Raw genomic sequence first — 57671 nt, 5'->3', positions numbered from 1 at the left:
AGTCAAGGCGTGTCCGGCAGGGCGCGCTATGACTTGTTCGAACCTGGCCGGTATGCACTACAGATTTGGCCGGGTTTGCCTTGGTGCAAGGAAATTTGACCCTCTAACTTCTCTCTGACGCGTAAAGCAATAAATCTGTCACAGAAACGGGACTTACGGGAGGACCAAAGGCGTGCCGCCGCGGTGCGCCGAACTGGTCCGCACGATCTCAGGCTTACTGGAACGAAGGAGGAGACGATATGGGGCTGCAGATGGAGAAACACTTGAAGTATTACGCAGTGGTCGGTGCGGCGGGATTGGCGTGTTGTTGTTCTGGAGAGGCGATTGCACAAAGCAATTTGACGCTTTACGGCGTCATCGATACTGCAATACGTTACGAGACCAACGGGGTGTCTTATGGTCCGGATGGCTCGGTGGCATCGAGCGGGAGTCGGATATCGATGGCGAATGGTGGGGGGCTTGCAGAGAGCTACTGGGGTCTCAAAGGACAGGAAGATCTCGGCTCAGGAAATCAGGCTCTGTTCGATCTCGAGAGTCACTTTGATCCAGGTAGTGGGAGCGTTAATCCGCAGGATTCGCCAAATTTCTTTGAGATTTCCTACGTGGGTCTTCTCTCCCCAAAGCTCGGTCAGCTCACGTTCGGAAGGCAATACAACGTAGCGTTCGAAGGGGTGACGCTCGCTTTTGGTTCGAACATGTGGACAGGCGACCAGGATCCATACGTCAACAGCTTCAAACCGGAGCAGATTCTGTTAGGCGGAGCCCGGACCAGCGACATGATTCAGTACGCGGCGCAGGTCGGCAGTCTCGTTATTCTGGCGCAGTATGCGCCCGGAGGGCAGGCCGGTGGGGGCTGGGCGGGAAGCCAGACAGGTGCATCGCTTTCATGGGTTCCAACCCAGGGATGGCTGAGGCTGAGCGGGTCGTTTCTTCGTTCGAGAGACGATGTCAGCGATGCAAAGTTCGATATTTACACGGCGGGAGGTTCGTTCGACATTGGCAAGTTGACCTTTAACGGGGGCTACATCGAAAACGCGCGGGACAATAACTTCACATCCTTTTCCAACGGTCCGTTCTCGCCAGCAGATCTGGCAGGTCTCGGCATCATCTCTCCGGATCAGGTCGCCGCCCCTTCAGCGCCTGGCGGCTTCGATAAAAGGAGAATGGTTCTGGCAGGCGTCACTTACCGTGCCACGTCAATATTTACGATGGCTTTCAATACGTGGTGGACATGGCAGAGCGGCTACACGGCCAATTTTGGTGGGCGCGCGCGTCAATTTCAGATCGTCGCCGGCTACAGCCTTTCCAAGCGAGACATGCTGTATGCCGAAGCGGACAGATCGATCTATCGTGGTGGTCTTGTCGGCGCACAACTGGTCGGCCTCGATGGACAGGCTCCGACCGACAATACGACGCAGACGGGCATCATGGTGGGCTTGAGGCACTATTTCTGACACCATACCCTGTCGTTTCCCCGGAGCGACCGGTGCCGCCCGGTCGCCTACACTCACGGGAAAACGGAGACGCATGACATGCATAGCACCGAACGGTATACGACGGCCAACCTGCAGGTTTACCTGTTGCGATGTCTGGCCGCGATGAGCCCGGGTTTTGGTATCAATCCCGAGCGTTTGTGCCTAGGTCTCGGGTTTGAGATTGCGGATCTTTCTGACCCCGAGTGCCGGCTTTCGTTTCGTCAGGCGAGCGAGATGATTCGCCGCACAATCGAACTGGCGCCGGGACGGGGTATTGGGCTGGAAATAGCGAGTAACGAGACGATCGGTTCAATTGGCCTCGTCGGCTACGCCTTGCTTACCAGTCCCACCTTCGGCGATGCCGTCGCACTGGGTGTTGAGATGCAGGAGTACGCTGGGTCGATGCTTCGTCTCGATTACACGCATGACGAGTCGAGAATGTCGATCAATGCAACATGCCACTTTCATGAACCTGATATAGAGATGTTCCTCGTGGAGGAGGCATTCGGTAGCTTCATGAGGATCGGGCATGCCCTCATTGGTGATGATTTCCACCCCTCTTCGGTGGAGTTTAGCTACGACCGCCCATCTTATGCTGATCAGTACGAGCGCACGTTTGGATGTCCGGTGCGGTTTGGTCGGAAGGATAATGTGTTCTCGTGCGACTCCTCGTGGAGCAGCAAGAGAATCGCCACCTACGATCCGTTGAGCCATAGGCAGGCGCTGCGTTTTCTTGAGTTGGCGAGGAAGCAGGATAGCGACGATTCGGACCTCATCGAGTCTGTCGAGAGGATCGTGCGGCGCGACTTGCAGCAGACCCCGACGCTAGCCGCGATTGCGGCTCAGCTTTGCATGAGCGAGCGGACCTTACGGCGAAAAATGGCCTGTTGTGGCGTGTCGTATCAGTCTCTGTTAGACGGCATACGTCAGCGGCGCGCGTCCGCGCTCTTGCAGAATTCGAGGCTTTCGATCGAGGAGATTGCGTACGAGGTGGGTTTCAGCGATTCCCACAATTTTCGGCGCGCTTTCAAGCGTTGGACAGGGCAAACGCCCCGTTCGGCGGCCTAGTGCCCGTGTCGATGTGCCGACACTAGAGTGAGAGTGACGCAGGTCGGTCGAGGGGAAGCAGGATGCGCACAGCGAGGCCGCCACCTTCGCGATTGACGGCGTGCACTGTCCCATGGTGAGCATCGCAGATAGCAGAGGCAATTGATAACCCCAGACCATTGCCACCCCATGGTCGCGCGCGCGAGTGCTCGGCCCGCCAGAAGCGATCGAACATGCGGAGTAGCTCTTCCTGCCCGACCCCTGGTCCACGATCGGAGATTTCCAGAAGTAGGCGTTTTTCAGCCACAGTGGCCGTGATTTCCAACGAACGACCTGTTGCAGCGTAGCGCAGCAGATTTTCAATCAGGATCGACAATACCTGGCCAATGCGGTCCCGATCAGCCGTTAACGTCAGGTCATGCGGGATTCGCACCTGCGGGGAGATCCCGGCCGCGTTGAGTTGCGGCCCCGACCAGGCTAGCCGCTCGCTGACCAGATCGTTCAGGTTGAAGCAGCTCTCCTCCATGGCCAGTTGGCCGGCCCGCGCTAACGACAGTAGATGCAGGTCGCCGACCAGGCGGTTGAGCTGATCGAGTTGGCGTTTGACCATGAGAAGCTGGTCAGGGTCGCTCGGGAACACCTCATCGAGCATTCCCTGTACGCGCCCCATCGCGGCGTTGAGCGGGGTCCTTAGTTCATGCGCAAGCACTGCGCTCGAGTCGCGAACTTCACGTTCGTACTGCTCCAGCTTGGCTGTCATCCCATTGAAGTCATCCGCAAGACTTTTTAGGTCTTCGGGGGCGCCAGGAACTACCGGCGCACGGGCAGAAAAATCACCCTGTGTCACTTTGTGGGCAGCCTGTGCGACGTTTGAGAGCTGTTGCGACAAAGGTCGGGAAGCGAGCAGCCCTCCCAGAACCACGAGCGGAACCGAGCCGATTACCAGTGCGGCGAGCAGAAGCCAGTCGCGGCTCGCCACGCCGGGAAGGAAATCCCTGACGTTGTAATACCGCTGGAAAAGCTCCCACAGCCTTGCCTGGTTGAGTTCCGGGGCGGCACGCAGCGCTTCGAGCTCAGGGCGAGCCGAAGCGGGAATCTGATGCATGGTGTAGAAATCCCAGATTGCGAAGCGCAGCCACATGCACATAGCGATACTGACCACGGCACCGACGGCGAGGGCGCTCATGCGCAGGCCGACCCAATACCGCAGCGAGATGGGCGACCTGTGCAGGAGATGAGGGCGTTTCATTGCGTACTCCGGAAGCGATAGCCGACCGCGCGTACCGTGACCAGCACGTCGACCATACCGTGTGCTTCCAGCTTGCGGCGCAAATTGTGAATGTGGGCATCGACAACTCGCTCCAGCGCGCCACTTTCGGGTAAGCAGGCTTCCAGCAGTTCGCTTCGGGTGAAAGCCTTAAATGGAGTCCTTAGCAATGTCGCAAGAAGGTTGAACTCGGTCGGTGTGAGATCCAGCTTTGCGCGGCCGTGTTCCGAATCGTCCACATGCGCCGTATAGGCCTGAAGATCGACCGTTAGCGCACCATCGCGCAGTTGGTTGCTGGGCTGCGCACGGCTGGAGCCGAGTCGACGCAATACAGCCACCACTCTTGCGACCACTTCCTTGGGGTTGTACGGCTTGACGATGTAATCATCTGCGCCATAACGAAGTGCCCCGATCTTGTCCGGTTCATCGCCGATGGCGGTCACCATGATCACCGGGGTGTCGCCGACGCGGCGAATGGCGGAGAGGACCTCGGTGCCGCTGAGTTTCGGCAGCATCACGTCGAGCAGCACCAGATCGGGTTTCCATCGGGCGTGCATTTCGATGCCGCGTTGCCCGTCTTCGGCAATGGCGACCTCGAAGCCATCCCGGCGCAAATACGCATCCAGCGTGCTGGCGCTCACCCCATCATCCTCGATCACGAGCACACGCTTGCCTGTCATAAGGGCCTCTTAATGAAATCTTGAAAGTGTCCGGAGGGGAAATTGAAAATGAATTGACATCATCGCTCACCAATTTGACATCGAGCGTCGGTCTGATGGCTATCTTATCTTCAACGGAGTATCGGTGCGGGGCCTTTCTTCGAACGCGGGTGGTCGCGCTCGCGGTGACGCGACTCATGGCGATCAGCCTTTCGGCTTGTTCGTTGGCGCCGCCTTACCAACGGCCTGCGGCGCCCATACCGGCGCGGCTGGATGGAGCCCTTGAATACGTCGGCGACGCTGCCGACGCAGGTGCTGCACCGGTCGTGCTCTCCGAGTCAGAACGGCGTTTCCTCGTTTCATTCTCTCCGAACCACGATCTGGTTCCGCTGGTCGAGCAGGCCTTGGCGCACAACCGCGATTTCCGGATTGCGGCGCTACAAGTGGAGCAGGCTCGTGCATTGAACCGGATCGACAGCGCGCAGCAGCTACCAGAGCTGGACGCATCCGCTCAACTTGACCGGCAGCGCTTCAGCAATTCAGACCTTGATACACGCTATGGCCAGGACGTGAGTACCGCCACCGTCGGCATATCGGATTTCGAACTGGACTTCTTCGGCCGCGTGCGCAGCCTCTCTGAAGCGTCCAGGCATCGGTACCTGGCAAGCGTCGAGGGGCAACGGGCCTTTCGCGGTGCGCTTATTACAGAAGTCTTGCGGGCGTATGTGATAGAGCGAGCGGCTACTTCGTCCGCGCAAGAGCTTCATGCGTTAGATGCCGATACACAAACCATGCTGTCATTGACCGAGCGTCAGGAGCAGGTGGGATCGCTCGCTCTGGACGAACTCAATCTACAACGCAGTGATGCCGAGCACGTCCGCATGCGGTGGCTTCAGGCACAGGCAGACGAGGCCACCGCCCGCAACGCACTGCAGCTAATCACTGGCGACGAAACGCCGGCATTGACCGGAACGCTCGATGAACTCGCCGACACCGGCGAGCCGCTTGACTGGCTAAAGGCCGTCCCGTCAGAGGTCCTGCTGCAGCGACCCGACATCATCCAGGCTGAGGAACGGTTGCGGGCGGCCAACGCCGACATCGGCGCGGCGCGCGCGGCCTTTTTTCCGTCGATCCGGTTGAGCACGTCGGTGGGCACTGCCAGTGCTGGCTTGGCCGGACTGTTCGAACGGAGCACCGGAGTCTGGACTTTCGTTCCGCAAGTGACGCTGCCGATTTTCGACAACGGACGCAACCAGGCCAATCTCGATCTCGCCCATCTACGCAAGGACGTAGCGGTAGCGGAATATGAAAGGGTCGTGCAGTCGGCGTTCCGGGACGTCGCAGATGCATTGGCCGCACGCGGCCCGCTGATCGAGCAGTTGCGCTGGGAGCGGGCATTGACGGCAACCGAGCGCGAGCGCGTAAGCCGTGCTACCGCACGTTTCGCAGCAGGATGGGCGGACCGACCGACGCTACTTGCCGCCCGCGTGCGCCTTGCCCAAACGAACGTGGCGCGCATCGAGGCGCATCAGGCGCTCGAGCTCAACCAGCTGACCCTGTATCGCGCCTTATATGGCGTGCAAGTGAGCGTGCTACCCAATACGGCCCAAGAATCTTGAGAACCCTCGCTCTGATCACCGCGCCCCTGAGGTGTGGCTCAACCGTGCAAAAAACTGGAATACATGTCGTGAAATACGTTTCTCTCCAACTCGCCGCGAGCTTGTTATTGGCCCTGACGCTAACGACGGGGTGTAGCCGTGCCACTCCGGCGCCCGAGACTCCGCTACGGGCAGTCAAGGTTGAAACTGTACGTAGCGTGTCGGATAGCGAGTTGCCAGTTATCGGTCTCGTTCGCGAAGAGCAGCGTGCCGATCTTGGCTTCGAGACTTCAGGGCGTGTAGCCGCTGTTGTCGTTGACATCGGAGATGCAGTTCGGCGCGGACAAACGCTGGCCCGGCTGGACAGCGAGCCTATGCAGTTGAAATTGCAACAGGCGCGCGCGGACGTCGGTGCTGCGAAGGCGCAACTCACCGAGCGTGAAACGACCTATCGTCAGCAGCAGGTTCTCTTCGATGACCGGGTGATTTCACCGGCGGCTCTAGCGGCTGCACGCGCCGGTTATCTAAGCTCCGAGGAGCAACTGGCCGGTGCACGCGCAGCCGAGGCACTGGCTGCGCGTGCATTTCGCAATAGCGCGATCGTTGCGCCTTTTGACGGGCGGATAGTGGGGCGGAATGCACAGCCCTTCGCCGACGTCGCGGCAGGCCAGAGCGTGCTGCGAATCGAAAGCGAGGGTCGCGTTGAGGTGGTGGGCACGTTACCGGCTGTGTTGGCAGAGGATCTCAAGCCCGGAACTATCGCAGTAGCCCACCCGAGCGACGAATCTTCGCAAGCTATTTCGGTTCGGCTGGAGAAGATTTCAAGCAGGACCGAGAACGGCGCGTTGGTGGAAGCGATTTTCCGTGCGACCGAAGCAGGTACGGTGCTGCGCAGTGGCGAGACTGTGTTGCTGACACTGCCGATGACGCGGCCGGAACTGCCTTCGGTCCCTGTGACTGCACTCCTGCCGGCAGCGCCGGGACAACCGGCCCGCGTATTTGTCTACGACACCCACACGGGAAAGGTGGTGAGCCGCAGGGTCGTCCCGGAGACGGTCAGCGACGGGCACGTGCTTTTGCGTGAAGGCGTTTCGCCGGGCGAGGCCGTGGTCGCCACGGGTGCGCAGTTCCTGATTGACGGTCAGGCCGTGCGCCTGTTCCAGCCCGAAACTCAATTCGGCCGGGAATCGACGTTATGAACCTTACCCGACGTGCACTCGGCGCCGGTCGCCTGACCCTGTTTGTCGCGCTTTTGATTCTGGTCGGCGGCGTATTCACTTTCCTGCGATTTCCGTCTCAGGAAGAGCCAACGGTGACCGTACGGGATGCACTGGTGACCGTTTACTATCCCGGCATGACAGCGGAACGCGTTGAGAACCTGCTGGCGAAGCCGACCGAGGAGCGGCTACGCGAACTGCCTGGGATCAAGAGCATCCTGACGACGATTCACCCAGGTAGTGTCGTGATTCAGATCACCGCCTATGACCAGGTCGAGGATCTCGACGCCTTGTGGCAGCGGGTAAGGGCCAAGGTTACCGAGGCAAGCTCCGGTTATCCCGAGGGCAGCATCGGGCCGTTCGTCGATGACGACTTCGGTCGGGTGGCCGTAGCATCGGTCGCGGTCACCGCGCCGGGCTTCACTATGAGTGAAGTGCGTGAGCAGTTGAAAAGCATGCGGGAGCAACTTTACGCCTTGCCCGGCGTGGAACGCATCTCCCTGTTTGGCCTTCAGGAAGACCGCGTATACGTAGAATTCAACCGTCAACGGCTGGCCGGCCTCGGGATTGGTCCAGCTGCAGTGATGCAGCAGTTGCGCGCACAGAGTATCGTCATGCCTGGCGGCCTTCCATCTGTCTCTGGTCTGGCATTTACGGTCGCGACCACGGGAGAGGTGCGTACGCTGGACGATCTGCGGCGTTTCCTGATTGCGGTGCCGAAGGATGGACAGAGCGTGGAGGTGGCGTTAGGCGAGGTAGCGCAAATCCGCGCCATGCCGGCCGATCCTCCGGAAACGGCTGCGATGTATCAGGGTAAGCCCGCTGCCGTGCTTGCCGTCTCGATGGCGCTAGGCCAAAACGTTGAAGCCTTCGGCGCGGCTCTGCGTCAGCGTCTGGATGAAATAGCGAAGGCGCTTCCGGTTGGATTTTCCCAGCATATAGTGACGTTCCAGGCGGATGTGGTCGAGCGGGAAATGGGTAAGATGCATCACGTCATGGCTGAAACTGTAGTGATCGTCATGGCCGTTGTGATGCTATTCCTGGGCTGGCGTACAGGACTGGTGGTTGGCGCAATCGTCCCGCTGACCATCCTGGGCTCGCTGATCGCAATGCGGGTGTTGAACGTGGAGCTGCAGACGGTATCGATTGCCGCCATCATTATTGCGTTGGGTCTGCTGGTGGATAACGGCATCGTGATTGCCGAAGACATCGAGCGGCGCCTTCATGCCGGCGAAGCACGGCGTTCGGCATGCATCGAGGCGGGGCGTACCCTCGCGGTACCGCTACTCACATCCTCGCTGGTCATCGTGCTGGCGTTCTCCCCGTTCTTTCTCGGGCATACCAGCACCAACGAGTACTTGCGTTCACTGCCCATTGTTCTGGCCGTGACGCTGCTCGGCTCCTGGGCTTTGAGCCTGACTGTCACACCGCTGTTGTGCCTCTATTTCTCGACGGTACCTGCCCACTCCGACGAGGAGCCCGCCTACGATTCGAAACTGTATCGAGGCTATCGTTATGTGATTCAGGTATTGCTGCGCAACAAGCTTGCCTTTATTGCGATCATGCTGCTGCTACTGACGGGCGCGGTCGGCGTGTTGGCATCTCTGCCATACAGTTTCCTGCCGCCATCGGACCGGCTGCAGTTTCAAATTCCGTTGACGCTGCAACCTGGTGTAGATTCCCGAGAGACCTTAAAGGTGGTGCAAGCTATCAGCCAGTGGCTCGCGGACAGCAGGCAGAACCCGGATGTGGCCGACAGCATCGGTTATGTCGCTGACGGCGGACCGCGTATCGTGCTAGGTCTGAATCCTCCGCTTCCCGCCTCCAATGTCGGTTACTTCACCGTAAGTGTTCACGCGGGCACGGACATCGACGCGGCGATCTCGCGTATCCGAAATCATCTGCTTCAATATTTCCCGGAGGTTCGCGCGGAACCTAAACGCTTTTCGCTTGGAGCCACCGAATCAGGGAAGGCGGTCTACCGTGTGATCGGTCCCGACGAGACTGTGTTGCGTGCAGCCGCTGCTCATATCGAGCAGGCACTGCGTAACCTTCCGGGCACGGTGGACGTACAGGATGACTGGGGTGCGCGGATTCCACGTTACCAGGTTGTCGTCGACCAGGTGCGAGCCCGCCAGGCCGGCGTAAGCAGCGCCGATATCGCGCAGGCTTTACAGATTCGCTACAGCGGCGTGCAGGAGGTCGAGATTCACGATGGCGACACTGCGGTGCCGGTGATCGTGCGCGGTTCAGAGAGCGAGCGCCGCGCGACCGAGAACTTAGGCGGCACCCTTATCTACCCTCGATCGGGTGGTGTACCGGTCACGCTTGCCGCGGTCGCTTGTGTGACACTGGGTTCAGAGCCGTCAACGATTCAGCGAAGGAACCTTGTCCGGACGATTACGGTGTCTGGGCGCAATCCCTCGATGACTGCAACGACTATCGTGGACAGCCTCGAATCGGCCGTCGCGGCGTTCAAGCTTCCACCAGGTTACCGCATCGAGATCGGAGGAGAGATAGAGGAGTCGGCTGAGACCAATGATGCGCTAGCGCAATACATGCCGCATGCCGTACTGGCGATGCTGCTGATCTTCGTGTGGCAGTTCAAGTCGTTTCGCAAGCTGTTTATCGTTGTTGTGAGCATTCCGTTCGCGTTGATCGGCGCTGCGCTCGCATTGTTGGCAACCGGTTATCCGTTCGGTTTTATGGCCACATTCGGTCTGCTTTCGCTGGGAGGGATCATCGTCAATAATGCCGTCCTGTTGCTCGAGCGCATTGAGGAGGAGGTAGCCGCCGGTCAGTCTCGCCACGAAGCGGTGCTGTCGGGCGCGGTCAAACGGCTGCGGCCTATCCTGATGACCAAACTGACCTGCATTGTCGGGCTGATCCCGTTGATGATGTTCGCGGGGCCGCTGTGGACGGGCATGGCTATCACACTCATCGGCGGTCTCGCGCTAGGCACCCTGGTTACATTGGGTCTGATTCCGGTGCTTTACGACCTGCTCTTTGCAGGGACCGTCGGGCTGCGCGTCGCTGCGATACGAGAGGCGACCCGCCGCTAAGCAAGCTCGACTAGCGTACTGGCCGAATCGACTCTTAACGAAATCTTGATGAGGCACAGACAGATTCTTGATATGCCGCCGGCATAGTATTGTTCACACCCGCAACGATCGGAAGGTTTAATGTATCGGTCTTTCAAACCAGTCGGCGTCGCAATGCCGATAGTGCTGGCGGCAATGAGCACGCTTGCCCTGTTTTCGACGACGGCGCAGGCTCAAACACCCGCAGACAACGCTGCACAGACGTCGACGATTAGCGAACTCTTTGGCACGCAAACTGACGTCAGCATCGGAGTGGGTGCAGGAGTTGACCAGCGCTACATGGGCGCTAAAGATTTCCGCTTTGATGCGTTGCCAACATTCAATATCAGTCGCGGCATCTTCTTCGCTGACTTCATTCGGGGCGCTGGTGTCCAGTATCAGACAGCATCCGGGTTTTACATATCACAGACATTTAATTACGACTACGGCCGCGCAGACGAGAACGACTTCTTCCGCCCGGGTTCTGACTATCTGAAGGGGATGGGAGACGTAAAAGGAACGGTTACGAGTACCGTCACACTTTCACAGCGAATCACCCCATGGCTTTCAGTGAATGCACAAGCCGAATTCGGTCTCGATGGCCACGTGCGTGGCAACCAGTACCAATTTGGGTTGGAGAGCACGGCATTACAGACTGCCGCAGATACGATCGTCTTTGACCTGGACGCGAAACTGGGCGATGGTCAATACAATCAGACCTATTTTGGCGTGACGCCGTCGCAGAGTATTAACTCGGGTCTCAGGCCTTATTCGCCGGGGGCGGGGCTTTACGCTATTTCCCTCGCGGCCACTTGGACTCACAAGTTTGACAAGCGTTGGTCCGCTGATCTGATGCTGGACGCCACACGCTATACAAACACAGTCGCTGATAGTCCCGTCGTGCAGCGTCGAACAGGGCTCACAGTTTTTACGTCGGTCGGCTATACGTTTTGACGAAATGGCTCCAAGCGATCGTTACCATTCCGTTGTTCGAAACGGAAGGCTTGCGTCCATCCAATCTCCAGACTCGGTGCCTTCCCTATGTTGCCCGGCCCGAGGAGTATTCGCCGGTTTGACGGGTGACCGCAAGGTCGAAGTCGGATCGACTGAATCGCCGTCGGATGCTATTGTCGAAGTTGAGATGATGTCGTTCATCTTTTCGCTAGCCCTCGAACGGACCTGAGATCAATTGCCCCATTTCGAGCACATCAACCCCTTGCAATGGGATTTTCATCCAAGTGTCTCCAGTAAGCGATCTCATGGCATCAATAGTGATACAGTTTTTGGAGCCTGGTAATCGATGGTTTCTCAAGCATGCTTTCCTGCCAGGAAAGGCATGTGCGAAGGACCGAGAGATAGCTCCATTGACGTAACCGGGCCGGCGCGTTCTACAACAATGCGCAGAAACACCGGATTGCTTCGCATGCCCTGCGCAGGGATTCGTGGTTCAAGGCGTAGGCGATCCGGATATACGGCGCCAGGCCAAATGCGCTGCCCTGAACAACGGCGACATTGGCCTCATCCAGTAGCGCACGGACAACATCCTCGTCTGTGCGCAACAGGGTTCCTGCCGGCGTTGTGCGCCCGATCAAGCCTTCGCAAGACTCGAATGCATAAAATGCTCCACCGGGTGTCGAGAATGTTCGCCCGTGCGTTTCGTTGAGCATTTGAACCATCATATTGCGGCGCCGCTCGAAAACGGCCCGCGTTTCGCCGATGAAGTGCCGAGGGCCGTTTAGCGCGGCCAAAGCCGCGTGCTGCGAGATCGAACAGGCCCCCGAGGTCTGTGTTGACCTTGAAGTTTTTCGCCAGTCCGTCATGGCTTAAGCTTTCGACACGCCGTTCATCGTCAGCGTGTGTGACGACAGCCGCGGCTCCACCTGAGCGATTGTGTAGAAGGGAGCACCATCGAAGATGAGGTGCTCATAGATATGATCTGATAACACAGAGAATCTGTGTGGGTGGGCGAGTAGTACGTCCGCAAGCGCTGCGAGTTCTTCCCGGGTGTAGATAGCACCTGTCGGGTTGGGCGGTGAGTTCAGGATCACCCAGCGTGTGCGCGGCCCGATCGCATCGGCTGGCACTTGCGGTGTCAGCTTAAAATCGTTTTCGCTGCCGCAGGCCATATGATCGGGGTCGCTCAGCACAACTGAACCATCTCCGGGTAACTTACCGAGCACGGTGCCGGGACGATGACCTCATAGCCTTTGTTTAGCGTCGCAGCCAGTGTGTTGTACATGACCTGCTTACCACCGCTGCAGATGATCGTATCCTGCCAACTGACATCAAGGCTGTTCTCGCGTCGGAATTTGCTGGCTACAGCGTCGTGAAGCCCGTGCATGCCGAATACCGTGTGTCCGGTCCGAATCGCTTCGACTGCAGCGTCGCAGATGTGCTGGGGCGTGTCGAAGTCGGGCTCGCCGGCGGTAAGCATAGTGATTCTGGCACCCGATGCACGGCGTGCCGCAACATGGTCCATCATGCGGCAGGTCGCGGAAGACCTTGCCTTTGCGAGAAATGTGTTCAGGCGATGCCCATCGACACTCATGGGCTTTTTCCCCAATATGTTAGGCCCATCAGTTCCAGTGTGCTTGCGCGGTCAACTAACTTTTGAATCATCGCGGCTTCTTTGGCGGCTCGAGCCTCGCTGGCGAGGAGGGTGCGTTCTGCATGGACGGACGGGACGATGATGACGCCGTTGTCGTCGGCGATCACCAGATCACCCTGAGCGACCGGCACGCCGGTAAGCGAAGTAGGCTGGCCAACCGAGGGTGCGCTGGCCCTCACGGTGCCGCGTACAGAAATTCCGCAGGCGAATACAGGGAAACTCCGCGCCGTCATGGCCGCGACATCTCTCACTCCGCCGTCGATGACGAGTCCGACCACGCCAGCGGCTTCGGCGGCAACGATGAGCACTGTGCCCCAGTAGCCGGCCACAAAATTGCTGGTACTGACCACGAGCACGCTACCGCGCTGCACACGTTCCATGGCAATGGGAATCGCGAGGTTGTCACCGGGCGAACATACCAGTGGATACACAGGGGCAGCAATGAAGGCGCCGTTCCAGATCGTGCGCACCAGCGGGTCGACCGCGCACGGGAGACCCGCTGCCTAGTAGAGCGTGGCACTACCCAGTGCGCGTGCCCGCGCGGCACAGCCTGCCGGGAGAGTCATTGACGAAAAAACGTTATTCACGAAGCCTTTCGTTGCAAAACCTATCAAACCGCTGCGCAATTGCCCCAGCGACGCTTGACGATTTGCCGCCGTTAATTGATTGATTGATTGATCAATAGGTTAGTCGAAATTCGTGGAATTTCCTAAATATGACCGGGGCCAGCGCCAGCCTTTACTATGTCCGGAATACCTTGAGGAGTGCGGGGGTTGATGATGGTAGCTTTCGATACAGACTCAAACGCATCCAGAACCACGCTGTTGGTGTCAAATCCATTGATAGCTGGCATTGGTGTTGCGATATTGCTTATACAATCTCGACCCAACGCGGTTCGGCATCGATTTTGTGTGGCCAAATCAACTGCATCAGGTGAGCCGAAGATGTACCCTGGTTTGAAGGTGACCGTGATTGGAACCTTGACGTTCTCAAAATAATTCCCTTCGACAAGTACTTTGACTGGTTTAACCGCATCCAGCGCATGCCATGAGCCGTTTTGGAAGTAGTTGTTTGCCAGATGAACGACCACGGAGTCACCGCCGATCTTCGGGGCACGCCCAGAGAAGTCATGGAACCAGTTATTGTTTAACGTAATACTTTGCGTCTTCCCGGCCAACAGCAAATTCCAGTAGTGCGTACCGTTGCAGGTATGCGAATAGACATTTTTTCCATTGAAATCGTTCCAGGAGATGGTAACGTTTACGGCTGGTCCGAAGCCACTTACGATCATTTGCCGGCCGATGTTTTGAAACCGATTGTGGTCGATCCAGACTTGCTCCGCATCGTCCAACGATAGTGCGTCGCCTGCAAAGATCGTTCCTTGGTTGATGTCAGTGATGGTCAGGTTTCGAACAACAACATTTTTTACCCTGCTAAGCCGCAAACCCTTTCCCTTAATTCCGCTCATAGGACCAATGCCAATCACGGTCTTATTCGAACCAACTAGTAGTGGCCTATCTCCTGCCACATCAAAGGTTATTTGTTTGATATCCTTACCATCGCAATGGTGATCATTTTCATTCAAAAGAACGAGGGATTCGGTCTTATAAGGCGCCGTACAAACAAGTCCGTAGTCGCATCCCGGCTTGGCGGTTGCTCCCTCACTACCGGTGTAATCGATCAACCCCGACACCTCGATGATTCGCGGCGAAGAGTCGGCACATGAGCCATGCTGGTCAATTTTTCGACAAAGTTCGAATTTCAATTGGGCCGTTGTCGAAACGCGCACCACCTCGCCTCCCGCGCCACCCGTGGTGCTGCTACCAAACCCCTCCGGTACACTTTGTGCCACTGTGTAAGATGCCTGAGCGCCTTGCTCCACGCCAAGTAGCACAAACGCGGAGAGCCATACGATGGTTTTCAACATCACGGTCATCCTTTAATTCTTGATTCCGAGAAGGGTGAAGGTGCGGGGGGCGTTCACTGTTGTCAAAATAGAGCCGGACGACACTGTGGCACGGCTACCTCTGGAGTTCATTCGCTTGCTGTCAACAGCCGATATCTGTCTTACCGACACAGTCGTCGATTGGCGAGGCGGCTGAATTTGGTCGTGAGTTGATCATCGTGTAGATAGGGCTATATCAAAAATACGGCCGGGCGCAGCGCCAAGCGCCCCGGCCAGCCTCCTTCGCTGCGTAGAGCGCCACGTCCGCGGCCTTGTACAGTGCGATGGCATCCTGTGCGTCCTGCGGGCACCGCGCTACGCCCACGCTCGCCCCAACCTCCAACGACAGGTCGCGGTACGGAATCGGCTGGGCGAATGTGGCCATCATGCGCTCGCATACCGCGGCGACGGTCTCGGCGTCGCCCGGTTGTGTGAGCAGCACAGCGAATTCGTCGCCACCAAGGCGTGCGACGAGATCGACCTTGCGCGTAGCCTGGTACAAGCGCGAGCCCACGGCCTTCAGTACCACGTCGCCTGCGTCATGGCCATAGGCGTCGTTGATCGGCTTGAACCGGTCAAGGTCGACCAGTACAAGCGCGAAGTCTGTGCCTCGACGCGCCTGCTCAACCAGACGCTGCAGATCATCATTGAAATGCCGTCGGTTCGCAAGCCCCGTCAGCCCATCGAAGTAAGCCAACTGCTCGAGCCGCTGTTCGCTGGCTTGCAATTCCGCGGTGCGACGCACGAGTTCATCGGAGCGTTGCTGGAGCTCTTGTGTCCGCTGCGTTATCAGCGTCTCCAGCGCCGCGGCACGACGACGGAGTAGCCGTGTGCGCACTTGCATCAGCATGCCGAAGAGTGCCAACAGCAACGCTACTACGATCACGCGGAAGGCAATGGTCTCGTACCACGCCGGCACGACGCGGATCGGCAGGTTCACCGACGTCGTCCACTGACCTGGACGATTCGACGCCCGTACCTGCAACATGTAGTTGCCGGGTGGCACGTTCGTGTAGTGCGCCATGCGCACGTCGGCGGGGGAGTCGGTCCACGATTCCTCCAGTCCAGCCAGTCGGTAGGCGTAGCGCGTACGTTCGGGGGCAGAGTAGTCAAGCAGAGCGAAGGTGACCTGTATAGCGCGTTGCGAAGGGCCGAGCGTGATGCCGGCCAGCGATATCGGTCGACCGTCGGCATCCATGAGCTTGATGGGGGCCTTGAAGTGTGATGGTTGGAATTTGCGGGGATGCACGATCGTCAAGCCATTGCCGCCAAACAGCAGATCACCTTCTGGCGTGACACCGGCTGCCGAAGTCCAGTACGACAGCAGTCCCGCCCCGTCGGCCTGTTGCAGCAGCGTTGTTGCCAAGGTGTCGCGGTCGATGCGCACGATGCCACTGTCGGTGCTTACCCACGCGTTGCCTTGCGCGTCGAGCAGCAGAGCGTTCGCGGCGTTGTTCTGCAGGCCCTGCTCGCGACCGATGCGGTGCACCTGAGCAGCCGCTCCCCTCGCGCCGGGCTCGACCACGCGCACGCCGCCGCCATAGAACGCGACCCACAGCCGGCCTCGTCTGTCCTGCACCACCGAGGTCACGATGCTGCTCGGCAAACCGACGCGCCCCGGCCCCTCCGGCCAGGGCCGTTCAATGCGGCCGGTTGCCGGCCAGTACCGCACCAGCCCCGTCATCGTACCCACCCACAGCGAGCCGTCCTTGAGGCAGTTGAGGTTCGTGATATCGGCGCCATGCAGGCTAGGGATGCTGTGTGCTGCTGTGCCTTGCGCGGACCTGTCGACGTAGCTCAGGCCGTTGCCTCCCCCGATCCAGAGCGTGTCGCCGACCATGCACAGCGTTCGTGCCAACGCAGTGGGCGCGAGGCCGGGGAACTCCATCCGCTCGACGCTACGGCCGCCGTCGCGCGTCCGGTACAGACCCTTGGAGGTACCGATGTAGACTCCACCATCCGGCGCACCTATGATCGACAACACGCCACTCATAGGGAGCGCCGTGCTCGACAGGCCATCCTGGGCCACCAGTCGTCGGCCGCGCCCACGGTCTGGTGGCACGATGTCGACACCGCCGTTGTAACTACCGAGCCAGACACTGCCGTCGGGTTGCACGAGCACTGCGCTCACTGCTGCATTCGTGCCGCCTTGCAGGCGGCCACCGGTGCCGTACCAGGTGGATATTGCACGCTGTGTGGGATCGATCGAATCGAACAGATTCGGTCCGCCAGCCCAGACGAGGCCACTGCTGTCGCGCAGCAGCGCTGCCACATCGTCCGAACCCAGGCTGCTGGGCAGACCAGTGTCGTGGCGCAGGCGTCGCGTCGCCCAGGTCCGCGTGTTCACCTGCACAATACCCCGAGTCCAGGTGCCGAGCCACACCTGATCATCGCCAGCGTCGACGATCGCAGCGACCCAGTCGGTCTCGACCCCCTTTCCGTCACTACGTTCGCTGTCGCGCACTTGCCGGGCCGTCGTGGCGCCTGGGTCGATGACGAAGGCGCCGGTCTCGCGCGTCCCAATCCAGATACGCCCTGCTTTGTCCTCAAGCAGTCGCCGCGCCTCAATGGCGGCCCGGGCGGCGCCGTCGGTCGGCACCGCTTGAAAGACATGAGCGCCGGTGCGCAGTACATACATTCCTGCGAGGGTCCCGACCCACAGATTGCCACCACGATCGACAACGAGCGCGCGGACTTGGCTTGCCGGGAGGCCCGGCGGAATGGCTCCTTCGCCTTGGCGCCGCACCTTGCATGTGGCAAGGCACAGCCAGTCGAGCCCAGCGGCCGTGCCCACCCACAGGCCATCTGCGCCGTCGGCAGCAAGCGCGAACACGCGTCCACTGCTCAAGCCCCGGGGGGCCGCGCTCAGCGTCCGGAAGTTGCCGGTCGCCTTGTCGAGTTGCGCCAGGCCGCCATCCGTGCCCACCCAGAGCCGCCCTTCGCGATCCTCCTGCAGCGCGTTGATGTAGGACGAGGGCAAGCTGCCGGGTATGTCCGGATTGGCAGTGTAGCTTCGGAAACGATAGCCATCCCAACTGGCCAGGCCGGTCTGCGATGCAATCCAGATCAGGCCGTCTCTATCCTGCAGCATTGCTGTCGGCGCGATGTCGCTGGGAACCTCGATGTGGCGAAAGACTGGGGTTGATCCCTCGTACCAGGTACTGCTTGCATCGGCGGGCGGCACGGTTATGGCCACGAACACCAGCGGCGCGAGAAGGCAGTGCAGTATCCACAGCCAGTGAGGCTTCCATTTCGACATGGAACTCTGTTCCTTGGTAAAGATTTCGGTCGTTCGCGGCAACATACAGGTGCGTCGTATTCGCACCAGGCTATGGCAGACTTGATATCGGCAAACAACACGCCTACTTTAGACATCCTCATAAATGAATGACGCGGTGGACTTTCTTAACAATATCTTGAAAATTCACGAATGGATTCTTGAAATTCGAGCGGCAAAGTAAAGCCCATTTGCTCACCTATGCGAGGCGAGGTGTAGCGCAGTCAACAGGTTTTCCTTCAGCAGACGCGGTTGGAGTGGGCAACACATCGGCGCGCTCACGCGCCAACAACTGAACAATTTGGAGCTGCCCAACGCCCACGTAGCGGAGTTGATGGAATTAGAACGTCGACGCGCTTGATCAGGCGGTTCGTGTAGGCCTGCGGCGAGCATCCGAAATCTTTACCCGATCTCAGCATTCATGAATTGTCGGCCAGATTCCACCGGAAGATAGTATGAAGAGGATTCTCCAACATGCATCTAAGCGTATCTCGTCGTCGCTAATCGTTAGCTTGCTGCGCGCGGGAGGAGGGGGGACTCCGCGTGCTTACAGTATTTCAACGCAAGCCCAATGCACAGGGACGCTTGGGAATGATTGAGTAGGAAACTTAACTAACCATACATCGATGATCGATCATTTTGTTCAAGACTCAAGAGTAATGGGGATGTTCGAATCGGTTCCAAAATCCTCGATAGTTATTCCATACAAAGCAGGAAAAGTACCGTTTGCGGTAACGGAAAATGCGGGTCCGGGCCGTATCTGACCTCGCAAGAACCGCATTTTGCGGGCACCGCTCACTTTGAGCTTATCGCGGCAGTCGCATGCGCGAGCTGATGCTTGATTTGGTGAAAACCGAGGCGGCATTGCGATGGACTTTGGAACTCTGCTTTAGTGAGCAATGGCGAGATGACGCCCGGTCGATGAAGTGGGTGCAGGGGAAGGGCAAGCACCCGGAGAGTTTGTGTCAAGATCAGATCGCCGTGCCGCCTGCCGGCCAGTCTATTCACGCTATTGGAAGGCTGCGATATTGTCTTTAACGAATTGTTCAAAGCAAATTGCGGGCTGTCCGATCAGATTTTCGAGATCGGGGGTTAGCGACTCCCCAACACCTTTCTGATATGCTGACATGAGATTTTCGATGGAGTCGATACGGTCGTTGGGAAGCCCCGCGGCGCGCATTGCAGTCCTGGCAGACTCGGCGGACACAGGCACATAGGTGACTATCCTGCCTAGCACCCTCGACAAGATATTGGCCGTCTCCACGTTGGTTAGCCTTTCAGGCCCTGAGAGTTCGTACGCTTTGTTGTCGTGCCCCGATGTCGTCAATACCTGCAAGGCTGACCGAGCCACGTCCCGGACGTCGATGAAGCTGACGCCCCTATCCATGCTCTGCCGATAGAATGCACCGTGCGCTTTGATGGTCGCAGCGTCGCCGAGATAATTTTGCATGAAACCGTTGGGGCGCAAAAACGTCCAGGGGATTCCCGACTTTTCGATCATGCGCTCGATTGCCCGATGGCCTGCCCCTATCTCATACAGTTCCTGGTCGGCCATCCAGACAGAAAGCTTGACGATACGCTTAATACCAGCCCTTTGAGCCGCCGCAACGATGTTCGCCTCTAATTGTACGTGGCCCGGGCCGGCCGACAGCAGGAAGACCGTATCTACCCCCTGCAACGCTGGTTCGAGAGTGTCTGGCTTGGCGTAATCGATGGCCATGGCGTCGATGCCGCGCTCCCGGGCGGCGACAAGTTTGCCAGGTGAATTGTACGTAGCCCGGAACGGGACACCTTTGATGAGATCAACAAGGGAAGTACCGATTTTACCGCCAGCTCCAGTTACGAGAATCATTTTTTCCTGTTCCGTTCGTTGGTTTCACACGTCGACATTCTGCGCGAGCACCTAGACTAGATCGAAACAATGGAACAATAAATGCTTTGGCGTGCGGAAGATCTAACAGATCGTACAGAAGTGCGTGGCCCGAACGGTACTTGATTCAATCCTACGCACAGAGTGACCAAGGTGCCGAGCGAAGGCGAGGAGGAAAGGCAAGAGCGTTCGTCGTGACTATTTCATGTCGTGGCTGCCAGGTGAACTCCTGCCGTCGAGAGAGGCGGTACCATGTTGATCAACACTGTTGGCATTTATGCCGGCGTGGCACGTGGGCCCGATGTGGCGAAAAACTGTCTAGTTCCAGAGACAGTGTCAGCAGTTGCACTTTCGTTAAGGTGTCTTTCACGACGAGCAACATCGGAATGCAGATCCTGCTTTCTTTTGTTCTTTACCCGTGAGGCGAGATTTCGCCGACGCGTTGAGCCCTGCTGGCGCGCTCAACCTGCACTCAGGCTGGATGCTGCGATTCAATGATTAATGTTTTTTAGTATTTTTTAGGAAACCATGAAAATGGACCTGTTAAGCAACGTGCTGCGAGATCTTCGCCTTCATAGTGCTGTTCTGAGTATGAATGAATTCAGAGCGCCGTGGGGTTATAGCAAGCCAAGACTTGATGGTGCGGCACCATTTCACATTGTCATTGAAGGACAATGCCTGTTTTCCGCTCCGGACGGAACGTTCTGCGAACTAGAGCGGGGTGATATGGTGATTGTTTGTCGCGGCGAATCGCATGGACTCCAAGCAGATCACGATAGTACCTGCGTTCCATTTTTTCAGCTCCTGCAGAAGATTGGAATTTCGAGCGCATGGCATACCGGAAGTAGAATGGGACCGCTGCATAGATATCAGTTTGGCGGAACTGGTGTCTCCACAAAGATCTTGAGCGGTATTTTTACATTTGATGAAACGCGAAAGAATCCGTTGTTGAGATCCCTGCCGTCGATCATTCGCAGAAGGATTGCCGTCGGTCAGAATTTCGGCGGGTTGACCGGTATCCACGACCTTATAGCCGAGGTGGACGCTAGCCTGATGGGATTCCAATCGATCGCTGAACGGATGGCTGAGGTTCTGTTTATGCAGGCAATCAGGGACTATGTAGCATCAGTACCCGAGAATTCGATCGGTTGGCTGGGCGCCATAGCTGATCCAAAAATCGCGCAGGTTTTGTCGACGATCCATGCCCACCCTTCAAATCCTTGGACTATTGCGTCGTTGGGACGCGCCGTAGGACTTTCGCGCACAGTTCTCGCCAATCGCTTTCGCCAACTTACTGGTACAACCGTTATTGCCTATGCAACCGAGCAACGTATGGAGAAGGCTGCCGATATGTTGACGACCTCATGCGGTTCGTTGGCGGAAGTGGCAGGTGCGGTTGGCTACGAATCCGAGATTTCGTTCAGCCGGGCTTTTCGAAAGTGGGCGGGCATGCCGCCGGGCAAGTACCGCGGGTTGGCCAATTGCAGAAACACAATCCAAGTGCGAACTGGCGTTCCACAGATCGAACGTGAATTATCACGCAGACCCGCGAAATTCAAAAATTAGAGACGATACGGTATACACCACTATTGCGGAGAATTTACAAATGAGATTCTTGGAGATAGGCAATGTTTGCGCGGAAATGATTATGGGACTTCTTCCTTGATTCGTTGGGTCGTGTGCCGCCCGACCTTGGCATTTTCCGACATGAGGGAAAATCCGTTTGGGTCACCGAGCAAGTCGACATCGGAAATTGCAATGGGCGCGGCGGAAGGCGCAGAGCGCCAGCGCCTGGCGACGGAGTGTCTGCTCAATGGCCCGCAGACTTGGACGTTCGTTTCGTCAACCACGACACCACCTCGTCAACCATCGGATGATGGCGCTGGGTATTCCACACCAGAGCCGCCGTTACGACGGTAATCTTTTCCTTCAGCTGCCGGACCACGACATTCTCCGGCGCGAGTTTTCGCATCGACGACGGAACTAGCGCCACACCCTGTCCGCACCCGACATACGCAATCTGTGACGTGACCGAACGTACCTCGTGTGTGATACGCGGCGTCAACCCATGTGAACGGCAGACCGAGGTAAGGAAGTCGAAGTAAACCGGACTGACTTGCCGTGATGACATCACAAGTTGTTCACCTGCCAGCGACTGTAGCCGCACTCTTGGCAGCGCGGCCAGCGCATGCTCCCTGGGAAGCGCGACTGCCAGCCTGTCCTCGGCCAGAGGCATGGTGGCGAGGCCGCTACCCACCTCGCCGTCGACCCGGACAAACGCGAGATCGATCTCACCAGCCTCCAGTGCAGGAATCGCCTCCACGCTGTCGATCTCGCGAACGAGTACAGTCAGATGCGGATGAGCCTGCTTGAGCGCATCGAGCAGGGGGGGAACCGTTTCTAACATCGCAGACGTGATGGCACCGACATGCAGCACGCCGGACTGACCGGCCGCCACCTCCCGGACTACCCGTTGAAGCCGCTCGACCTGACCGGCGAACTGTTGGACGGCTGGCAAGATCGCCGCCCCGGCCGAACTAAGCTGGGTCCCCTGACGGGATCGGTAAAAGAGTTGCAGCTTGAGCGATTGCTCAAGCACCTTGATTTGCTCGGTCAGCGGCGGCTGAGACATGTTCAGTCGCTTCGCTGCCCGCCCAAAATGTTGCTCCTCGGCGATAGCAAGGAACATCCATAGCTGTCGTATCAGCCTGAAATCGATTGTATTGCTCACGTGGGGGTCCGTTTCGTAAGAAGAGACTACGCGATCTCACACTTTCCTTGTTCTTAAATTGCTATCAGCGAGATACGAAGTACGAAATTTACATATCAGCCTGACGGCGTGAGGATTGTCGCACTTTTCAACGGAATTTCGCACGATGACCCAGACCTCCCTTCTTGATCGCCTTGCGTCGCTGGACACCAATACGGTTTCCGACGCGCTCGATTTTCTCGGTTTGCCGGGTGCAACCTACGGGCTCCGTCCGTTGTGGGACTGCCCGAAGATCGTTGGGCGGGCCAGCACCATCCAGCTTGGGCCGAAGGCAGATGCCAAGCCGACTGTGCATCTCATCTCGCCGGTAATCGACGCGGTGACTACCGACGACCGGGTACTGGTGATCGCCGGCGGGGCAGATGGAATTTCGTGCTGGGGCGACATCCTGGCCAACGCTGCAACCGCCAAGCACATTCGGGGATCCGTCATCGACGGTCTGAGCCGAGACATCGAAGGCAGCGAGTCGATCGACTATCCCGTCTACGGCCGCGACATCACGATGATCAGCGCTCGTAATCGTGTGATCCAGCTTGATTCTGGCAAGCCTGTGCAGATGGCGGGCATCACCGTGAGCGAGGACGACTACGTCATCGCTGATCGTTGCGGAACGGTTTTTGTCTCTGCCGCCCGCATCGAAGAAGTGCTGGACCTCGGTGAGCGTATAGCGCGTCGTCAGGACGGCATGGTAGCTGCCGTGCGTGCTGGCCGTTCAGTGGCGGAGGTCATGCACGACAAGGAATTCGAGGCCATTGCGGTCCGCTAGGTTGATTGCCTTTTATCAGGAGTTCTGCAGATGACGAACCCAAAAAAAGCGGGCGTGGAAGACCAGGAACTGGTCGCGCTTTTCATCGGTCTGGACACGCCTGGCGTCTCCGACGCCATGGACAACCTGGGCCTGCACGGTCAGGCGCTGGGAATCATGCCACTGTCCGACTACACGAAGGTTATCGTAGGCCCGGCATTTACTATCAAGTATGTGCCCGCCAGTGTGCCACCGGGGACCGTGGGCGATTTCATCGACGATGTGGCAGAAGGCGATGTGGTCGTGATTGACAACGATGGCCGCACTGACTGCACGGTTTGGGGCGACATCATGACACAGTACGCAGGCTCACGGGGTATCGCCGGAACGGTAATCGACGGCGTCTGCCGCGACGTGATCAAGGCGCTGGGCGACGGGTATCCGCTGTTCACTGCGGGTCGCTTCATGCGCACGGGGAAGGACCGCGTGCAAGTCGAATCCGTGGATACCACGGTGGGAATCGGCACAGTGCGAGTGGCGTCGCGAGACATTGTGGTCGCGGACGCCAACGGTGTCGTCATCGTACCGCGCGCCCGTGCCCGCGAAGTAGCGGAGACAGCACGCAAGATCGAGGAAACCGAATCTCGCATTCGCGAGCAGATCGCGCAGGGCAAGACGCTGGGCGAGGCGCGGGCTTCGCTGGGTTACCACACGCTTCAAAGGAAGGGCTGATGTCCACGATCCATACTTATGACGCGGCCCTGCTCGAACAGGCGCGAAAATTAGGCACCTCGACGCTCTTCGAAGTGTCCGGATTGCAGACCAGTTCGGTCGATCCGGCCATTCGTCCTGTCTGGGCAGGCGCAAGCGTGGCCGGTCCCGCTTACCCGCTCGAATGTTCGCCGGGCGACAACCTTTCCATCCATATCGCGATGGAGAAGGCGCCACGCGGCAGCATTCTCGTCGTTTCGACCGGAGGGTTTGTCGCGGGCTATTGGGGAGAAGTGCTGACGGTGGCTGCGGAGGCAGCGGGCGTGGCCGGGCTTGTCATTGACGGAGGCGTGCGGGACATCGCAGCGCTTACGGCGCGGCGTTTCCCGGTCTTCACCCGCGGAATTTCCATGCGCGGCACGATCAAGGCGAGCGCGCCTTCCGTTGGTCAACCCATCAGCTTTGCAGGGACGCCGGTTGCAGCGAGCGACCTGCTCGTGGCCGATGACGACGGTGTGCTCGTCATCCCTGCCGCCCATGCGCAGGCAACCCTGACGAAGGGCCAGGCGCGGGCCGACAAGGAGGCAGGCATCATGGAGCGCCTGCGTGAAGGCCAGACCACCCTGGACCTGCTTGGTTTGTCGCATTGGAGGAATGTTTGATGAGCGCACCTGGCTACACACTCAACCGGTTTCTCGCAAGTGCAAAGCCCTCGGCTACCTACAAGGTGATGGACCGCGTGGCGGCGCGGCGTGCGAGCGGCGCGGCGGTCATCTCCCTGAGTGCAGGCGAGCCGGATTTCGATACGCCCCAGCACGTTTGTGAGGCGGGTATTGCGGCTATCCGCGCTGGTCATACCCGTTATACACAGGTGGCAGGGCTGCGAGCTTTGCGTGAAGCCATTGCCGCCAAGTTCCAGCGCGAGAATGGCCTTGACGTGGGCTGGCGTGACACACTCGTGTGCAGCGGTGGCAAGCAGGTGATATTCAACGCGCTGGCAGCCACGCTCAACGAAGGCGACGAAGTTATCGTGCCGGCACCGTACTGGGTGAGCTACCCGGAAATCGCGCAGTTGTGCGGCGCCACGTCCGTCGTCGTGGCGTGCGGTGCCGAGAGCGGCTTCAAGCTGACGGCCGACGCGCTCGAGGCGGCAATCACGCCGCGCACCCGTTGGCTGATCCTCAACTCGCCGTCGAATCCGACAGGTGCGGTATACAGCAGGGCGGAGCTTCAGGCGCTGGCCGAAGTGCTGCTCGCGCATGAGCAGGTACTGGTGCTGTCCGACGACATCTATGAACACCTGATTTTCGACGGACTCAAGTTTTTTACGCTTGCACAGGTGGAACCACGGTTGCACGAGCGTGTCCTGACGATGAATGGCGTTTCGAAGGCATACGCGATGACGGGCTGGCGCATCGGTTTTGGTACCGGACCGCGATGGCTGGTCGATGCGATGGAGAAACTGCAGGGGCAGCAGACTTCGGGAGCATCAACCATTTCGCAGCATGCCGCTCTCGCGGCGCTGACGGGGCCACAGGACTTTATCCAGCAGTCGCGTGTTGCATTCCAGCGCAGGCGCGACCTCGTCGTCGACCAACTCAACCGCGCACCAGGGCTGCACTGCGAAGTGCCGCAGGGCGCGTTCTATGGGTTCGCGTCGTGCGAAGGCCTGATTGGCAAGACCACGCGAGCGGGAACCCACCTCAGAGACGACGAGGCGGTCGTGAACGCGTTGCTTGACGAAGCTGGTGTGGCAACCGTACATGGAAGTGCGTTCGGGCTTGGTCCGTATATCCGCATTGCCTATGCATTGGACGACCAGTCACTATTGCGTGCGTGCTCGGCCATTCAGGATTTCTGCCAAACGCTGACGGCGTGAGCGTAATCACGACGATCCGCGCCCTCGATGACCTGGATGGCATCGAGGGCGCTGCGAACCGATCTTGCTCCAGGTGCAAACACGATGCGTCAAGAATTTACCCGGCCAGCGTTTTCCTTCGCTGTCGACGGTACGGCGGTCGACGTCTCAGCCATCCATCGCGAAGGTGAGATGGCTCCGATTCTGTTTCTGCATGGTTTCGGCTCCACGAAGGAAGACTACGCCGATATCGTCCGCTACGCGGAATTTTCAGGCCATCCCTTCATCGCGTATGACGCACCAGGCTGCGGCGAAACTCGCTGTGCCGACCTCTCTGCAATCTGCATCCCGTTTCTGGTAGACACGGCGCTCGCTGTCCTCGAGCGCGTCGGGTTCGACCGCTTTCATCTGATCGGGCATTCAATGGGAGGGCTGACAGCGTTGATGCTGGCGCACCGGCGTCCCGAGCGCGTGCTTAGCTTTGTCGATATTGAGGGCAACATCGCGCCCGAGGACTGCTTCCTGAGCAGGCAAATCGTCGAATATCCGCGAGACAGCGCCGGCCAGTTTTTTGATGACTTCATCGAGCGCACCCGGCATGCACCGGCCTATGCCAGCGCGCTCTATGCCGCCAGCTTGCGTCACAAAGTCCGCAGCGATGCAGTAGGACCAATCTTCCGGTCCATGGTCGACCTATCGGATAACGGTGACCTGATGAGCAAATTTCTCGGGTTGCCGTTTCCGCGGATGTTCATGTACGGCGAGCAGAACGCGTCGCTTTCCTACTTGAAGCATATCCAGGAGCAAGGTGTCGTGTTGGCCGAGATTTCGAATTGCGGTCATTTCCCGATGTATTCGAACCCCGTCGCGATGTGGAAGGCCATTGCAATGCTCCATCAGCGTGCCGGTTGACCCGATAGGGAAGGGACCGCGAAAGACAGGTGGGCAGGTGATTCTATCTCGGTCCCGCACTAGTCTGGAGCGCCGACTTCAGTCAGGAGGCAGTCGAAGCAGTTCTCGCGTTCGGACGGCAGAGGATGTCGACGAGCTTGTCCCGATAGATATTCTTTTCGCTGTGTCGCTTTGGAATGCAAACGCGCAGATCGCGTGTCGCCCAAGGCTCATCCAGGCCGACGATGGCCAGCCGCCCCCTGTCCGATCTCTCAATGGCCGTACGCGGCACGATGCCGATCCCAGCTCCAGACGCGACGAGCCGAGCAATGGCGCGATAGCCAGAGACTTGCACCCGAACGTCTAGTCGGCCACCGAGTGCGGTGGCATGGTTCATCAGAAAGGTGTGAAGTGCCGCGCCCGATTGTAGGCTGATGAACGGCTGACCAAGACAGCTTGCGAAACGAATCGCGTTGCGTTCCGCGAGCGGATGATTGTTTGGAATGAGCAACACCAACTGGTCCTTCCGGTAAGGCAGGAAATTCAGATCGGGATGCCCGGACTCGAGTGCGACAACGCCAATTTCGGCGCGACCGTCAACGACGGCGAAGACAATGTCGTGACTCAGCCGTTCCTCGAGGGTGATTCTCACGCTGGGATAAGCAGTGAAAAAGCGCGCCAGGTCATCCGGCAAATGTGTGCTGATCGCGTTGTTGTTGGCAAATACGGTTACATGTCCGGTCATGCCCTGTGAGTATGGCTCCAGGTCCACGTGCATCTGTTCGAGCTGAGCCACGCAGCGCTTCGCATGTTCACGCATGACTTGACCCGCCGCAGTCAGAACTACTCCTCTCGCCTGGCGCTTGAAAAGCGTGACGCCGACTGATGCTTCCAGGTTCTTGATTCGCAGGCTCGCCGACGACGGAGCCAGGTGACACCGTTCCGCTCCTCTCGAGACGTTCCCTTCATCGGCGATCGCAAGAAAAATCTTCAGGTCCGTGAGTTCGTAGCGCATACCGTTTGTCAAATCCGAAGGAGCAAGCGCCATCGTACTACCGGATTTCGAGGTGCGGCGTACTGGAGCGACAGTGAGCGTTTGTATTATACGAAAGCTCCGTTTGGGAAATCCCGCTTCTTCCAGACCTCGGGAGTGCTGATACTGGACGCCAAATGATCCAGTCAGAGGCTTTGGATGAAAAAGCAGACAAGTGAAACTTTGCCAGCGCGCCCGCTTGACGGGCTGCTGGTCGTTTCGATCGAGCAGGCGCTTGCGGCACCGCTTTGTACCGGCCGACTTGCAGAAATGGGCGCCAGAGTAATCAAGATTGAACGTGCCGAGGGTGATTTTGCGCGAGGCTACGACGATGCCGCGAACGGCGCCTCGTCGTACTTCGTGTGGACGAATCGAGGTAAGGAATCTCTGGTTCTGGACTTCAAGCAACCGGCGGACGCAGAACTCCTGCGTGCATTGCTGGACAAGGCCGACGTCTTTGTACAGAACCTCGCCCCCGGCGCGTTGACGCGCGCTGGATTTGGGAGCGAGGCCCTGCGTGAGACCTATCCGCGACTGATTACGTGCGACATCACTGGATACGGTGCGGATAACGACGCAAGCGGGCTGAAGGCATATGACCTGCTCGTGCAGTGTGAAAGTGGCCTCGCCAGCATCAGCGGGGCACCGGAGGCGTGTGGACGTATCGGCGTGTCAATCTGCGATATCGGCGCCGGCATGAACGCCGCGATCGCCGTGCTTTCTGCACTTGCGTTACGCGACCGGACGGGCTGTGGGTCAGCTGTTTCCGTTTCGCTGTTCGATGGCGCCGCGGACTGGATGTCGATTCCGTATCTCCACCAGGTCTACGGGGAGGGGGCGCCCCAACGCCTCGGTTTAAAGCACCCGTCAATCGCCCCTTATGGGGCATTCACGACGCGGGATGGGAACGACATTGTCATCAGCATTCAGAACGAGCGCGAATGGCGACAATTCTGCGCCCAGTTTATGCAGCGCCCTGAACTGGGATTGGATCCCCGTTTTGCGTCAAACACAGAACGCGTGCAAAACCGTGAGGCGCTTGACCAGGTCATCGCCGCTGCGTTCGCAGATCTCGACTCCGGCGAGGTGCTCTCGCGTCTGGCCGAGTCAAACACCGCCTACGGGCAGGTGCGTTCGGTCGCGCAGATGGCTCAGCATCCCGCGCTACGGACATGGCCGATGACGGTGGAGGGTGAGGTATTGCAGATGGTTGCGCCGGCCGTTCGTGCGCCGTGGGACGCAGGACGCTTTGAAGCGGCACCATCGCTTGGAGAACACACGGATCTCCTTCGCGCGGAATTCTGTCAGCAACATATTGGAGAGCCGGTATGAGCACTATCGACCTCGAGTATCTTCGCGAGTGGGTTGGCAAAACGCAATCGGATCGCGATGTACTGTCGTCGCGTCACGCGCGGCTGATGGCTGCAACGATTGGTATGCCGCAGGCAGACATCGTCGAGGGTGCGGCGTTACCGCCCCTTTGGCACTGGTTGTATTTTCTCAGCGGAGAGCCATCAACAGCGCTTGGGCGTGATGGACATCCCGCACGGGGCGGATTTCTGCCCCCCGTGACGTTACCAAACCGGATGTGGGCAGGCGGTCAGCTTGAGTTTCATGCATCCGTGTCATTCGATGCACCCGTTGAGAAGCGCTCCACCATCGTTTCAGTCGACCACAAGGAGGGCCGCAGTGGCGAGCTTGTCTTCGTCAAGGTCGAACACCAGTTGTTGCACAACGAGACGAAGGTGCTCACTGAATATCACGACATCGTCTACAAGGGTGCTTCCCGCACAGGCACGGGGTCGACGAGTGACGAGATGCCGATCGCGCAGCACAGCCGTCGCATAGTGCCCGATTCGACGATGCTGTTTCGCTACTCGGCGCTGACGTTCAACGGTCATCGTATCCACTACGACGCGGACTACTGTCGCGACATTGAAGGTTACCCGAACCTTGTAATCCACGGCCCTCTGAATGCGACGCTGCTTGCAGGATTTGCGCAGGAGGTGAGTGGACATCCGCTCAAACAGTTCCGATATCGGGGCCTTAAACCGGCCATTCTCGGCAACGAACTCTCGATCAACGCCGCGCAAGACGGCGACCAGCTCGTTCTGTGGGTAGCGCTTCCGGACGGTAGCGTATCAATGCGCGCGGAAGCGACATTCTGACCTGCAACTGCTGGAGACCAATTCTAATAATTCAGGAGGCAGACGGTGCAATCCAAATCTATTCAGAATCTTTCGCCTGCCGGTCACGGCGAAACTACCCAACGCATTGGGCGTCGTGCAGCCATCGCGAGCATTATCGGCACGACGATCGAGTGGTATGACTTCTTCATCTACGGTACCGCTGCAGCGCTCGTCTTTCCAAAGGTCTTCTTTGCGCATGGGAGTTCAGAAGGACTGATGGCGTCGTTTGCGACCATCTTCGTTGGATTCCTTTCCAGGCCCTTGGGCGGTGCGTTGTTCGGCCACATGGGCGACCGGGTCGGGCGCAAGTCGACACTCGTCGCAACATTGACCCTGATGGGGCTCGCGACCCTGCTCGTCGGATTGTTGCCGACTGCCGACAGGTTGGGGCCGCAGGCTGGATGGTTGCTGGTTGGCCTCAGGTTTCTGCAGGGCATCGGCGTCGGTGGGGAATGGGGCGGGGCAGTCCTCTTGTCCATGGAGTCGCATAGCGGAAGTAGGCGTGGATTCATGGCTTCGCTTCCGAACATCGGAGTGCCACTCGGGCTGGTGATTTCGGTGGTGGTCTGGAGCGCCTGCAGCTATTGGGCAGGTGACGCACTGCTGGACTATGGGTGGCGGATTCCGTTTTTGGCGAGTGGCGTAATGCTCGTTGTAGGTCTGCTGATCCGCTTCGGCATACCCGAAACGGCCGACTTCATCGAGGCAAACAAGGGCGAGAAGCGGCCCCAAGGGCCGATCTCAGAGGCAATCCGGACAGAATGGCGTGCGATCCTGTTGTCCGCCTTGATCCGACCGGGCGAGCAAGCCGCGTTCTATATGCTCACCACCTTCGCGGTTCTGTACGGCTCAAAAAACCTGGGCCTCGGGAAGGCGTTCATACTCAACGCCGTGCTGGTCGCCGCCATCGTTGCATGCTTCGCGTTGCCCTTGTTCGGTTACATCGCGGACCGCATCGGACGTTGCATGACCTATACGGGTGGCGCAGTCTGCATGATGCTGTTCGCGTTCCCGTACTTCGCACTTTTGAATACACGCCTTCCAGTCGCGGTCGTCGCGGGTACGATCATTATCATGCTCATACACGCTTGCCTGTACGGTTCGCAGGCTGCCTTCATTGCCGAGTCATTTCCGGCACACATCCGGTATAGCGGGGCTTCACTTGGCTATCAGGGGGCCTCGATCATCGCTGGAGGCCCTGCGCCAATGGTCTCGCTGTGGCTGTTCGAAACATTCCATACGGCGTACGCGGTTGCAGGGTACCTGGCGGTGATGTCGTTTATCAGCGCAACTGCCTCGCTGTATCTGGGGCGTCAGAAAGTGAGGCGAGAACTCCAGACTGCTTGGCTCAGCGAACCACGAAGGGCTGGTCGCGCTACGGCTCCGTGACCGGACGCGGGACGGTCCTAAGAAGCGTTAACAAAATGAGCTCTGCAGTTTTCGCCAACAGATAATGCAGCAGGCGAGTTTCATGAAGGCTTCATGGATGAATGCAAGACGTTCGAAGCGGATTCGCAATCGTCGGAAGTTGTGGAGCCATGAAATGGTGCGCTCAACAACCCAGCGTGTTTTGCCTAGCCCGCTGCCGTGTGGCTGGCCGCGTCGGGCGATTTCAGTCGCGATGCCGGCTGCGTGTAGCGGACGACGGTATTTGTCGTGATCGTAGCCCCGGTCGCCCTGAACAATGCGAGGCTTCGAGAGCGGCCGGCCGCGCTTGCCGGCAATGGGCGCGATGGCGTCAACCAGTGGGTGAAGCTGGGTAACATCGTGGCGGTTGGCGCCCGTGAGGATTACCGCGAGCGGGATGCCCTGCGCTTCGGTGATGAGGTGGTGCTTTGAACCGGGTCGCGCGCGGTCCGTGGGATTCGGTCCCGTTTTTGACCTGCGCCCACTGCTCGGATCGAGGAGGAATCGACGACGACACGGGACCAGTCAATCTGGTCAGCCGCGCGCAGCTTTGCGAGCAGGACTTCATGCAGTCGGTCCCAGACGCCGGCAGCCTGCCAGTCCCGCAGACGGCGCCAGCAACTCATGCCGCTGCCGCAGCCCATTTCGCGCGGCAGCAGGTCCCAGCGCAGACCCGTCTGCAGGATGAACAGGATGCCCGTGAGCAGCGCACGATCATCGAGCGGCTTGCGCCCTGGATAACGGCTTCGCCTTGGTTTGGGAGGGGGCAGCAACGGCTCGATGAGTGCCCAAAGTTCGTCGTCGAGTATGGGTTTAGCCATGTCCTTTTCGTCGTCGAAACAATGAAAAGGTTAACAGGATTCATCGACAGTAAACAGCCCTTTATTCATTTTGTTAAGGGTTCTAAGTAAGGCCTATGGTGGCCGGAGATAACCGATATTTTCTTTGACGACCCGGTAGCCTTCAGATAGAGAGCGTACGAAGCATGAGGCTCTGTGCTCACGTCCGGCGTGCCTTTCCCTGCGGGAAAGCACACTTGACCATTCATCGATTATCTAGCCCTTAAAAATCCCGCAACATAGACACCATGAAACGGTGACGCGTTGGAAACGCTTGATGAAGCGCAGATGGGGCGCGATCGGGCGTTCGAATTGGGCGGGTTCACTGCAGATCTTTTCATAACCAAAACGTTATGGCGGAGTTCGGCGTATGGAGAGTCGTACGGCAACGCTTTCAGGGGGGCAGCACGCACCGATCGTCGACGCCGGATCCGCTCACGGATCGACGCTCAGGCTGGACCGCGCGTCGGCTGCCATTCATCGCACAGTTTCTGCACTTGTCAGGGCACCGATGAGGCGCTCCCAACGCTCGGTATCGCCCACACGAACGTGTCTCCTGGCGGCCCCTGGGCGATAGTGCGCGCCGTTTGCGACATGGCAAGCGTCCTCACGTGTCCGAGTCCGACGGATGCGAGGCATCCGCCAACGGACCTCACAGGGAATCTCCGTGCTGCTGCTTGAAAGTTTGCGAGCCAGTTGTCGATGTAGAGCCGCCGCATCGACTTGCGTTTGACGCTTGCCGTTTCCGTCGATGACGAAGCGGTGCACCCTTACATACACAAGGAGCTAAAGATGTCATTAATTGACCACTTGGACCATCTTGTATTGACCTGCGTCGATCCCGATGCGACGAAGCACTTCTATACGAAAGTCCTGCAAATGGAGTTGGAAACGTTCGGCGCGGGTCGGCTGGCATTCCGCTTTGGCAACCAGAAGATCAACCTTCATGTGCGCGGCGCAGAGTTCGAGCCTAAGGCGCATGTTCCGGTACCGGGCGCACTCGACCTGTGTTTCATTGCTACGGTTCCGCTCGAAGACGTCGTCGCGCATCTGAACTCCTGCAACTGGCCGATTATCGAAGGACCGGTCGAACGCACCGGTGCGACGCAGAAGATCCGTTCGGTGTACGTGCGTGACCCCGATCTCAATCTGATTGAGATATCCGAGCTTCGGTAAGGCCTGTACACGGGGCGTTCTTTTTTGCATCAACAACGCACCGAGGCATAAAGACCTCGGGCGGAAACTCTTTATCGTAATATTCAGGAGACGCCATGAATGGCAACCAGATCGGTCTGGGCAAGGAGGGTGGGGCCCAGACGCCTTCCGCGGTATCGCATGCTGCGAGCGTTCAGGAGAAGCAGAGTCGCGCTGCAACGCTCAGCGATTTCATGGACGACATGCCTGTTGGATCCCTGCATCGGTTCGTCGTGTGGGTAATCGGTATCGGCCTGTTCTTCGACATGTACGAGATCTTCCTCGTCAGTTCGATTGGCACGGCGCTCCAGAACGAATACGGCCTCAGTCGCCTCAGCAGTGATTTCAAGCTGCTGCTCGCGTCCGCATTTATCGGCATGTTTTTCGGTTCTTTCTTTCTTGGCAGCCTCGCAGATCGTATCGGTCGGCGCAAGGCGTTCACGTTATATCTGATCTGGTACAGTGCCTTCTCACTTCTGGGCGCGTTCTCAGTCAACGCAGGAATGCTTGTTATCTGCCGATTCCTGACCGGGCTCGGCGTTGGCGCGCTCTATCCCGTCGCCGACACTTTCCTTTCCGAAATCCTGCCGAAGGAACGGCGCGGACGACTCGCCGCGTGGGCCTATACCACCTCATACGTTGCGGTTCCGTTGGTTGGATTCTTCGCCGTATGGTTAAACCCATTGCATTTCGGACCGATAGCGGGATGGCGCATTATTCTCGCGATTGGGAGTCTCGGCGGCGTGTTCGTCATGTTCGTTCAGCATCGTATCCCGGAAAGTCCGCGCTGGTTGATGGCACGCGGGCGTGTGCAGGAAGCGCACGCCCAGTTGCGGCGCTTCGCTGATAGTGCCGGTGTACCTGTTCCGACCCTCATCGAAGAGAGCTTGGCCCTCCGGCATCCGATGGGGTTGGGCGAACGCATAGCGTTACTGCGCCGCGCTCCCTATGGCAAACGCTACGCGATGCTCGTCGTATTTCACCTGTTTCAGGCATTCGGGTATTACGGCTTCGGAACCTTGGCGAGCCTTGTTGTGAAAAGCCGTGGCTTCGACGTTACGGACAGCACGTTGTTCATGGCGCTGTCGTTCATCGGATATCCGGTGGGCTCGCTGCTGTCAATTCCGTTACTCAACTGGTTCGAACGCCGAACCCTCGTTATTGGTGGGATTCTCTCAATCGCCATGTTCGGCCTCGGCTTTGCATATTCGGACAGCACGCTTCTGATTGTTCTATTCGGCTTCTTAACTACATGTGCCTCGAACGTATTCAGCAACGCCTATCACGTCTACCAGGCAGAAATCTTCCCGGCTCGAGTGCGCTCGACTGCCATCGGTAGCACCTACGCATTGTCACGAATCGTCAGCGGCTCGTTGCCATTTATCCTGCTCCCGGTGCTTAACGAGCATGGTCCCGGCGCGATGTTTGGCGTTATCTCCGTGGCACTTGCGATCGTCGCTACTGTCGTGCGGGCTTTTGGTCCGAGAACAACTCGCCGCAGTCAAAACGAGATTAACCCCATCTAGTTGTTTTTCGGACCGATACCGGTGCGGTGTCAGTTCCTGCCGTGAATATTCAAAGCTATTAAAGGCTGAAACGGGTAATACGTAACGGGAATTAGCTTCCACATGTTCCTGACATCAGAACGGCAGATCCGACAGACCCGCTATAGGGCGATGAACAGCAGGTGTTGGATTGCATCTCCGGTTGCAGACTTTAGGAACAAGGTACCTACCGTTCATATGCGTTTCCAGCGGAGAAAGGATCCTTGAACATTGTTCGATTATCAGCGGCGCAGAAATGCTCCACGATAACTGAATTGCGAGACATTGAACTGGAGGCAAAGATGACAAGTCCGTTGTCTGGCGTACGTGTACTGGAACTGGGGCAACTGATTGCAGGTCCGTTCGCGGGAAAAATGCTCGCCGAGTTCGGCGCAGATGTCATCAAGATTGAACCGCCAGAGAAAGGCGATCCGCTTCGGAAATGGCGTATGCTGCACGACGACACTTCGGTGTGGTGGTCTGCGCAGTCGCGTAACAAGCGATCACTGACACTGGATCTTCGTGTGCCAGAGGGCCAGGACATAGTGCGCCGGCTAGTCGCCGAGAGCGACGTCCTCATTGAGAATTTCCGTCCTGGAACACTTGAGGGTTGGGGGCTTGGCTGGGAAGTCCTTAGCGAGATAAATCCGGGCTTGATCATGTTGCGCGTGTCCGGATATGGTCAGACTGGCCCTTACCGTGATCGTCCGGGTTTTGGGGTCATCGGTGAGGCGATGGGTGGTTTGCGCCACCTTAGCGGCGAGCCGGGACGCACTCCGGTGAGAGTAGGGGTGTCCATCGGAGATTCGCTCTCTGCGCTGCACGGTGTAATTGGTGTGTTGCTGGCGCTGCGGCACCGAGAGCAGAACGGCGGAACCGGGCAAGTAATCGATGTCGCTTTGTACGAGTCTGTCTTCAACATGATGGAGAGCATGCTGCCGGAGTACTCGGTGTTCGGGGCCGTCAGGCAGCCAGCTGGGAGTTCGTTGCCGGGTATTGCGCCGACGAACGCATATCGCTGCCGTGATGGCAAATACGCACTCATCGCGGGGAACGGCGACAGTATCTACAGGCGTCTGATGGAACTGATCGGTCGTCCAGACTTGGGCAATGATCCGGCTCTTGCGCAGAATGACGGTCGGGTGAAGCAGGTCGAGAAAATCGACGCCGCTATCGGCGAGTGGGCGGCGCGACTCGCACTTCATGAAGTGCTAAGTGCGTTGAATGACGCAGGCATTCCTGCCGGGAAGATCTACGATATCGCCGATATTGCTGATGATCCGCATTACAAGGCCCGCGACATGATTCTGAATTCAACGCTTGCGGACGGGACGCCTGTCGAGGTGCCCGGAATCGTGCCGAAACTCAGCGTCACGCCTGGTACGGTGCGGGAACAGGCGCCCACGCTCGGTCAGCATACGGATGACATTCTCGCGAACCTCGGCGTCGACGGGGCCACCCGTGCTGAATGGCGTTCACGCCGTATCATCTAACTGGAGAGGAATCATGTCCGAATCGAAAAAGCGGCTCTATATGCAGGAAGTCGCAACACGCGACGGTTTTCAGAATGAAGCACAGTTTGTTGAAACCGAGCAGAAGATTGACCTTATCAACCAACTGAGCCAGTGCGGTTTCGCAAAGATCGAAGTCACTTCGTTTACTTCGCCCAAGGCCATCCCTGCGTTGCGTGATGCCGAAGCGGTGATGCATCAGATCAAACGGCAACCCGGCGTCGAGTACACCGTGCTGGTGCCGAATGCCCGCGGAGCGGAGCGAGCCCTGTCATGTGGCGTCGACGAGGTGAACCTCGTGATGTCGGTGAGCGAAAGCCACAACATGACCAATCTTCGTATGTCGCGGGAGCAGTCGTTTGCGCAGCTTAGCAATGTGATCTCGGTAGTGAAAGCGACCGGTGTTGCAATCAACGTATCTCTCTCGACCGCGATGGGATGTCCCATGGAAGGCGATGTTCCCGTTGAGGAGGTAATGCGGTGGATGCATTGCTTCGTCGAATTGGGTGTGAGAGGCGTCACGCTGTGCGATACGACCGGTATGGCATTTCCTTCGCAGGTGCGCACTCTTTGTCGTAAGGCGCGAGCGACATTTCCGGATCTGGAACTGACGCTGCACTTTCACAACACCCGTGGCATGGCACTCGCGAACACGCTGGCCGCGTTGGATGCAGGCATCGATCGGTTCGATGCATCGCTGGGTGGTCTCGGCGGGTGCCCGTATGCACCCGGTGCGACAGGCAATGCATGCACCGAGGAACTTGTGCACATGCTCGAGCTGGAAGGGTACGACACAGGAGTGGATCTGATGGTGGCCCTCGCTGCTTCGGCACGCCTCCCAAGTCTGATTGGTCACGATGTACCTAGCCAGTTACTCAAGGCAGGGCGCCGGCTGGATCTTCATCCGATGCCGGACACCGCGGCCGACGGTAAGCCAGAGCAGCGTGCAGTCTGCCATTGAACCGTAACCTTCCGGGACACGTGGGCCGCGCTGAGCGCGGCGCTTTTGCTTTCGGGGCGCGGCTGTGTCCGCAAACCGTGGTTCGTGTGGCTTCGGCAAGGGTGTACGCTACTCGGGGTAAAAACCGGGAAACATCCCTCTTCGACATGATTAACCCTAGCCATTTCGACCTGCAGTCCCTGCGGGTTTTTCACCTTGTCGCTGAACATGGCAGTCTGACGAAAGCCGCAGAGCACGGTGGTCTCACACTTTCGGCGGTCAGCAAGCGCATCTCCGATCTCGAATCCGTCACAGACTGCATCTTGCTGATTCGCCGGGCGAGAGGTGTTGAACTGACGGCCGCAGGACGAGGCCTGCACGAGCACGCATTGCGCGTGCTGGATCAGGTCAACAGCATGGCAAACGAGATGAGCGATTACGCGATTGGTGTACGCGGCCATGTGCGGGTTTGGGCAAATACCTCTGCAATCGTTCAGTTCTTGCCCGACGACCTGGCGTGCTTTCTCGACGCGAACCGGGGCGTGAAAGTTAGCCTGGAAGAGCGGCTAAGCGGCGAGATCGTCGATGCGGTTGCTTCGGGTAAGGCAGAGCTCGGCATATTTGCGGACAACGTCCCCGCACCAGGGCTGGAGCGCCGCCTTTACCGACGGGACAAGCTTGTGTTGATCGTAGCTGAAGGACATCGCTTCGCTAAGCGAGACACGATGGCGTTTGCAGAAACGCTCGATGAAGACTATGTCGGACTCAATGCAGGCAGTTCGCTACTGATGCGCATGCGAGACGCAGCTATAGCCGCCGAGCGGCCTTTAAAGCTCCGGATTCAGGTATCGAGTTTCGACGGGATATGTCGGATGATTGAAGCAGGTCTCGGCATTGGAGTCCTACCGGAGAAGGCTGTGAGGACGGAGTCGTTCGATAGCGGATTGCACCTGATCAACCTGTCTGATGCCTGGGCGCACCGTACACTTTGGGTGGGCGCGAGTGATGCGGAAATGCTTGCTCCCGAAGCCGCGCGTCTTTTTGACTTTCTATCCCGACCTGATGGGGGCACAGACTCGACGCCCTCACTTGGCGGGTGAATTTGGACTTCGATAAGGTCGAGGACCACTCTGGCAACTTCCCGTCATAACGTCGAGACGGTACCCGGGGGCACGCTCACAAATGAACTGTTTGTCACGCAATTATGATTCTAGCATGCAAGAATTTGGGCCAAATCTTCTCGCGAGTCGGTGCCAATCATGGATATTGATCTTCCCAATGTCTCAGTCCCTACGGTTCGGAGCGACGCGGCCATATGGTTTTCTGCTTATGGATTTGGATGGGGCTATTGTGCGTTTGAAATCCCACCGTCAATCATGCGTGCGAACCTCGGGGCGGCCGACTCGACACCGAAGCAGTTGATGCTTGCCTTCGAGCTAGGCAAGCATGCAATCGCTCGGGCAATTGAAAGCAAGAACCTGTCAGCCACTGGGGAACGCATAGCGCTGCTCAGCCGGGATTTCTGACGGCGTTGATTGTTAGTGGACACTTTTTGACAGAACAACACTCAGAAACATCGGGCCTGAAGGTCGTCAGCGTTTGCAACATGGACGCGTAGCCTCTTTGAGTCAGGCTTGCGTCGGTAGGGTGTCGCTTAAATACCGCTTACTCAAAAAAACGCACCCGAAGGTGCGTCAAACCATGTCAGCCTCACATGGGGCCCAAGCGCTCTCACACGTCAGGGCAAAACTCTGCGCTAGTCAGCGCGGAAAGCAGGTGATGCGCGTTACGGTGCGCGGTTAACGAGGTTGCGAGGGGCGCCTTCCACGAATGCAGCGATGTTATCGATCAACTGGTCTGCCAGCGTCTGGATTGCCTCTTCGCTTGCCCACGCAATATGTGGAGTGAGGATGAATCCCGGATGGTCCATAATTCTGGCGAATGGGTGGTCGTGGCGTAACGGCTCTTCGGTAACTACATCAAAGCCAGCGCCCGAAATCAGATCCGACTGTAACGCCCGAACCAGTGCCGATTCTTCAACGAGACCGCCGCGCGCGGTGTTGATAATAAGCGGTCTACGTCTCATTTGTGCGAACTCTGCATCGCCGATGAGATTGTGCGTTCCGTTGGTAAGCGGGCAATGGAGCGTGATGATGTCGGATTCCTGCAGTATCTGCTCGAAAGGCGTGTACAGCGGCCCCATGTCTGAGCGTCCCTTATAGGCAGAGAAAAGGACGCGAAGGCCCAAGGCGCGTGCGATATTGGCGGTAGCAATGCCGAGCGCACCATCGCCCACAATGCCGATCGTCGAGCCGGAGAGGTCACGGATTGGAAAGTCAAAAAAGCAGAACTGGCCTGATTCGGCCCATCGCCCTGCGCGCAGGGCATCGCGGTAGGCCGCAAGGCTGCGACGAAGGGCGAAGATCAGGGCGAACGTGTGTTCCGGAACCGTGTGCGTTGCGTAGTTGCGCACGTTGCAGACTGCGATATTTCGGGTCGCACACGCGGCCAGGTCGACGTTGTCCGTACCGGTGGCAGCGATCGCGACGAGTTTAAGCTTCTCAGCCGCCGAAATATCCTGTGCACTCAGTTTGACCTTGTTGGTGATCACGACGTCTGCATCTCGGATTCTCGCGGCGACCTCATCGGCTGCGGTCTTGTCGAACACCTGCAACTCGTGAGAAAACGGGAATTCCTTCAGTCGGGTGGACGGTGGAATCGTCGCGCGGTCAAGGAACACGATCTTGAAGCAGGATGAAGGATTCGACATGAAAATTCCTTGGTGCTGTCCTTGTTGAGAAACGCGGACGGAGAAAACGAAGCTAGTTTGATGTAACCCGAACTAATGCTGGTTGACCGTTCGCCAAGGCATGTGTCAGTAATGGAAAGTCCAGCCTCATACTGGCGAATGCGGGCTACATCCCGTGAAGCGCAGGCGGGCGGCCTGCTCCGTGGTGTTCGCGATGAAGCTTGCCGCGCTTTGAATCGCGACCTCAAGCGATACAGGGCCTGGCGCGATGGAAAAGCACCCTGCAAATCGGTGAGCCAGGTCGCGTACCGCATCGGGATCAATGCTCCCAGAGATCAGCGTTGAAGGTACACCAGCATCTGCGGCCAACTTCGCTGCGATGGAGGGTGCCTTGCCGCGTATTGACTGAAGATCGGATCTGCCTTCCCCCGTCAGATGCCAATGAGCACCGCGCAAGGCTTGGCTAAAATCCTGCGCGTCAAGCACGACCGCCGCGCCGTTTTTGGCAGACGCCTGCAGCAGGAGGAACGCGAATCCCAATCCTCCAGCAGCGCCGGCGCCATTCTTTTGTGCGGCGATGACACCGATAGAGCTCTCGAGCAGGGTCGCGAAACGGGAGACCGCATCGTCGATATAAGCGAGCTGCTCGGGTGTCCCGCCTTTCTGGGCACCGAAGATGGCAGCCGCTCCGTTCGGGCCTGTCAGAGGATTATCGACATCACAAAGCAGGATGATTTCCGTCAGGTCCAGTCGGGGATCGAGCCCTGAGACATCGACGTGCTCGACACGGTTGAGCTGACTCGGCAGGGGCTCAACGACGTTCCCATTAAAGTCGGTGAGACGTGCGCCCAACGCGACAAGCATTCCGGCACCGGCGTCCGAGGTGCTGCTGCCGCCGAGTCCTACGTAGATCCGGTGAATGCCTCTATCTAGGAGAGCAAGGATCGCATCGCCAACGCCAAGGGTAGTGCGATCGGCTAGCAGAACTGAAATACCTTCGCGGTCTGTGATTCCAACGATTTCGGCGATTTCAACTACGCCGGTACCATCCGGGAGGACTGCCACGCGCGCTGACCTATCGTTCCCTCGAGCCGACCGTACAGTCACGTGATGCTCCCTCCCACCGGCACTGAGCAAGGCGTCGATGGTTCCTTCTCCACCGTCCGCGATCGGCAGTTCAATGATGTCTGCGCACGGGAATACACGCCGGATGCCCGCCGACATTGCATGCGCAACTTCCTTGGCGCTGAGCGATCCCTTGTATGAATCGGGAGTAAGGACAATCCGCGGCTTGAATGAATCGTTCGTTTCGTATTGCGTGCAAGAAGTGGAGTGCATAATCATTTTCACTTGATTCACTGGAGGCGATCGGATCTCGCCCCCCCAGCATCCAGACGATCATCGCGCACCGCGCATGTAGCATCGCAGCGCCGTGATAGTGCGCGGCGTGCCCGGATTGGTTCTGCTTGAGAGAGCTACCGAAAAGGATAGGATGACGCTATCGCGGGAAATTCTTCGGGTCTGGGGGCTATCATCCGCGCAGCCGCGCGATTTGATAATTGAAAGAAAATCAACGACCCTTTCCCATCCAGCGAGGATCAGTCTCGAGATGACCGTTTATCCGCGAACTCGAACGGAACCGGAATACGCCTTTTCCCTGATATAGGAGCAGTCAATATCCCGTAGTCGCAGAAAGTATTTCGTGCGACTCGCGATGGTTGCGTACATTTGAGTCACTCATATAAGCCCATCGGGCAAACGGAGACAACGGTGTATCAGCAAATATATGATCCTATCGCGCACTCCATCGGCGCCTCTGCAATCTTTGCAGCCATTCCGCTCATTGTCCTGTTCGTACTTTTAGGCGTATTCAAGCTGCCTGCCCGCTGGGCTGCGGTGAGCGCCCTCATCAGTTCGATGATCGTTGCGGTCGCGGTGTACGGGATGCCCGTGGTTCAGACGGGAAGTGTGGCCCTCGAGGGCGCTTCGATCGGTTTTTTTCCAATCATCTGGATCGGCATTAACGCGATCTGGCTGTTCAAGCTGACGCAATCGAGCAGTCACGACGTTGTCCTTCGGAGCAGCCTTTCCCGCGCGAGTCCTGATCTTCGAGTGCAGGCGGTCCTGGTTGCTTTCTGCTTTGGTAGCTTGCTCGAATCCCTAGCTGGTGGTGGCGCACCGGTTGCGATTTGCGCCGTGATGCTTATCGCCATCGGCGTGGATCCGCTGAAAGCGGCTGCTATCTGCCTGCTTGCGGACACGAGCCCGGTCGCTTTTGGATCTCTTGGACTTCCGATTACCGTACTGGCAAAAATCACTCAACTGCCGGCGCATTCGCTTGCCGTAATGGTGGGTCGCCAAACACCATTTCTTGCGCTGTTTATTCCATTGATTCTCGTTGTAGTTGCAGACGGCAGACGCAGTATCCGGGAGGTGTGGCCGCTAGCGGTTGTTGCAGGCGCCACGTTCGCGTTTGCACAGAGTGTGGGCTCGATGGTGTTGCCTATCGAACTCGTCGACATCGTGTCCGCTTTGACATCAACCATTTCGACCGTTCTGTTCCTCAAGGTCTGGTCGCCGAGTGTGATTCGCGACAAGGTTCAAGCAGACCCGGTTCAGGAAGCCCCTATGGCTGTCGGAAGCACGTGGGCGATGCCGACGGCTTTAGGCGCGATTGCGGGTGGGCATAACCTTGCGCAAGGCGTCAACATGAATACGTCCGAGCGTTCCGCCGAAGGAGGGCACTCACATGGCTACCGGGCGGGTTCCAACGGTCCATCAGGAAAAGCATCTGCGGTCGGTGCTCACAATGTGTCGGAGATAGCGCGTGCACTTGGTCCATACGGAGCGATCATCCTGCTGGTAGCGCTGATGCAGATCAAGCCCATCGGACACCTGCTGGGAGCGGTCACCTCGACGTTCGACTGGCCGGGTCTGAATGTTCTCACGGCATCTGGCGCACGTGTCCCCGTTAAGGCCAAGTTTGAGTGGCTGTCTTCCGCGGGTTCGATCGTCCTTCTGGCAGGCATTCTGGTCACACCTATCCTCCGTCTTTCATGGCGGCGCGCATTCAGCGCGTACCTCTCGACGTTGCATGAATTGCGCTGGGCTGTCTTCACGGTCTGCTGTGTGGTTGGCGTGGCGTACGTCATGAACCTCTCAGGCCAGGTTGTCACGCTCGGTATCTTCGCTGCGAACGCCGGTCCCATGTTCGCCTTTGTTTCGCCCGTTTTGGGATGGATTGCGACTGCGCTTACGGGTTCCGACACATCCGCAAATGCATTGTTTGGAATTCTCCAGACGACGACCGCTCATCACACGGGTCTATCGAGCGTGCTTCTGGCGGCTGCTAACTCCTCCGGCGGGGTCGTGGGCAAAGCGATATCGCCGCAAAACCTGACGATCGCCGCTGTCGCTGTCGGTATGGCAGGCAAGGAGGGGCTGCTCTTCCGCCGGGTATTCGGCTGGACTCTCCTGATGATCGCCTTCATGAGTGTCCTTGTATTTCTGCAATCGACATCTGTTCTTGGCTGGATGGTCCCCTGAGTCAGGCAGCTAGCAAAATTTTTGGGAAAGATGCAAATGAAACGTCCTCTTGATGACATTCTTGTCGTGTCCATTGAACAGGCAATCGCTGCGCCGCTTGCCAGCCGGCATCTCGCTGACTGGGGCGCTCGCGTCATAAAGATCGAGCGACCCGAAGTGGGAGATTTTGCCCGACACTACGACACGGTTATGGATGGCCTATCGAGTCAATTTGTGTGGGCAAACCGATCCAAGGAAAGTCTTGCCATCGATATCAAGACGGAAGGTGGAAAGCGGGCCCTGGACGAGTTGCTGAAGCGTGCGGATGTGTTCGTACAGAACCTTGCGCCGGGCGCAGCGCAGAAGCAGGGGCTGGACGCAAAAACCCTGGTGGAGCGATACCCGCAGCTGATTGCCTGCGACATCTCGGGCTATGGATCTGCCGGCCCGTATCGGCATAAGAAGGCCTATGACCTGCTCGTCCAGTGCGAAGCAGGCTTCCTCTCAATCAACGGCACGCACGAGTCTCCGTCAAAATGTGGGCTATCAATTGTCGACATTGCCACCGGAATGTACGCTCTCAACGGTATCCTGATGGGACTGCACCAGCGAGCAAAGACGGGAAAAGGACTCGCGTTCGAAGTGTCGCTCTTCGATGCGATGGCCGAATGGATGAGCTACCCGGCTTACTACACGCGCGGCCGCGGCGAGCCTTTGAAACGAACGGGGGCCCGTCACGCAACGATCGCTCCGTACGGTCCGTTTGCCACGGGTGACGGCAATACTGTTTTCTTCGGTATTCAGAACGAGCGCGAATGGGTGAATTTCTGCCGGATCGTGCTGGAAGAGGAAGACATCGCGACGGACGACCGATTCAATACCAATTCACTGCGACTGAAAAACCGCTCCGAGCTGGAAGTCCTGATCGAGGGCCGGTTTGCCGCCTGGCGTGCTGATGCGGTGCTGGACCGGCTGGACAAGGCGTCAATCGCAAATGGACGGATGAACGATGTAAAGGGACTGCTGGAGCATCCTCAAATTCTGGAGCGGTCTAGATTTCGCGCGGTCGACACGGAGATGGGCTCCCAGGATCTCTTCCTTCCCCCGGTCATCATTCCAGGAATCGAACCTGTGATGGGGAAGGTTCCTGCCGTCGGCGAGCACAACGACAAAATTCTGGGAGAGATTGGGGTATCGTTGGCGCCGAGTGCGGCTATTGCCGGAGAAAAGGAATGAGTATGCAAAACACGGGTCTGACAACGCGGCCGACGCGGGCTATCCTGGCTGTCCCGGGGCATCGATTCAAGATGGTCCAGTCGGCCGCCGCCAGCGCTGCAGACGGGGTCTTCATTGACCTTGAGGACTCGGTTCCTCCGGGCGAGAAGCAGGAGGCGCTGCGGTCGACCGTCCGGGCGTTGAATGATCTCGACTGGGGTAGCAAGGTCGTCACAGTCCGGGTGAACTCGGTCGATGGAGTTGCAGACGAGAACGAGATCCGGTCGCTGACGCGCGATACCGAAAGGCTCGACTCGATTCTGGTTCCTAAGGTCGAGTCGGTCGCTACCCTTGGCAGGGTGGAGCATTTAATCGAGGAGCAGACGACCCGACGCGCAGAGATCCGTCTTGAGGCGTTGATCGAGACTGCTCCTGGTCTGCTGAACGTCGATTCCATCGCTGCAGGCGGAGGGCGACTCGTCGGGCTTCACTTCGGCGTTGGTGATTTTTCGGCTTCTATCGGGGCGCGTAACGTAGAGGTAGGCGGAACTCATCCGGGTTACGCGGTCACCCGGAAGGACGAAATCGGGAACTATCAGTCAGCGCCGCTGGACCTCTGGACTTATCCGATGATGCGCATCCTCGTTGCGGCGCGTGCATTCGGGTTGAAGGCAATCGATGGACCGTATGGCGGCTTCAGGGATATCGTGCTGACCAGGGCGGCGGCGTTGAAGGCTGCAGCGATGGGATACGATGGAAAGCAAGTAATCCATCCTGCGCAGATTGAGGTTACACAGTCGGCATTCACACCGGAGCCTCATGAACTCGAATCAGCAAGAAAGACGCTCGAGGCCATGCGCGAGGCTGAAGCCGCAGGGCTCGCAGCAATATCGGTTGACGGGAAGATGGTGGACTATGCCAACGTACGAATGGCGCAACGTCTTCTCGCAATGGCTGGTGAGGCACCCGACGTTTAGCAGTCTTTGGTGCTAGCGCACGATCCGTTCGAACTCTCCTCTGTACTTTCATCAGTACCCAGGCTACGAGCCTGCGAGGTATAGTCTGTCGGTCTTGCATAGGTACCGGCAAGCCGGAGATACGAAATGGATGTTAAGCAACTACGCTACTTCGCAGCGGTTGTCGAAACGGGGAGTCTCTCAAAGGCCTCGCTGAGGTTGGCAATTTCCCAGCCTTCGTTGAGTCAGCAAATTGCGACAATGGAGGACGAACTGGGCGCGCAGTTATTGCTGCGCAGCCCATCGGGTGTGCGCCCGACCCATGCAGGCGACACGCTCTACCGTCACGCCCACACAATCCTGAAGCAATTTGAGCAGATGCGCGGTGAGGTATCGCTGGGCGAGCACAATGAGGTCGGCCACGTCGCTGTGGGGTTGCCTACCAGCGTTGCCGCAGTGATCGCAGTGCCCCTTTTCTCCGTGATTCGCTCCACCTACCCGGGCATCAAACTTGAACTCTTCGAAAGTATGAGCGGGTATCTCGTTGAACTGCTTGCGAACGGGAGGCTGGACATGGCGATCCTGTTCCGCGACATCGCGACACGCGGTATAACCGTAACGCCACTGTTCAACGAGCGCCTCTCACTCTATGGCGCTACTCGGGTTGGCGAAGTCGAGGCAGGAAGCATTGCACTTTCCGAGCTTTCCGGCGTGCCGCTCGTGCTCTCTGGACAGAGCAGTGGGTTGAGGGTACTGGTTGAACGCACATTTGCGCGCGAAGGGCTGGCGTTGAACGTGGTCGCAGACATCGACTCATTGCCGACCATGTTGTCCATTGCGGAGGCGGGCGATGTTGGCACTATCCTGTCCGGAGCACTAGGCAAGCTTCATCGATCCCAAGCCATATCCCGGCGGCTCGTCAGTCCCTCGCTGGAGCGTGCGGTAAGCCTGTGTGTGCCGACGGCGATTCCTCAGAATGCTGCCTCTCGAGCTGTGCAAACCACCATCCAGGAACTTGTACGTCGGCATGGTGAGCTGTGGCACGCCGCCTGATTGCGATAGCGTCCAAACTCCAGCATCAATTGCGCTCGATGTCTGGGCGGTGCGAATAACTGTGCGATGTCGAGGCCAATGAGGTGGTGCCTCGCATTGGACACGGTTGAAGTACGGGCAAAGTGAGCTGTGTCGAGAACTGAACTCATTCGCCGATCGCCCGGTGTCCAGCCGGACAGCGATACTGATCGTTCTCTGCGATATACACGAAGTCCGCTCGATCGAACCGAGCGTCGACCCTGGCACCGGATGTCAACGACTTTGGCGCCATTGCAGCAACGCCAGCGTCGTCGCACGCCGTGATCTCCGGCGCACTGAAGCATCCACGATGCCAGTGCCTTGATCTTCTTCTTTCTTGCTGGGATATTTTAGCGTTTGCAGCGGGCAGACGTTACGGCCCTGCGTCAGGATGCGCGAAGGCGCAGACGTGTTACGCGATCAGGTTGCCGGACGTGAAACTCTGGCTCGACGGACCGTCGGAGACTTTTCGTAGGCCTTCAGTTGCCCCTGTAACGACGCTACCTGCTGAGCCAGCGCATCACGTTCGCGCCGCAGATCACGAGCCTCCTGTGTGACGCGGTCAAGCAGCTTCTCATGCCGCCCGGCGAGGCGCCTCTGTTCAGCGGCGTCCGCCGATATCCGCTGAACGTCGCCGACAAGCTGCTCATTGCGCGTCCGGATCTCGGAGAGCGCGGCCTCGGCCCGGCGTTGCGCATCACGTGCCTCCTCGGTCTGCAGCATGACCCGCTTCTGGACACCCTCGAGCCGGGCCGTCGCCTGATCGACCTCTGCCCGCAAAGCCGTTTCATGTTCTGCGTGGGTGGCGCGCAATGCTTCGAGTTCCTGGAGATGGACGGATCGCATACCGTGCAGCGCCTGTTCCGACTGCGCGCGGGCCGCGTCCCTTTCGGCCGTAGCAGCCTCGGCCAGTCGGAGCGCGGCGTCGCGCCCGCTATGGGTCTGCGCGAGTTCCGCAAGTACTGTGGCAAGTCGTGCCTGCTGGTCGTCGAGCTGTCCGCGAACGGTGCGAAGTTCGCCCTGAAGTTCTGCCTGGGCGGACTCGAGGGCCCCGGCGCGCATGATGGCGGCGGCCGCATCCGCTTCGAGTTCGTCGCCACGCTGCGCAAAGACGCGTTCGCCGTGCTCGACTGCCAGCGCCCACACCGACAGCATCGCATCGGCGACCGCCGGCGGCAACGCTGCGGCAAGCGCGTCGTTGCGCGTCTGCTCGTCCTTCCACAGTTTCAGCTCGTCATTGATCGTGGTGCGGCTGCCCTGGCGGATTTCCGCGTAGATCCGGTCGACGGTGAGCTCATGCGGGAGCCGGCCCGATGCGACCAGTTGCGCGGCAGCTTCCCGGGTACGGATGCGGGTGTTGCTGATACGGCTCATGGGCGGAGTTTCACCGTGAAAAGTCGTGGAGGAGGGCGCTTCATCAATGGATGATAACCGTATATTTCCGTATAACGTTATATGTGTAACGATAGACGGCGGAAATTTGCGATAACGCCCATAATCACAAGTTCCTATCGTGTACGCTGCGAAAAGTCCCCTTCAAAACGCGTCACACCATGAACCTGCCCGCGAACCCCGCGGAAGCGCCCGACACCGTCCTTTCGCTTGCGCTGCCTGCCGCCCTTGACGGCCACGACGGCACCAACCGCGCGCAGGGCGGCCACCTGCAGATTGCCGCGGAGTGCGACGTCGAGGCCGTGCGCCTGTGGCTCGCGGAATATGCGGGCTCGCCGCACACGCTGCGCAGCTACCGCAAGGAAGCAGTGCGCCTGCTGCTGTGGGCCACCCAGGCGCTGGGCAAGCCGCTGTCAAGCCTCACGCGCGAGGACTTCCTGCTATATGAGCGGTTTCTCGCGGCGCCCAGCGGCGACTGGACCGATCCGGCGCGACCGCGGCGGGGTGGCGCACGGCGGCTGTTCGACGGCCCGCTGTCGGCGCGCAGCCAGCACCAGGCGCTCGGCATCCTGTCGGGCCTGCTGTCGTATCTGGTCAGTGCCGGGTATCTCGCCGGCAATCCGCTGGCGCTGCGCCGGCGGACGGGGGCGGCCGCCAGGCGCGCGCCGCGGGTCGAGCGGTATCTGGACCACGCGCTCTGGGAACATGTACTGGCCAGCGTCGAACAGTGGCCACGGCGCACCGCGCGCGATCACCAGCACTACGAGCGCAGCCGCTGGCTGATCCGCCTGCTGTACCACACCGGGCTGCGCGTGTCGGAAGCCGCGCATGCGAAGGCGGCCGACTTCTGTCTGCGGCGCGGCAGGTGGTGGCTGCACGTGGTCGGGAAGGGCGGCAGCGCAGGGGAGGTGCCGGTGAGTGCCGCGCTGATGGCAGACCTCGCGCGATACCGGGTGTTTCATGGGCTGGCGCCGACGCCGTCGGGAAACGAGACGGCGGCCGCAGTGATGAGCGTCGCGGGCGACCCGCATAGACACCTCACCCCGGCGGCGGTCTACCTGATCGTCAAGGAAGTGTTCAGGCGCACCGCCGGGATGCTCGAGGCGGGCGACGTGGCCGGCGCAGAAACGCTGCGACGGGCATCGACCCACTGGCTGCGCCACAGTGCCGCTTCGCATCAGGCCGATGCCGGGACCGACCTGCGCTTCATCCAGAAAAACATGCGCCACGCATCGATCCAGACAACCGGCATTTATCTTCACGCCGAAGACGATCTGCGCCACGCCGAGACCGTAAGAGAGCGGGATGATGCAGTTGCATCAGAGGTGCACGGGACGGTGGGCGCTCCAACCAGGACGCTCTCGTAGTCCAAGCATCTCCAGCACATCCATAACCGGACGACCAGACCAGGCGCTCGACCGGTGTCAATCGCGAGGGCGCCACACCCAGCGCAATCCGCCTGGAGCGCGTACGCGTCCGGGCCTGCGTTTTGGATGCCGGGGGCCTGAACACTACCCGGCTGCCGCCTTCGGGACATCGCGTTCCCGTTCCCATACAGTTGGGGCACTTCTCACCGCTTGATATCACAGCCGGTCATATGTGGCACGCGCTCTCGCGATCCTTCACCTGTCACGCCGGAAGCGTGTTTGAGGTTTCCGGTTTATGAACATCTCCGGGTCGCGGCAACACAGCTGATATCCGCAAATTCGTGAGTCGGCCTGACCGTGACTACGGCCGGGACTGTCCTCGGCAATTCAGTCGAAGTGACCGTTTCTTGCTGATTCGTGCAAGACGCAAACGTTTTCCTCAGGGCGGCCTCTGCAAATGTCGCGTCGCAACACAATATATGGTATCAAAAAACAACGAAAGCCCAACATTTTGTAGTTTTTTGTAATATCATTGAGACGCATTTTAGGTAAAAGTTGCCGTCCGGCGCTGGCGGTGCATATCACACGTTTCCAAAGGACGGAGACTCACATGTTTGCAGATCTCGATGGACCGTCGTTCGTATTCTGGCCGGTCGGTTGTGGTGACGCCACCACCGTCGTAATCAGCGATAGCGAAGTCGTGCAGATCGATCTGAATGATTGTGCACTCGCTGACGAAGTCGACAACGGCAGGATTCCCGTCGTCGACGAGCTGATCGCCAAGCTGCCGAAGCGCAATGGCAAGCCCCATCTTTCATGCTTTGTGCTCACGCATCCGGACGAGGATCATTGCCGTGGGTTTGCGAACCTGTTGAAGCACGTCACCATCGGGGAGTTATGGCACACGCCGCGGATCTTCCGCGAATACCATAAGGATCTGTGCGCGGACGCGCAGGCTTTCAGGAAAGAAGCCGGGCGGCGGCGCGAAGAGACCATCGCGGCGCAGGGCGATCCTGGCTCGGGTAACCGGGTTCGGGTGTTCGGCTATGACGATCTGCTGAAGGAAGAGAAATATCAAGGCCTGCCGAGAGCATTTCTCACGATACCGGGCAATCCTGTCACCCTGCTGGACGGTACGAACGTAGGAAGCCGCTTCAACGCATTTATCCATGCGCCATTCAAGGACGATTCGGCCGATGAGCGGAACGAAACGAGCCTTGCGCTGCAGATATTGATCGGCAACGCCACGCGATCGATGGCTGGATTGTTCTTCGGCGATCTCGCGCATCCGACGCTGCGCCGCGTGTTCGATGAGACCCGGAAGCACGACAACGATAGTCGGCTGTCGTGGGATGTGCTGCTTGCGCCACATCACTGCTCCAGGAAAGTGATGTTCGACAACGACGAGGCGGTGCAACAGGATATTCTGGACAACCTGAAGTCGGGGAAGCGCAAGGGCGCGTACATTGTGTCGTCTTCGCCAGCCATACCCGGCAGGAACATGCCGGGCGATAACCCGCCCCATGCGAAGGCAAAGAACCGCTATCTGGAAATCGTCGATGCTCCGGGTAACTTTCTGTGCACCGATGAGTACAGCACGCCGAAGAAGCTCCGTCCAATCATCTTCACCGTCACCGATGGGGGCATCCGGCTGGCTGACGGCGACTTCACGCTGTCAGAGCAGGCGAAGGACGATCTCGCCAAGGCCGTCGCTGCGGTTCGTGGAACGAACGCACCACCTGCGGCGAAGGTCGGGTTCGGCAAGCAATGAGGTCTGAAAGACAACGCTGGGCACTCGAGCAGCTGACGCAGATCGCCGAGCAGTCCAATGACGCGCTTGAGATCGTCGAGGTCACGGAGCCGGCTTCGACTGGCGCCGATCTGAGGATCTCGGTTTCCGTCGCATGCAGCGCCTATACCAAGGCAGAAGGGGGGATTCCATTCCGGCCGCGAGAACGGTTGCTGGTCTTTGTGCCGGCGACGTTCCCTCTTGATATTCCGGCTCTCTGGTTCGCCCATTCTGACTATGGCGGCTTCCCGCATGTCCAGTGGGGACATACGATCTGCCTTTACCAGTCGCCCGAAACGGAATGGCAGCCGGCCGATGGAATGCTCGGGTTCGTCCTGCGTATGCACGAATGGTTACGGGCAGCAGCCCTAAACCAGCTTGACCCCGTGGGTCTGCCACTTCATCCGCCCGTCGCCTATCATGACGATCGGGCGCTGGTCGTGGTGCCAACCGTCAACACACCTGTTGCGGCCGCACCCTTCTGGGCCGGATATGCCCGCATCGTTCGTGAGAGCGACTTCTGTGTTGAACTCGGTGAGTGGCTGGACTACAGATCGCCCACGTCGCAGGTGAGCATAGCGCCCGCCATCCTCCTGCCGTCGGACATGCCGTTTGAGTATCCCGAAACCTTCGCGGCCCTGAGGACCGTGCTTCAGGCGAGGGGAATCCCTCTCGACGTCATCCGGTTGCTCCTGACGATGGGCGCATTGCGCAACCCGGAAAACAAGCCGTTGGTATTCGTGCTTGGTGCGGCTATGCGGGGCATTGCTGGCGGCGAGCGGCGTCAGCATCTTGCCGCCTGGCGCATCAAGGCAGACGACGCCCTCGCGTTGCGCAAGGCCGTGCTCGCCAGAACCGACGACAATCCAGTTGACGAGCGCCTGTTTAACGATTGGGCCGAAAATGCCTCCATTGACTGGTGTTCGGTACTAGAGGACCGTCCGGAAATCGTGGTGCCGAGGGATGCCGGTACTCCGGCGGCATACTGGCGCGGCCATCACGTCGCCATACTGGGATGCGGGGCGCTCGGCAGTACGATTGCGACATTTCTGGCGCGCGCCGGTGCGGGAAAGCTCACGCTGTACGACAAGACGGTCGTTAAGCCAGGCGTGCTCGCGCGGCAGATTTTCAATCGGCACCAGGTGGGCATCAATAAGGCGTACGCCACACGCAACAACGTCCGCCTCATCGACCCGGATATCGATACGGATCCACAGCGAACGAATATCATTCATGTCCTTGGGAATGCCGAGAGCGCACAGACACTGTTCGAGGCCGATGTTGTCATCAATGCAACGGCGTCGGTCCGGGTTGCAACTGCGCTGGAGCTCTGCCTGCGTGACCGGCCGGGTAGTCATCCGCCGATAGTCTCAATGGCCGTCGGCCATCGGGCACACACAAGCCTTATGACCCTGGCCCGGCGCAACGGACCGGGAATTGCGCTCGACCTCGACAGACGCATGAAACTGGAGTTTGCAAATGCCCAGGGCGCGCGCACGTTGCTCGATGAATTCTGGCCGACAGAGGCGCGAACATCGCGCCTGTTCCAGCCAGAGCCTGGTTGCTCTGATCCCACCTTCGTTGGCTCCGCCGCGGATATCGCGATCCTGACCGGTCGCATGTTGAATGTGGCGGCCGGCTGGCTCGCCAGCGGTGCGGATGAGCACGCCCGTGGGTTCGGCATGCAGATATCCGAAGCCCCACGCATCCGTGCCGATGAACCGCCTGAAGCAGAATATTCATGGCCGTCCGATGATGTGCTTGTCGATTCACGTCATGGCTATCAGATCCGGCTTGCCCCCGCGGCAAAATCTGCGATGCTCGGATGGATGCGCAAGTCGGAAAGGATGTGGGGACCCACGCCAGAGACGGGCGGAATTCTGTTCGGCGAGATCGACCGGTTTCTCAAGATTGTATGGATCACGGCCGTAAGCGGCCCTCCACCCGATAGTCAGGCAAGCCCAGCCGGGTTTATCTGCGGCACCCGCGGCGTGGCCGAGATGAATGCAGAACAGACTTCGAGAACGAGAGGCTCGGTGGCGTTCATCGGCATGTGGCATACCCATCCGGGCTCAGAACCTGATCCGAGCCATACCGACCGGAGCGCCATGGTGCGGCTGTTCGAAGGTACCGATTTCCTGGCCCATCAGTTTCTGATGCTGATTGTCGGTGGGACAGCGAAAGCGCCGTTGATAGCAGGCAACGTATTCGACCGTGATGACTGACGCACACCGCACGTCCTCCGCGACATTTTTGACGCTTGCGCTCTCCGGCGGTGGCTCTAGGGCGATGGCCTTTCATCTCGGATGTCTGCGTGCGCTCAACGACCGCGGGCTGCTGGACAAGGTCAGAGTCGTTTCCACCGTATCGGGTGGAAGCGTGATTGGTGCCTGCCTTGCATATTGGGGCACGGAATTCGCCGAGTTTGACCGGCGAATGGTCGACATACTGCGCAGGGGTTTCAACGGGTCTATAGCAAGGTCGGTTTTCTTCAGCAGCGAAACACCCAAGATTTTCGCGACCCTTCTGCTCACAGCGATGCCCGCCCTCGCGCTCGGCGCATTGGGTGCCGTGCTTTCCTTCATACGCGCCATCACGCGATTGCCTACGGGACGGTTCGAGAGCGGCCTTGCCCGCCTATCTGGTCTGCTACCAATCTGGGGGAGCCTGACGACCGCATTCGAAGACGCGCTCGCACGCACGATCTTCGGTAACACTGTGATCAAGGACGTCAGGTGGAAGGGCGTGGAGGTCATTATCAACGCCTGCGATCTGCGTACAGGCACGGCATTCCGCTTCGGTTCCCAAGCATCAGGAGGCTGGCGATATGGCCGCATCGAAGACAACCATATTCCCGTTGCTCGAGCTGTTGCAGCGTCGGCGGCGTTTCCATTGCTGCTACCACCGTTGATCCAGAAATTCTCGTTTGTCCGCGGTAACCGGAGATCGGTGCACAAGGTGGTGCTCACTGACGGCGGTGTCTTCGAGAACCTCGGCGTCACCGTCCTCGAGCCGGGCAGGAACGCGGGTATCAGTGTGAATAATTTCAACGCGACACATATCATCAGTCTGAATGCGGGGGCAGGGCAGATCGGTGGAGAAGCCAGTCCGTTCTGGTGGATCAGTCGCGTGAAACTGTCGTTCGAGACGGTCCATCGCAAGGTGCAGGATGCAACCTATAACCGGTTGCATCACTACGCACGCAATGGACTGCTGAAGGGCTTCGGCATGGTGTACCTGGGGCAGATGGACGAGCAGTTGCCTTATACGCCGTCGGACCTGGTGCCGCGTGAGGACGTCAAGGACTATCCAACAAATTTCGCCGCAATGACACAGGCAGATCTTGACGCGCTGTCGTTACGCGGCGAGCAGCTTACCCACATTATCCTCGACCGATATCTGCCCGCTCTCTGAATATCGCAAAAATATTGCTTAAGAACTGGTCAATTATTTTCATGATCAAACCGATTCGGCTAGGCCATCCCCCCCGTTTAACGCGGGCTGGAATGCAGACGCGCTCTCACCGGTGCGATACACCGGGCTAATGGCCGAAGTGAGGCGGTCGATCCGGAAATTGTCGAAATGTAGGTTTTTTGGGATCGTCGCTGTCGGGGTGCCGACAGGAAAATTCCCAAGTTCGTAGATGGTATGCGCGATGAGTTAATGTCAGAAGCGCTATGCTGGCAAATCGCGGCTCCAGGCTGTACCTGAAGATTGGTGCGGAGGCAGTTTGGCAGCCGCCGTCCCGCGTTCGAAGAAACGGTCGGCGCGGACTGGCTGAACGCAAAAGCCGCTCGCAATGCAGCTTCGTTCAAGACTTCCCTCAAGCGACTGTCATACGGCGAGTTCGACCACCTTGCCCTGCGCGGATACGAAAGCGCACAATGGAATGAGGCATCCTTCATTCATCGAGTTGCCAGTACCCGCCATTCAGGGATGCGCAAATATCCCAGATGCCAAGGGAGCGGAGCCACTTGCTTAACTGATTTGGCGGAGCATAGGTGCTGGCATAGCGTCAACGGATGGGCAAGCGACAATTGCTGCAAGCCTTGCTGCGCGCGTTTTGATTGCTCTCTCGTGCCGTTCCTTTCGCTCAGATCGTTTCGCGATTATCTTTGCTAGAAACGCAATGACGAATGCCGCGATCCAAATCCCAGCCTGCAGGAATGCATACCAGCCGTTGGGCTCCGAGTGTGTCTCGTTCACTTCACCCCTGATCGCGGCAAAAATCCGCACGGCGCCCAAGCCCCCGACGATCAGCGAGGCCACAATGGTCAGCCGTCGTGTCTTGCGAGATAATTTCTGTTCCGAAATATACCCATAGGCCACTTCGAGGCTGATTGTCGTCGCTACCACCATCATCTCGGGAGATTCAAAAATGAACTTCTCAATGTGACCGAGTGCTGTGTACACGAGGGCTATGCCTGCGGTGACGAAGGCAGTTGCGAAAAGGCCGCGACAATCCTCGAAATACAGCATCTGACGGCGCGCCGCATGGCGCGGCGCATAACCAATGATGATCATCACTCCGACAATGAAGATGTAGACAATCAGTTTGAAAAAGGTATCCATCAGGTATCAGACTTGTAGTTTACTTAAAACGCATATCGGCAGATTCCCGCGAAACTTAAGTGAAGATCTCAATGCATGTCATATCGAAGCGGTCGCATCCCGACGAGGGAAAAAAAGCGTCCATCTCTGGCCCAATAATCTTAAGCGGGCTGGAAACGATCCATCCAGAACGTCATCGCCGAGTCGCTCATGTTGGATTGCTAACGACGAACCTTGAAGAGCTTCAGTCTGTCAGGTTCACGCGGGAGCACCCCATGTCGATGGTCAGTACGCGGGTAATCTCGCATCGACAGGCTCCTTGCGCGTCCGCACGGCCGAAAAGGGGGCGCATCAATATGATGCATGGCGACGGCTCACGTAGTCGGATCGCCTCCCATGATTCGGTGCCCGCGCACGTAGTTATTTCTGATCGTAACACCTGGCTTAATGCAGGGCGCATCACCGTTTATCGTCGGAGTCAATTGAACGCAAAGATTTTCGGGTGGCTGCCGTTAACTTGTAGGTATATATTCCGCTTACAGGTGAACTTCGAAATGACTAATCCGAACGGGGTATCAGCTCAACCTGAATCATTAATCCCGACGAGTCCGGATCCTCAATCGATACTGGGGTAGTCGAAAAACTGGGGACTGCGATCATCGGCGGGCATCCGTTTATGCTGACCAACGCCGTTCTGATTGTCTGGCTGATCATTGGTCTGATATGGGTAAGCGGCTCAGCGGTTGAATGGATAAACAAGGCTTTGGCACAGTGGGCGATTTTCGCGGATAGCTGGGGGCGAGCAGGGCCCTGACCGTCGAGAAAGGCAGCACATCTGCGACGTACTGGACCATTGCATCGATGGTCTGAATTATGCTGAGTCATGGAGTCGCATATCTTTTACTGACCTCGAGGCTGAAATTGAAGTCGAGGGGCAGCAGTACAGTTCCGCGCTCGCCAAGCTGTTTTCCAGGTCGACGGACGGTCAGCGCAAGGTTAGGCTAACGTTTTTCTCGACCTAACAGCAGCCTGCCAGGCGAACGTGATTGGCCGAGCGCCCGCTCAAGCATTTTCTGATCGACAGATCTGCCCAAAACAATTCAGAACACAACATGATTGACCAAAAACTTTCGGCAAATGAGAGCGTCCGTATTTGCAGTTTCAATGTTCGTCACGGAGACTGTACGTTGGTTGAGTACATGCGGGACGACACGATCCAGTTCCGGATGCTTATCGATGCGGGGGAGCAGTTGCCGCAGGCGCTGGTATGTTGATTTGCGCGGAATCCTGACCCACGATTTGCATTGAATTCTGACCCACCCGTTGGACCAGCTTTGCGGGTTATTCGGTGGGTGTCTGGGTCTTCTTTCTCTCCTTCTTT

43 protein-coding genes and 2 pseudogenes are annotated in these 57671 nt (G+C 58.4%); 30 read left to right on the top strand and 15 right to left on the bottom strand.

From position 1 onward, the window contains the following. Window positions 1-239: 239 nt before the first annotated feature. On the top strand, window positions 240-1454 hold the full coding sequence (locus tag FFS45_RS26945; RefSeq protein ID WP_249362942.1) for a porin: 1215 nt from the start codon (window positions 240-242) through the stop codon (window positions 1452-1454). Between the two features lie 78 nt (window positions 1455-1532). Next, window positions 1533-2543, top strand: a complete 1011-nt coding sequence (locus tag FFS45_RS26940; RefSeq protein WP_137957677.1) for an AraC family transcriptional regulator — start codon at window positions 1533-1535, stop codon at window positions 2541-2543. 22 nt (window positions 2544-2565) lie between these two features. Here FFS45_RS26940 and FFS45_RS26935 read toward each other — a convergent pair whose 3' ends face one another. Both FFS45_RS26935 and FFS45_RS26930 read right to left on the bottom strand, forming a co-directional pair. Continuing rightward, window positions 2566-3771: an ATP-binding protein gene (locus tag FFS45_RS26935; protein WP_212745764.1), complete on the bottom strand. Its 1206-nt coding sequence runs from the start codon at window positions 3769-3771 to the stop codon at window positions 2566-2568. Then, window positions 3768-4469: a response regulator gene (locus FFS45_RS26930; RefSeq protein ID WP_137957676.1), complete on the bottom strand. Its 702-nt coding sequence runs from the start codon at window positions 4467-4469 to the stop codon at window positions 3768-3770. The genes FFS45_RS26935 and FFS45_RS26930 overlap by 4 nt, the downstream gene beginning before the upstream one ends. A gap of 26 nt (window positions 4470-4495) precedes the next feature. Here FFS45_RS26930 and FFS45_RS26925 point away from each other — a divergent pair, with 26 nt between their 5' ends. From FFS45_RS26925 to FFS45_RS26910, 4 genes are all read left to right on the top strand, one after another. Continuing rightward, window positions 4496-6067, top strand: a complete 1572-nt coding sequence (locus FFS45_RS26925; RefSeq protein ID WP_249362944.1) for an efflux transporter outer membrane subunit — start codon at window positions 4496-4498, stop codon at window positions 6065-6067. Then, window positions 6064-7245 (top strand): efflux RND transporter periplasmic adaptor subunit, encoded by a 1182-nt coding sequence (locus tag FFS45_RS26920; RefSeq protein WP_171029770.1) that lies wholly within the window; start codon window positions 6064-6066, stop codon window positions 7243-7245. The genes FFS45_RS26925 and FFS45_RS26920 overlap by 4 nt, the downstream gene beginning before the upstream one ends. After that, window positions 7242-10325, top strand: a complete 3084-nt coding sequence (locus FFS45_RS26915; RefSeq protein WP_137957674.1) for an efflux RND transporter permease subunit — start codon at window positions 7242-7244, stop codon at window positions 10323-10325. Before FFS45_RS26920 ends, FFS45_RS26915 begins: the two co-directional genes overlap by 4 nt. Window positions 10326-10445: 120 nt before the next feature. Then, window positions 10446-11297: a MipA/OmpV family protein gene (locus FFS45_RS26910; RefSeq protein ID WP_137957673.1), complete on the top strand. Its 852-nt coding sequence runs from the start codon at window positions 10446-10448 to the stop codon at window positions 11295-11297. A gap of 434 nt (window positions 11298-11731) precedes the next feature. Here FFS45_RS26910 and FFS45_RS26905 read toward each other — a convergent pair. From FFS45_RS26905 to FFS45_RS26885, 5 genes and pseudogenes are all read right to left on the bottom strand, one after another. Then, a pseudogene (locus FFS45_RS26905) lies at window positions 11732-12891 on the bottom strand (pyridoxal phosphate-dependent aminotransferase). Then, window positions 12888-13421, bottom strand: coding sequence for a dimethylmenaquinone methyltransferase (locus FFS45_RS26900; RefSeq protein ID WP_249362941.1), 534 nt, complete (start codon window positions 13419-13421; stop codon window positions 12888-12890). Before FFS45_RS26900 ends, FFS45_RS26905 begins: the two are co-directional and overlap by 4 nt. 239 nt (window positions 13422-13660) lie before the next feature. Further along, window positions 13661-14878 (bottom strand): pectin/pectate lyase, encoded by a 1218-nt coding sequence (locus tag FFS45_RS26895; protein WP_171029769.1) that lies wholly within the window; start codon window positions 14876-14878, stop codon window positions 13661-13663. A gap of 214 nt (window positions 14879-15092) precedes the next feature. After that, entirely contained in the window at window positions 15093-18155 is a 3063-nt protein-coding gene (locus tag FFS45_RS26890) for a ligand-binding sensor domain-containing diguanylate cyclase (RefSeq protein ID WP_171029768.1), read from the bottom strand. 1027 nt (window positions 18156-19182) lie between these two features. Then, window positions 19183-20025, bottom strand: coding sequence for an SDR family oxidoreductase (locus tag FFS45_RS26885; RefSeq protein ID WP_137957670.1), 843 nt, complete (start codon window positions 20023-20025; stop codon window positions 19183-19185). Window positions 20026-20571: 546 nt separating this feature from the next. On the opposite strand from FFS45_RS26885, the gene FFS45_RS26880 reads away from it, so the two are divergent. Further along, complete coding sequence (locus tag FFS45_RS26880) at window positions 20572-21609, top strand: AraC family transcriptional regulator (protein ID WP_137957669.1); 1038 nt, start codon at window positions 20572-20574, stop codon at window positions 21607-21609. A 244-nt stretch (window positions 21610-21853) separates the two neighbouring features. Here FFS45_RS26880 and FFS45_RS26875 read toward each other — a convergent pair whose 3' ends face one another. After that, entirely contained in the window at window positions 21854-22774 is a 921-nt protein-coding gene (locus FFS45_RS26875) for a LysR substrate-binding domain-containing protein (protein ID WP_283204776.1), read from the bottom strand. A gap of 145 nt (window positions 22775-22919) precedes the next feature. Between FFS45_RS26875 and FFS45_RS26870 the strand changes: the two genes are divergently transcribed. The 5 genes from FFS45_RS26870 (at window position 22920) to FFS45_RS26850 (ending at window position 27039) form a co-directional block, all read left to right on the top strand. Continuing rightward, the gene (locus FFS45_RS26870) at window positions 22920-23579 is read left to right on the top strand and encodes an RraA family protein (RefSeq protein WP_137957668.1); all 660 of its coding nucleotides are present in this window, start codon (window positions 22920-22922) and stop codon (window positions 23577-23579) included. Between the two features lie 30 nt (window positions 23580-23609). Continuing rightward, window positions 23610-24290 carry an RraA family protein gene (locus FFS45_RS26865; protein ID WP_137957667.1) on the top strand — a complete coding sequence of 227 codons (681 nt, stop codon included), beginning with the start codon at window positions 23610-23612 and terminating at the stop codon, window positions 24288-24290. Then, window positions 24290-24931: a dimethylmenaquinone methyltransferase gene (locus FFS45_RS26860; protein WP_137957666.1), complete on the top strand. Its 642-nt coding sequence runs from the start codon at window positions 24290-24292 to the stop codon at window positions 24929-24931. The genes FFS45_RS26865 and FFS45_RS26860 overlap by 1 nt, the downstream gene beginning before the upstream one ends. Further along, a complete protein-coding gene (locus FFS45_RS26855) occupies window positions 24931-26148 on the top strand; it encodes a pyridoxal phosphate-dependent aminotransferase (protein WP_137957665.1) in 1218 nt (405 codons plus the stop codon). Before FFS45_RS26860 ends, FFS45_RS26855 begins: the two co-directional genes overlap by 1 nt. Window positions 26149-26232: 84 nt before the next feature. Then, entirely contained in the window at window positions 26233-27039 is an 807-nt protein-coding gene (locus tag FFS45_RS26850) for an alpha/beta hydrolase (protein WP_137957664.1), read from the top strand. A gap of 82 nt (window positions 27040-27121) precedes the next feature. Here FFS45_RS26850 and FFS45_RS26845 read toward each other — a convergent pair whose 3' ends face one another. Next, the gene (locus FFS45_RS26845; RefSeq protein ID WP_137957663.1) at window positions 27122-28033 is read right to left on the bottom strand and encodes a LysR family transcriptional regulator; all 912 of its coding nucleotides are present in this window, start codon (window positions 28031-28033) and stop codon (window positions 27122-27124) included. Between the two features lie 177 nt (window positions 28034-28210). Between FFS45_RS26845 and FFS45_RS26840 the strand changes: the two genes are divergently transcribed. Genes FFS45_RS26840 through FFS45_RS26830 form a run of 3 tightly spaced genes read left to right on the top strand, consistent with a single transcriptional unit; the run spans window position 28211 to window position 31629 of the window. After that, window positions 28211-29383, top strand: a complete 1173-nt coding sequence (locus FFS45_RS26840) for a CaiB/BaiF CoA-transferase family protein (RefSeq protein ID WP_137957662.1) — start codon at window positions 28211-28213, stop codon at window positions 29381-29383. Continuing rightward, window positions 29380-30219, top strand: coding sequence for a MaoC family dehydratase N-terminal domain-containing protein (locus tag FFS45_RS26835; protein ID WP_137957661.1), 840 nt, complete (start codon window positions 29380-29382; stop codon window positions 30217-30219). The genes FFS45_RS26840 and FFS45_RS26835 overlap by 4 nt, the downstream gene beginning before the upstream one ends. 45 nt (window positions 30220-30264) lie before the next feature. Next, complete coding sequence (locus FFS45_RS26830; protein ID WP_137957660.1) at window positions 30265-31629, top strand: MFS transporter; 1365 nt, start codon at window positions 30265-30267, stop codon at window positions 31627-31629. Window positions 31630-31656: 27 nt separating this feature from the next. On the opposite strand, the gene FFS45_RS26825 is transcribed toward FFS45_RS26830, so the two are convergent. Next, a protein-coding gene (locus FFS45_RS26825; RefSeq protein ID WP_137957659.1) for an IS5 family transposase occupies window positions 31657-32468 on the bottom strand; the annotation gives its coding sequence in 2 pieces (ribosomal slippage) (window positions 31657-32120 and window positions 32120-32468; 813 coding nt in all). 810 nt (window positions 32469-33278) lie between these two features. Here FFS45_RS26825 and FFS45_RS26820 point away from each other — a divergent pair. From FFS45_RS26820 to FFS45_RS26795, 6 genes are all read left to right on the top strand, one after another. Next, the gene (locus FFS45_RS26820) at window positions 33279-33662 is read left to right on the top strand and encodes a VOC family protein (protein ID WP_137957658.1); all 384 of its coding nucleotides are present in this window, start codon (window positions 33279-33281) and stop codon (window positions 33660-33662) included. A gap of 95 nt (window positions 33663-33757) precedes the next feature. After that, window positions 33758-35206, top strand: a complete 1449-nt coding sequence (locus tag FFS45_RS26815; RefSeq protein WP_171029767.1) for an MFS transporter — start codon at window positions 33758-33760, stop codon at window positions 35204-35206. Window positions 35207-35526: 320 nt separating this feature from the next. Next, on the top strand, window positions 35527-36717 hold the full coding sequence (locus FFS45_RS26810) for a CoA transferase (RefSeq protein WP_137957698.1): 1191 nt from the start codon (window positions 35527-35529) through the stop codon (window positions 36715-36717). A gap of 13 nt (window positions 36718-36730) precedes the next feature. After that, the gene (locus FFS45_RS26805; protein ID WP_137957657.1) at window positions 36731-37696 is read left to right on the top strand and encodes a hydroxymethylglutaryl-CoA lyase; all 966 of its coding nucleotides are present in this window, start codon (window positions 36731-36733) and stop codon (window positions 37694-37696) included. Between the two features lie 146 nt (window positions 37697-37842). Continuing rightward, window positions 37843-38775, top strand: a complete 933-nt coding sequence (locus tag FFS45_RS26800; protein ID WP_137957697.1) for a LysR family transcriptional regulator — start codon at window positions 37843-37845, stop codon at window positions 38773-38775. 159 nt (window positions 38776-38934) lie between these two features. Beyond that, entirely contained in the window at window positions 38935-39201 is a 267-nt protein-coding gene (locus tag FFS45_RS26795) for a hypothetical protein (protein WP_137957656.1), read from the top strand. Between the two features lie 260 nt (window positions 39202-39461). Here FFS45_RS26795 and FFS45_RS26790 read toward each other — a convergent pair whose 3' ends face one another. After that, a complete protein-coding gene (locus FFS45_RS26790) occupies window positions 39462-40445 on the bottom strand; it encodes a D-2-hydroxyacid dehydrogenase (RefSeq protein WP_137957655.1) in 984 nt (327 codons plus the stop codon). A gap of 126 nt (window positions 40446-40571) precedes the next feature. Next, window positions 40572-41762, bottom strand: a complete 1191-nt coding sequence (locus tag FFS45_RS26785; protein WP_137957696.1) for a glycerate kinase — start codon at window positions 41760-41762, stop codon at window positions 40572-40574. Between the two features lie 432 nt (window positions 41763-42194). Between FFS45_RS26785 and FFS45_RS26780 the strand changes: the two genes are divergently transcribed. The 4 genes from FFS45_RS26780 to FFS45_RS26765 all read left to right on the top strand — a co-directional run bounded on the left by FFS45_RS26780 (window position 42195) and on the right by FFS45_RS26765 (window position 47173). Further along, entirely contained in the window at window positions 42195-43970 is a 1776-nt protein-coding gene (locus tag FFS45_RS26780; protein WP_137957654.1) for an L-lactate permease, read from the top strand. Between the two features lie 36 nt (window positions 43971-44006). Beyond that, window positions 44007-45185, top strand: a complete 1179-nt coding sequence (locus FFS45_RS26775) for a CaiB/BaiF CoA-transferase family protein (protein ID WP_171029766.1) — start codon at window positions 44007-44009, stop codon at window positions 45183-45185. After that, on the top strand, window positions 45182-46141 hold the full coding sequence (locus tag FFS45_RS26770) for a CoA ester lyase (RefSeq protein WP_249362940.1): 960 nt from the start codon (window positions 45182-45184) through the stop codon (window positions 46139-46141). The genes FFS45_RS26775 and FFS45_RS26770 overlap by 4 nt, the downstream gene beginning before the upstream one ends. A gap of 126 nt (window positions 46142-46267) precedes the next feature. After that, complete coding sequence (locus FFS45_RS26765; protein WP_137957652.1) at window positions 46268-47173, top strand: LysR substrate-binding domain-containing protein; 906 nt, start codon at window positions 46268-46270, stop codon at window positions 47171-47173. Between the two features lie 160 nt (window positions 47174-47333). On the opposite strand, the pseudogene FFS45_RS42465 reads toward FFS45_RS26765, so the two are convergent. Together FFS45_RS42465 and FFS45_RS26755 are read right to left on the bottom strand one after the other, a co-directional pair. Further along, window positions 47334-47501, bottom strand: a pseudogene (locus FFS45_RS42465) (IS5/IS1182 family transposase); the annotation flags it as partial. A gap of 110 nt (window positions 47502-47611) precedes the next feature. Then, entirely contained in the window at window positions 47612-48565 is a 954-nt protein-coding gene (locus tag FFS45_RS26755; RefSeq protein ID WP_137957651.1) for a DNA-binding protein, read from the bottom strand. A 179-nt stretch (window positions 48566-48744) separates the two neighbouring features. Here FFS45_RS26755 and FFS45_RS26750 point away from each other — a divergent pair, with 179 nt between their 5' ends. From FFS45_RS26750 to FFS45_RS26735, 4 genes are all read left to right on the top strand, one after another. Next, window positions 48745-49950, top strand: a complete 1206-nt coding sequence (locus FFS45_RS26750; protein ID WP_249362939.1) for a site-specific integrase — start codon at window positions 48745-48747, stop codon at window positions 49948-49950. Window positions 49951-50560: 610 nt separating this feature from the next. Beyond that, window positions 50561-51721, top strand: a complete 1161-nt coding sequence (locus FFS45_RS26745; RefSeq protein ID WP_137957650.1) for a hypothetical protein — start codon at window positions 50561-50563, stop codon at window positions 51719-51721. Further along, window positions 51718-53964, top strand: a complete 2247-nt coding sequence (locus FFS45_RS26740) for a ThiF family adenylyltransferase (protein ID WP_137957649.1) — start codon at window positions 51718-51720, stop codon at window positions 53962-53964. The genes FFS45_RS26745 and FFS45_RS26740 overlap by 4 nt, the downstream gene beginning before the upstream one ends. After that, window positions 53957-55153, top strand: a complete 1197-nt coding sequence (locus tag FFS45_RS26735; RefSeq protein WP_137957648.1) for a patatin-like phospholipase family protein — start codon at window positions 53957-53959, stop codon at window positions 55151-55153. Before FFS45_RS26740 ends, FFS45_RS26735 begins: the two co-directional genes overlap by 8 nt. A gap of 564 nt (window positions 55154-55717) precedes the next feature. Here FFS45_RS26735 and FFS45_RS26730 read toward each other — a convergent pair. Beyond that, the gene (locus FFS45_RS26730) at window positions 55718-56311 is read right to left on the bottom strand and encodes a hypothetical protein (protein WP_137957647.1); all 594 of its coding nucleotides are present in this window, start codon (window positions 56309-56311) and stop codon (window positions 55718-55720) included. Between the two features lie 1025 nt (window positions 56312-57336). Here FFS45_RS26730 and FFS45_RS26725 point away from each other — a divergent pair. Beyond that, window positions 57337-57564 (top strand): hypothetical protein, encoded by a 228-nt coding sequence (locus FFS45_RS26725; RefSeq protein WP_137957646.1) that lies wholly within the window; start codon window positions 57337-57339, stop codon window positions 57562-57564. Window positions 57565-57671: the final 107 nt, after the last annotated feature.

The sequence above is a fragment of the Burkholderia sp. 4M9327F10 genome, assembly GCF_005503145.1.
Classification (GTDB): domain Bacteria; phylum Pseudomonadota; class Gammaproteobacteria; order Burkholderiales; family Burkholderiaceae; genus Paraburkholderia.
The sequence above is the reverse complement of the archived record's forward strand: the minus strand, read 5'-3'. Positions and strand labels throughout refer to the sequence as shown.

Excerpts from the sequence above, each read along its gene's own strand:
- FFS45_RS26945 (WP_249362942.1), top strand. The coding sequence starts at position 240 with ATGGGGCTGCAGATGGAGAAACACTTGAAGTATTACGCAGTGGTCGGT.
- FFS45_RS26940 (WP_137957677.1), top strand. The coding sequence starts at position 1,533 with ATGCATAGCACCGAACGGTATACGACGGCCAACCTGCAGGTTTACCTG.
- FFS45_RS26935 (WP_212745764.1), bottom strand. The coding sequence starts at position 3,771 with ATGAAACGCCCTCATCTCCTGCACAGGTCGCCCATCTCGCTGCGGTAT.
- FFS45_RS26930 (WP_137957676.1), bottom strand. The coding sequence starts at position 4,469 with ATGACAGGCAAGCGTGTGCTCGTGATCGAGGATGATGGGGTGAGCGCC.
- FFS45_RS26915 (WP_137957674.1), top strand. The coding sequence starts at position 7,242 with ATGAACCTTACCCGACGTGCACTCGGCGCCGGTCGCCTGACCCTGTTT.
- FFS45_RS26910 (WP_137957673.1), top strand. The coding sequence starts at position 10,446 with ATGTATCGGTCTTTCAAACCAGTCGGCGTCGCAATGCCGATAGTGCTG.
- FFS45_RS26895 (WP_171029769.1), bottom strand. The coding sequence starts at position 14,878 with ATGTTGAAAACCATCGTATGGCTCTCCGCGTTTGTGCTACTTGGCGTG.
- FFS45_RS26890 (WP_171029768.1), bottom strand. The coding sequence starts at position 18,155 with ATGTCGAAATGGAAGCCTCACTGGCTGTGGATACTGCACTGCCTTCTC.
- FFS45_RS26885 (WP_137957670.1), bottom strand. The coding sequence starts at position 20,025 with ATGATTCTCGTAACTGGAGCTGGCGGTAAAATCGGTACTTCCCTTGTT.
- FFS45_RS26880 (WP_137957669.1), top strand. The coding sequence starts at position 20,572 with ATGAAAATGGACCTGTTAAGCAACGTGCTGCGAGATCTTCGCCTTCAT.
- FFS45_RS26870 (WP_137957668.1), top strand. The coding sequence starts at position 22,920 with ATGACCCAGACCTCCCTTCTTGATCGCCTTGCGTCGCTGGACACCAAT.
- FFS45_RS26865 (WP_137957667.1), top strand. The coding sequence starts at position 23,610 with ATGACGAACCCAAAAAAAGCGGGCGTGGAAGACCAGGAACTGGTCGCG.
- FFS45_RS26860 (WP_137957666.1), top strand. The coding sequence starts at position 24,290 with ATGTCCACGATCCATACTTATGACGCGGCCCTGCTCGAACAGGCGCGA.
- FFS45_RS26855 (WP_137957665.1), top strand. The coding sequence starts at position 24,931 with ATGAGCGCACCTGGCTACACACTCAACCGGTTTCTCGCAAGTGCAAAG.
- FFS45_RS26850 (WP_137957664.1), top strand. The coding sequence starts at position 26,233 with ATGCGTCAAGAATTTACCCGGCCAGCGTTTTCCTTCGCTGTCGACGGT.
- FFS45_RS26845 (WP_137957663.1), bottom strand. The coding sequence starts at position 28,033 with ATGCGCTACGAACTCACGGACCTGAAGATTTTTCTTGCGATCGCCGAT.
- FFS45_RS26840 (WP_137957662.1), top strand. The coding sequence starts at position 28,211 with ATGAAAAAGCAGACAAGTGAAACTTTGCCAGCGCGCCCGCTTGACGGG.
- FFS45_RS26835 (WP_137957661.1), top strand. The coding sequence starts at position 29,380 with ATGAGCACTATCGACCTCGAGTATCTTCGCGAGTGGGTTGGCAAAACG.
- FFS45_RS26820 (WP_137957658.1), top strand. The coding sequence starts at position 33,279 with ATGTCATTAATTGACCACTTGGACCATCTTGTATTGACCTGCGTCGAT.
- FFS45_RS26815 (WP_171029767.1), top strand. The coding sequence starts at position 33,758 with ATGAATGGCAACCAGATCGGTCTGGGCAAGGAGGGTGGGGCCCAGACG.
- FFS45_RS26810 (WP_137957698.1), top strand. The coding sequence starts at position 35,527 with ATGACAAGTCCGTTGTCTGGCGTACGTGTACTGGAACTGGGGCAACTG.
- FFS45_RS26805 (WP_137957657.1), top strand. The coding sequence starts at position 36,731 with ATGTCCGAATCGAAAAAGCGGCTCTATATGCAGGAAGTCGCAACACGC.
- FFS45_RS26800 (WP_137957697.1), top strand. The coding sequence starts at position 37,843 with ATGATTAACCCTAGCCATTTCGACCTGCAGTCCCTGCGGGTTTTTCAC.
- FFS45_RS26795 (WP_137957656.1), top strand. The coding sequence starts at position 38,935 with ATGGATATTGATCTTCCCAATGTCTCAGTCCCTACGGTTCGGAGCGAC.
- FFS45_RS26790 (WP_137957655.1), bottom strand. The coding sequence starts at position 40,445 with ATGTCGAATCCTTCATCCTGCTTCAAGATCGTGTTCCTTGACCGCGCG.
- FFS45_RS26785 (WP_137957696.1), bottom strand. The coding sequence starts at position 41,762 with ATGCACTCCACTTCTTGCACGCAATACGAAACGAACGATTCATTCAAG.
- FFS45_RS26775 (WP_171029766.1), top strand. The coding sequence starts at position 44,007 with ATGAAACGTCCTCTTGATGACATTCTTGTCGTGTCCATTGAACAGGCA.
- FFS45_RS26770 (WP_249362940.1), top strand. The coding sequence starts at position 45,182 with ATGAGTATGCAAAACACGGGTCTGACAACGCGGCCGACGCGGGCTATC.
- FFS45_RS26765 (WP_137957652.1), top strand. The coding sequence starts at position 46,268 with ATGGATGTTAAGCAACTACGCTACTTCGCAGCGGTTGTCGAAACGGGG.
- FFS45_RS26755 (WP_137957651.1), bottom strand. The coding sequence starts at position 48,565 with ATGAGCCGTATCAGCAACACCCGCATCCGTACCCGGGAAGCTGCCGCG.
- FFS45_RS26750 (WP_249362939.1), top strand. The coding sequence starts at position 48,745 with ATGAACCTGCCCGCGAACCCCGCGGAAGCGCCCGACACCGTCCTTTCG.
- FFS45_RS26745 (WP_137957650.1), top strand. The coding sequence starts at position 50,561 with ATGTTTGCAGATCTCGATGGACCGTCGTTCGTATTCTGGCCGGTCGGT.
- FFS45_RS26740 (WP_137957649.1), top strand. The coding sequence starts at position 51,718 with ATGAGGTCTGAAAGACAACGCTGGGCACTCGAGCAGCTGACGCAGATC.
- FFS45_RS26735 (WP_137957648.1), top strand. The coding sequence starts at position 53,957 with ATGACTGACGCACACCGCACGTCCTCCGCGACATTTTTGACGCTTGCG.
- FFS45_RS26730 (WP_137957647.1), bottom strand. The coding sequence starts at position 56,311 with ATGGATACCTTTTTCAAACTGATTGTCTACATCTTCATTGTCGGAGTG.